This is a genomic window from Trinickia fusca (genome assembly GCF_003628145.1).
GTDB classification, from domain to species: Bacteria; Pseudomonadota; Gammaproteobacteria; order Burkholderiales; family Burkholderiaceae; genus Trinickia; species Trinickia fusca.
This window is the reverse complement of the sequence record NZ_RBZV01000008.1, coordinates 57672-113575: the sequence shown is the minus strand read 5'-3', so window position 1 is coordinate 113575 and position 55904 is coordinate 57672. Positions and strand designations below refer to the sequence as shown.

Annotated in this window: 52 protein-coding genes and 1 pseudogene (2 of these 53 cut by a window edge); 27 read left to right on the top strand and 26 right to left on the bottom strand. The window is 63.7% G+C overall.

The features are described 5' to 3' along the window. Both D7S89_RS18390 and D7S89_RS18385 read right to left on the bottom strand, forming a co-directional pair. Positions 1 to 3643, bottom strand: partial view of a DEAD/DEAH box helicase gene (locus tag D7S89_RS18390; RefSeq protein ID WP_121279630.1) — the 5' portion only. Its footprint begins 755 nt before the window's first position; 3643 of the gene's 4398 nt are visible here — the first part of the coding sequence; it begins with the start codon at positions 3641 to 3643; its stop codon lies beyond the left edge, outside the window. Positions 3644 to 3645: 2 nt separating this feature from the next. Then, entirely contained in the window at positions 3646 to 4335 is a 690-nt protein-coding gene (locus D7S89_RS18385; protein ID WP_121279628.1) for a BPSS1780 family membrane protein, read from the bottom strand. Positions 4336 to 4627: 292 nt separating this feature from the next. On the opposite strand from D7S89_RS18385, the gene D7S89_RS18380 reads away from it, so the two are divergent. The 7 genes from D7S89_RS18380 (at position 4628) to egtD (ending at position 12055) form a co-directional block, all read left to right on the top strand. Further along, positions 4628 to 4969: a PadR family transcriptional regulator gene (locus D7S89_RS18380; protein WP_121279626.1), complete on the top strand. Its 342-nt coding sequence runs from the start codon at positions 4628 to 4630 to the stop codon at positions 4967 to 4969. After that, on the top strand, positions 4966 to 6096 hold the full coding sequence (locus tag D7S89_RS18375; protein WP_121279624.1) for an HAAS signaling domain-containing protein: 1131 nt from the start codon (positions 4966 to 4968) through the stop codon (positions 6094 to 6096). Before D7S89_RS18380 ends, D7S89_RS18375 begins: the two co-directional genes overlap by 4 nt. A 125-nt stretch (positions 6097 to 6221) precedes the next feature. Next, a complete protein-coding gene (locus tag D7S89_RS18370; RefSeq protein ID WP_121279622.1) occupies positions 6222 to 7010 on the top strand; it encodes a BPSS1780 family membrane protein in 789 nt (262 codons plus the stop codon). Positions 7011 to 7255: 245 nt separating this feature from the next. Beyond that, positions 7256 to 8986 carry a gamma-glutamyltransferase gene (gene ggt, locus D7S89_RS18365; protein WP_121279620.1) on the top strand — a complete coding sequence of 577 codons (1731 nt, stop codon included), beginning with the start codon at positions 7256 to 7258 and terminating at the stop codon, positions 8984 to 8986. Between the two features lie 79 nt (positions 8987 to 9065). After that, on the top strand, positions 9066 to 9458 hold the full coding sequence (locus D7S89_RS18360; protein ID WP_121279618.1) for a VOC family protein: 393 nt from the start codon (positions 9066 to 9068) through the stop codon (positions 9456 to 9458). A 379-nt stretch (positions 9459 to 9837) separates the two neighbouring features. Then, the gene (egtB, locus tag D7S89_RS18355) at positions 9838 to 11043 is read left to right on the top strand and encodes an ergothioneine biosynthesis protein EgtB (RefSeq protein ID WP_121279616.1); all 1206 of its coding nucleotides are present in this window, start codon (positions 9838 to 9840) and stop codon (positions 11041 to 11043) included. A 28-nt stretch (positions 11044 to 11071) separates the two neighbouring features. Beyond that, positions 11072 to 12055: an L-histidine N(alpha)-methyltransferase gene (egtD, locus tag D7S89_RS18350; RefSeq protein ID WP_121279614.1), complete on the top strand. Its 984-nt coding sequence runs from the start codon at positions 11072 to 11074 to the stop codon at positions 12053 to 12055. 119 nt (positions 12056 to 12174) lie between these two features. Here the strand turns inward: egtD and D7S89_RS18345 are convergent, their stop codons facing one another. From D7S89_RS18345 to D7S89_RS18335, 3 genes are all read right to left on the bottom strand, one after another. Then, positions 12175 to 12450: a PXPV repeat protein gene (locus D7S89_RS18345; protein WP_121279612.1), complete on the bottom strand. Its 276-nt coding sequence runs from the start codon at positions 12448 to 12450 to the stop codon at positions 12175 to 12177. Positions 12451 to 13419: 969 nt separating this feature from the next. Continuing rightward, positions 13420 to 14025, bottom strand: a complete 606-nt coding sequence (locus D7S89_RS18340) for an IMPACT family protein (protein WP_121279610.1) — start codon at positions 14023 to 14025, stop codon at positions 13420 to 13422. 114 nt (positions 14026 to 14139) lie between these two features. Beyond that, positions 14140 to 16326, bottom strand: coding sequence for a beta-glucosidase family protein (locus D7S89_RS18335; RefSeq protein WP_121279608.1), 2187 nt, complete (start codon positions 16324 to 16326; stop codon positions 14140 to 14142). An 83-nt stretch (positions 16327 to 16409) separates the two neighbouring features. Between D7S89_RS18335 and D7S89_RS18330 the strand changes: the two genes are divergently transcribed. Together D7S89_RS18330 and D7S89_RS18325 are read left to right on the top strand one after the other, a co-directional pair. Next, a complete protein-coding gene (locus D7S89_RS18330; protein ID WP_147426705.1) occupies positions 16410 to 16685 on the top strand; it encodes a hypothetical protein in 276 nt (91 codons plus the stop codon). Positions 16686 to 17110: 425 nt separating this feature from the next. Continuing rightward, on the top strand, positions 17111 to 18610 hold the full coding sequence (locus D7S89_RS18325; protein WP_183085261.1) for an MmgE/PrpD family protein: 1500 nt from the start codon (positions 17111 to 17113) through the stop codon (positions 18608 to 18610). A gap of 27 nt (positions 18611 to 18637) precedes the next feature. Here D7S89_RS18325 and D7S89_RS18320 read toward each other — a convergent pair whose 3' ends face one another. Together D7S89_RS18320 and D7S89_RS18315 are read right to left on the bottom strand one after the other, a co-directional pair. Then, complete coding sequence (locus D7S89_RS18320) at positions 18638 to 19537, bottom strand: LysR family transcriptional regulator (RefSeq protein ID WP_121279604.1); 900 nt, start codon at positions 19535 to 19537, stop codon at positions 18638 to 18640. A 96-nt stretch (positions 19538 to 19633) separates the two neighbouring features. Further along, positions 19634 to 21223 (bottom strand): amidase, encoded by a 1590-nt coding sequence (locus tag D7S89_RS18315; RefSeq protein WP_121279603.1) that lies wholly within the window; start codon positions 21221 to 21223, stop codon positions 19634 to 19636. A 258-nt stretch (positions 21224 to 21481) separates the two neighbouring features. Here D7S89_RS18315 and D7S89_RS18310 point away from each other — a divergent pair, with 258 nt between their 5' ends. Further along, a complete protein-coding gene (locus D7S89_RS18310) occupies positions 21482 to 22783 on the top strand; it encodes a UDP-N-acetylglucosamine 1-carboxyvinyltransferase (RefSeq protein ID WP_121279602.1) in 1302 nt (433 codons plus the stop codon). Between the two features lie 81 nt (positions 22784 to 22864). Then, positions 22865 to 23272, top strand: a complete 408-nt coding sequence (locus D7S89_RS18305) for a DUF3224 domain-containing protein (RefSeq protein ID WP_121279601.1) — start codon at positions 22865 to 22867, stop codon at positions 23270 to 23272. Between the two features lie 90 nt (positions 23273 to 23362). Here the strand turns inward: D7S89_RS18305 and D7S89_RS18300 are convergent, their stop codons facing one another. The 3 genes from D7S89_RS18300 to pdhA are packed head-to-tail and all read right to left on the bottom strand — an operon-like array spanning position 23363 to position 26557. Further along, the gene (locus tag D7S89_RS18300) at positions 23363 to 24484 is read right to left on the bottom strand and encodes a dihydrolipoamide acetyltransferase family protein (RefSeq protein WP_121279600.1); all 1122 of its coding nucleotides are present in this window, start codon (positions 24482 to 24484) and stop codon (positions 23363 to 23365) included. Beyond that, the gene (locus D7S89_RS18295) at positions 24481 to 25464 is read right to left on the bottom strand and encodes an alpha-ketoacid dehydrogenase subunit beta (protein ID WP_121279599.1); all 984 of its coding nucleotides are present in this window, start codon (positions 25462 to 25464) and stop codon (positions 24481 to 24483) included. The genes D7S89_RS18300 and D7S89_RS18295 overlap by 4 nt, the downstream gene beginning before the upstream one ends. After that, positions 25457 to 26557 (bottom strand): pyruvate dehydrogenase (acetyl-transferring) E1 component subunit alpha, encoded by a 1101-nt coding sequence (pdhA, locus tag D7S89_RS18290; RefSeq protein ID WP_121279598.1) that lies wholly within the window; start codon positions 26555 to 26557, stop codon positions 25457 to 25459. The genes D7S89_RS18295 and pdhA overlap by 8 nt, the downstream gene beginning before the upstream one ends. A 339-nt stretch (positions 26558 to 26896) precedes the next feature. Here pdhA and D7S89_RS18285 point away from each other — a divergent pair, with 339 nt between their 5' ends. The 3 genes from D7S89_RS18285 to D7S89_RS18275 all read left to right on the top strand — a co-directional run bounded on the left by D7S89_RS18285 (position 26897) and on the right by D7S89_RS18275 (position 29880). Continuing rightward, on the top strand, positions 26897 to 28108 hold the full coding sequence (locus tag D7S89_RS18285) for an AAA family ATPase (RefSeq protein ID WP_220702177.1): 1212 nt from the start codon (positions 26897 to 26899) through the stop codon (positions 28106 to 28108). After that, positions 28105 to 28635 carry a hypothetical protein gene (locus D7S89_RS18280; protein ID WP_121279596.1) on the top strand — a complete coding sequence of 177 codons (531 nt, stop codon included), beginning with the start codon at positions 28105 to 28107 and terminating at the stop codon, positions 28633 to 28635. The genes D7S89_RS18285 and D7S89_RS18280 overlap by 4 nt, the downstream gene beginning before the upstream one ends. 111 nt (positions 28636 to 28746) lie before the next feature. After that, positions 28747 to 29880 (top strand): GGDEF domain-containing protein, encoded by a 1134-nt coding sequence (locus tag D7S89_RS18275; RefSeq protein ID WP_245983043.1) that lies wholly within the window; start codon positions 28747 to 28749, stop codon positions 29878 to 29880. A 9-nt stretch (positions 29881 to 29889) separates the two neighbouring features. Here the strand turns inward: D7S89_RS18275 and D7S89_RS18270 are convergent, their stop codons facing one another. The 4 genes from D7S89_RS18270 to D7S89_RS18260 all read right to left on the bottom strand — a co-directional run bounded on the left by D7S89_RS18270 (position 29890) and on the right by D7S89_RS18260 (position 34849). Continuing rightward, positions 29890 to 31611, bottom strand: coding sequence for a peptidoglycan D,D-transpeptidase FtsI family protein (locus D7S89_RS18270; RefSeq protein WP_121279894.1), 1722 nt, complete (start codon positions 31609 to 31611; stop codon positions 29890 to 29892). 227 nt (positions 31612 to 31838) lie between these two features. Beyond that, positions 31839 to 33380 (bottom strand): methyl-accepting chemotaxis protein, encoded by a 1542-nt coding sequence (locus D7S89_RS18265; protein ID WP_121279890.1) that lies wholly within the window; start codon positions 33378 to 33380, stop codon positions 31839 to 31841. A gap of 277 nt (positions 33381 to 33657) precedes the next feature. Then, positions 33658 to 33813, bottom strand: a complete 156-nt coding sequence (locus D7S89_RS27510) for a hypothetical protein (RefSeq protein ID WP_183085260.1) — start codon at positions 33811 to 33813, stop codon at positions 33658 to 33660. 112 nt (positions 33814 to 33925) lie between these two features. Next, positions 33926 to 34849 carry a LysR family transcriptional regulator gene (locus tag D7S89_RS18260; protein ID WP_121279595.1) on the bottom strand — a complete coding sequence of 308 codons (924 nt, stop codon included), beginning with the start codon at positions 34847 to 34849 and terminating at the stop codon, positions 33926 to 33928. Positions 34850 to 34989: 140 nt separating this feature from the next. Here D7S89_RS18260 and D7S89_RS18255 point away from each other — a divergent pair, with 140 nt between their 5' ends. Then, positions 34990 to 36006, top strand: coding sequence for a zinc-dependent alcohol dehydrogenase family protein (locus D7S89_RS18255; RefSeq protein ID WP_220702176.1), 1017 nt, complete (start codon positions 34990 to 34992; stop codon positions 36004 to 36006). Between the two features lie 13 nt (positions 36007 to 36019). Here the strand turns inward: D7S89_RS18255 and D7S89_RS18250 are convergent, their stop codons facing one another. From D7S89_RS18250 to D7S89_RS18240, 3 genes are all read right to left on the bottom strand, one after another. After that, complete coding sequence (locus D7S89_RS18250; RefSeq protein ID WP_121279594.1) at positions 36020 to 36604, bottom strand: nucleotidyltransferase family protein; 585 nt, start codon at positions 36602 to 36604, stop codon at positions 36020 to 36022. Positions 36605 to 36795: 191 nt separating this feature from the next. Continuing rightward, positions 36796 to 38088: an aspartate carbamoyltransferase gene (locus D7S89_RS18245; protein ID WP_121279593.1), complete on the bottom strand. Its 1293-nt coding sequence runs from the start codon at positions 38086 to 38088 to the stop codon at positions 36796 to 36798. Between the two features lie 118 nt (positions 38089 to 38206). Then, positions 38207 to 39127: a LysR family transcriptional regulator gene (locus tag D7S89_RS18240; protein ID WP_121279592.1), complete on the bottom strand. Its 921-nt coding sequence runs from the start codon at positions 39125 to 39127 to the stop codon at positions 38207 to 38209. Positions 39128 to 39299: 172 nt separating this feature from the next. On the opposite strand from D7S89_RS18240, the gene D7S89_RS18235 reads away from it, so the two are divergent. From D7S89_RS18235 to dapA, 3 genes are all read left to right on the top strand, one after another. Beyond that, positions 39300 to 39995, top strand: coding sequence for a pirin family protein (locus tag D7S89_RS18235; RefSeq protein ID WP_121279591.1), 696 nt, complete (start codon positions 39300 to 39302; stop codon positions 39993 to 39995). Positions 39996 to 40052: 57 nt separating this feature from the next. After that, a complete protein-coding gene (locus D7S89_RS18230) occupies positions 40053 to 40781 on the top strand; it encodes a hydrolase (protein WP_220702175.1) in 729 nt (242 codons plus the stop codon). A gap of 400 nt (positions 40782 to 41181) precedes the next feature. After that, positions 41182 to 42039, top strand: a complete 858-nt coding sequence (gene dapA / locus D7S89_RS18225; RefSeq protein ID WP_121279590.1) for a 4-hydroxy-tetrahydrodipicolinate synthase — start codon at positions 41182 to 41184, stop codon at positions 42037 to 42039. A gap of 1 nt (position 42040) precedes the next feature. On the opposite strand, the gene D7S89_RS18220 is transcribed toward dapA, so the two are convergent. Then, positions 42041 to 42481, bottom strand: a complete 441-nt coding sequence (locus tag D7S89_RS18220) for a rhodanese-like domain-containing protein (protein WP_121279589.1) — start codon at positions 42479 to 42481, stop codon at positions 42041 to 42043. A gap of 100 nt (positions 42482 to 42581) precedes the next feature. Here D7S89_RS18220 and ftrA point away from each other — a divergent pair, with 100 nt between their 5' ends. After that, a complete protein-coding gene (gene ftrA / locus D7S89_RS18215) occupies positions 42582 to 43544 on the top strand; it encodes a transcriptional regulator FtrA (protein WP_121279588.1) in 963 nt (320 codons plus the stop codon). Positions 43545 to 43550: 6 nt separating this feature from the next. Here ftrA and D7S89_RS18210 read toward each other — a convergent pair whose 3' ends face one another. Further along, the gene (locus D7S89_RS18210; RefSeq protein WP_121279884.1) at positions 43551 to 45299 is read right to left on the bottom strand and encodes a tetratricopeptide repeat protein; all 1749 of its coding nucleotides are present in this window, start codon (positions 45297 to 45299) and stop codon (positions 43551 to 43553) included. Here D7S89_RS18210 and D7S89_RS28185 point away from each other — a divergent pair. Further along, the gene (locus D7S89_RS28185) at positions 45234 to 45644 is read left to right on the top strand and encodes a LysR substrate-binding domain-containing protein (RefSeq protein ID WP_281273151.1); all 411 of its coding nucleotides are present in this window, start codon (positions 45234 to 45236) and stop codon (positions 45642 to 45644) included. The two genes, D7S89_RS18210 and D7S89_RS28185, sit on opposite strands and share 66 nt — an antisense overlap. 23 nt (positions 45645 to 45667) lie before the next feature. On the opposite strand, the gene D7S89_RS18200 is transcribed toward D7S89_RS28185, so the two are convergent. From D7S89_RS18200 to D7S89_RS18185, 4 genes are all read right to left on the bottom strand, one after another. Next, entirely contained in the window at positions 45668 to 46033 is a 366-nt protein-coding gene (locus D7S89_RS18200; RefSeq protein ID WP_245983036.1) for a c-type cytochrome, read from the bottom strand. An 85-nt stretch (positions 46034 to 46118) separates the two neighbouring features. Continuing rightward, positions 46119 to 47348: a molybdopterin-dependent oxidoreductase gene (locus tag D7S89_RS18195; RefSeq protein ID WP_121279585.1), complete on the bottom strand. Its 1230-nt coding sequence runs from the start codon at positions 47346 to 47348 to the stop codon at positions 46119 to 46121. A gap of 148 nt (positions 47349 to 47496) precedes the next feature. Beyond that, entirely contained in the window at positions 47497 to 48324 is an 828-nt protein-coding gene (locus D7S89_RS18190) for an anti-sigma factor family protein (RefSeq protein ID WP_121279583.1), read from the bottom strand. Next, on the bottom strand, positions 48321 to 48839 hold the full coding sequence (locus tag D7S89_RS18185) for a sigma-70 family RNA polymerase sigma factor (protein ID WP_121279581.1): 519 nt from the start codon (positions 48837 to 48839) through the stop codon (positions 48321 to 48323). Before D7S89_RS18185 ends, D7S89_RS18190 begins: the two co-directional genes overlap by 4 nt. 260 nt (positions 48840 to 49099) lie before the next feature. Here D7S89_RS18185 and D7S89_RS18180 point away from each other — a divergent pair, with 260 nt between their 5' ends. Beyond that, positions 49100 to 49552, top strand: a complete 453-nt coding sequence (locus D7S89_RS18180) for a DUF305 domain-containing protein (protein WP_245983032.1) — start codon at positions 49100 to 49102, stop codon at positions 49550 to 49552. Further along, entirely contained in the window at positions 49549 to 51048 is a 1500-nt protein-coding gene (locus tag D7S89_RS18175; RefSeq protein ID WP_121279577.1) for a YncE family protein, read from the top strand. Before D7S89_RS18180 ends, D7S89_RS18175 begins: the two co-directional genes overlap by 4 nt. A 45-nt stretch (positions 51049 to 51093) precedes the next feature. Here D7S89_RS18175 and D7S89_RS27935 read toward each other — a convergent pair. Then, positions 51094 to 51213: pseudogene (locus tag D7S89_RS27935) on the bottom strand (CoA transferase); the annotation flags it as partial. Positions 51214 to 51556: 343 nt separating this feature from the next. On the opposite strand from D7S89_RS27935, the gene D7S89_RS18165 reads away from it, so the two are divergent. From D7S89_RS18165 to D7S89_RS18150, 4 genes are all read left to right on the top strand, one after another. Further along, complete coding sequence (locus D7S89_RS18165; RefSeq protein WP_121279880.1) at positions 51557 to 51790, top strand: FitA-like ribbon-helix-helix domain-containing protein; 234 nt, start codon at positions 51557 to 51559, stop codon at positions 51788 to 51790. Then, positions 51777 to 52193 carry a type II toxin-antitoxin system VapC family toxin gene (locus D7S89_RS18160; RefSeq protein ID WP_121279575.1) on the top strand — a complete coding sequence of 139 codons (417 nt, stop codon included), beginning with the start codon at positions 51777 to 51779 and terminating at the stop codon, positions 52191 to 52193. Before D7S89_RS18165 ends, D7S89_RS18160 begins: the two co-directional genes overlap by 14 nt. A gap of 73 nt (positions 52194 to 52266) precedes the next feature. After that, positions 52267 to 52875, top strand: coding sequence for a TetR/AcrR family transcriptional regulator (locus D7S89_RS18155; protein ID WP_121279573.1), 609 nt, complete (start codon positions 52267 to 52269; stop codon positions 52873 to 52875). A gap of 125 nt (positions 52876 to 53000) precedes the next feature. After that, positions 53001 to 54035, top strand: a complete 1035-nt coding sequence (locus D7S89_RS18150; protein ID WP_121279571.1) for an NADP-dependent oxidoreductase — start codon at positions 53001 to 53003, stop codon at positions 54033 to 54035. 45 nt (positions 54036 to 54080) lie between these two features. Here D7S89_RS18150 and D7S89_RS18145 read toward each other — a convergent pair whose 3' ends face one another. After that, positions 54081 to 54389: a high-potential iron-sulfur protein gene (locus tag D7S89_RS18145; RefSeq protein ID WP_121279878.1), complete on the bottom strand. Its 309-nt coding sequence runs from the start codon at positions 54387 to 54389 to the stop codon at positions 54081 to 54083. 91 nt (positions 54390 to 54480) lie between these two features. On the opposite strand from D7S89_RS18145, the gene D7S89_RS18140 reads away from it, so the two are divergent. Next, the gene (locus tag D7S89_RS18140; RefSeq protein WP_183085258.1) at positions 54481 to 55551 is read left to right on the top strand and encodes a pyridoxal-phosphate dependent enzyme; all 1071 of its coding nucleotides are present in this window, start codon (positions 54481 to 54483) and stop codon (positions 55549 to 55551) included. A gap of 51 nt (positions 55552 to 55602) precedes the next feature. Here D7S89_RS18140 and D7S89_RS18135 read toward each other — a convergent pair whose 3' ends face one another. Then, positions 55603 to 55904 carry the 3' portion of an SDR family oxidoreductase gene (locus D7S89_RS18135; protein WP_121279567.1) on the bottom strand. It continues 463 nt past the right edge of the window, so the window shows 302 of its 765 coding nt (coding positions 464-765); its start codon lies beyond the right edge, outside the window; the stop codon is at positions 55603 to 55605.

Here is a 55904-nt window from a genome sequence, read left to right as displayed (position 1 = left end):
CGTCGAAGAACATCGCGCCGTGCCGCGCGAGTGCTTCGAACACGACGCGCGCTTTCGGCGACAGTGTGTCGATGCTTGGCGGCGCCGTCAGCGTCTGCCACATCGCGAGCTCGCGGCGCGGCAGCAGCACGATCGGCGTGGCGCGCACCGGCGCGCCGGCCGCATGCGCGCCTTCCACGAGGCGTGCCCATACGATCTTCCCCGACCGGCACAGCTCGTCGAGCGCAAGGCTCGAGTAGTCGGTGAGCCGCGCCGGCAGAATTTCGTCTTCCCATGCCGGTGCTGCCGCTTCATAGCCTTCGAATTGCGTGAGCAGCGCGGCCAGCGCGTCGCGGCCCGTGCCGCGCGTCTCGGGCACCACGCGCTGCCAGTGCATGAGAAAGCGCACGAAATCGGCCCGTTCGACAGGCTCGATTTCGCGGCGCAGCCGTCTGATCGTGTAACGGTGGATGCGAGCGAGCAAATGCCGTTCGCACCACTCTTCCTGCGTCGCGCCGGGCGTGAAGTGCCCGCGCATCGCATAGCCTTCGCGTTCGAGCGCGACGAGCGCGATCGCAAGCGAAGACGCCGGCAGCGCCAGTGCACGAGCGATGGCCGGTACGGGCAGCGGGCCGAAGCCGCTCAGCCGCGCACGCACGAGATCGACGAGCGCATCGTCCTGGGCCCAGTCTTCATCGAAGCCCTTCGGCGGTGCGAGGCGCGGCTCGAACGCGCAATCGGGGTAGATCGCGCGCAAGCATGTCAGACGTTCGACCGGCAACCACAACGCTTCGTGCCCGGCCACCTGCATACGCGTGGCACGCCCCGATTGCGCAAGCGTAGTCAGCCATTCGGGCCAGAGCGCGTGGGCGGCCGCTTCGTCTTCGGTCATGCAGCCGAGCGTCGTCAGCGCTTCGTGCATTTCGTCGACGGAACGCGCTTGCGGCCACGCTTCTTCTCGCACGCTCGCGATGGCATCGGCATCGAGTGCGCCCAGATCGTCGGCCGCGTCGGCTTCGCCCCAACGACGCGCGAGCACGGCCTGCGTGCGGCGCTCTTCGAGTGGGGCATCGTCGAGGAAGGCATACGGGCGCGCATTGAGAATTTCCGCTGCAAGCGGCGAGGGCGCCGACAGCTCGCGCGTGACGAGCCTGATGGTGCCGTCTTCGATGCGGCGCAGGAGCACGAGCCATCCCTCGCAATCCATGGCTTCGTGCAGACAATCGTCGACGGTCTGATCGACGAGCGGATGTTGCGGCAGCTCGCGTTCGCCGACGATGTTCTCGAGGCACGCGACCTGATCGGGAAACACGGACGCGAGCAGGTCCTCGCTCTTCATGCGCTGCAATTGCGGTGCCGTCTTGCGTCCGCCGGTGAAGCGCGGCAGCGCGAGCGAGGTCGTCGCGTTCCAGCGCCAGCGCACGTTGAACAGCGGCGCATCGAGCAGCGCCTGGATCAGGATGTGCTCGCCCGTCGTCGAGCGCAGGTAGCGCCACACTTCATCGAGCACGAAGCTGTGGCTGCCCGTCAGCGACAGCACGATCGCATCTTCGGTCGCCGCTGCTTGCAGTTCGAAGTTGAACGTCCGGCAAAAGCGCTTTCTGAGTGCGAGTCCCCAGGCGCGGTTGATCCGGCTGCCGAACAGCGAATGAATGACGAGTTGAGTGCCGCCCGATTCGTCGAAGAAGCGCTCCATCACGAGCGTGTCGCGCGTCGGCAAGACGGTCAACGCCGAGCGTGCACGTGCGAGGTATTCGACGATCTGGCGCGCGGCGTCTTCGTTCAGCGAGAGCTCGCGCATCAGTGTGTGGATCGTGTGCTCGATCGACACGCGTGCCGCCTCGGTCGAGGAGGGGGGCGAGCCTGCGTCGAGCTCGCCGAGCAAGGCCTCGACACGCTGACGCAGCCGCGAGACCGCGCCCGACAGTTCGTCGCTGCGCCCCGGCGCTTCGCCGAGCCAGAACGGGATGTTCGGCGCCTGGCCTTGCGCATCGACGACGCGCACGCGTCCCGCTTCGATGCGCAAGATGCGATAGGCGGTGTTGCCGAGCTGGAAGACGTCGCCGGCCAGGCTTTCGACGGCGAAGTCCTCGTTGACGGTGCCGATGTGGATGCCTTGGGGCTCCAGCAACACCGCGTAATCGGCGTTATCGGGAATCGTGCCGCCCGAGGTGACGGCCGTCATCTTGCCGCCTCGTCGGCCGCGCAGCGTGCCGCTCACGACGTCGCGATGCACATAGGCGCCACGTGGCCCGTGCCTGCTCGTATAGCCTTCGGCGAGCATGCGCAGCACCGCGTCGTAGCGCTCGCGCGTGAGCGTGGCGTACGGCGTCGCGTGGCGGTACCGCTCGAACAGCGCGTCCTCGCTCCACTCCTCGCAGGCGACTTCGGCGACGATCTGCTGTGCCAGCACGTCGAGCGGCACCTGCGGCATCGTCAACAGATCGAGCTCGCCGCGGTGGACGCAGTCGAGCAGCGCGGCGCATTCGATCAGGTCGTCGCGGGAGGTCGGAAACAGCCGCCCCTTCGGCGTGCCGCCGACATGGTGGCCGGAGCGCCCGACGCGTTGGAGGAACGGCGCGATCGCGCGCGGCGAGCCGAGCTGGCAGACGAGATCGACATCGCCGATGTCGATGCCGAGCTCGAGCGACGCGGTCGCGATGAGCACACGCAACGCGCCGCGCTTGAGGCGCTGCTCGGCATCGAGCCGATGCTCCTTGGCCATGCTGCCGTGATGCGCCGCCACGGCATCCTTGCCGAGACGCTCGGTCAGATAACGCGCAGCGCGCTCGGCCATGCGCCGCGTGTTGACGAAGATCAGCGTCGTGGCGTGCGCGCAGGCGAGCTCGGCGAGCCGGTCGTAGACGCGTTCCCATACCTCATTGGCCATCACAGCTTCGAGCGGCACGGGCGGCAGCTCGAGCGCAAGATCACGCGGACGGTGATGGCCGACGTCGACGATCGCACAGTTCGCTTCGCTACCGACGCCGACGAGAAAACGCGCGACAGCCTCGATCGGTTTTTGCGTGGCGGACAGACCGATACGCGGCAGGGGCCGTTTGCATAGCGCATCGAGCCGTTCGAGGCTCAACGCGAGATGGCTGCCGCGCTTGCTCGCGACCATCGCATGGATTTCATCGACGATTACGGTGCGCGTGGTGGACAGCATGCGCCGTCCCGAGTCCGACGACAGCAGAACGTACAGCGACTCGGGCGTCGTGACGAGGATGTGCGGCGCGCGCTTGCGCAGCGCTTGACGCTCTTGCTGCGTCGTATCGCCGGTACGCACGGCGGTGCGGATCTCGACGCGCGGCTCGCCTTGCCGCGCGAGTTCCTCGGCGATACCGGCAAGCGGTCGTTCGAGGTTGGCGTGGATGTCGTTCGAGAGCGCCTTCAGCGGCGAAATGTAGACGACGAGTGTCTCGTCGGGCAGTGTGCCGCCGTTGGCGAGGCCGTCGCGCACGAGTTCGTCGATGGCCCAGAGGAAGGCCGTCAGCGTCTTGCCCGAGCCTGTCGGTGCGGCGACGAGCGTCGAGTGCCCACGGCGAATCGAGGGCCACGCGCGTAGCTGTGCGTCGGTGGGCGCGTCGAACGTTTGCGCGAACCAGGCCGCGACGGCAGGGTGGAACTCGGCGAGCGGGCTGGCTTCCACAGGAGCGTTCATGATCAGCGCCCGTGCATGACGATCTCGCGGCAAGCGACATAAGTCGACAGATACAGGAGCGGCCCGGCGACGAGCAATCCGATCCCGAGCGTCAGCACCCCGGCGATGATGAGTCCGATCACGAACAGCCCGTACACGAGCGTCGGCCAAACATTGCGGTAGGCCGCGACGAAGCTTGCCTTCAATGCGTCGCTCGGTGATGCGCCGTTCGTGACGATCAGCGCCGGCGCGAGCCACAACGCCATGGCTCCGGCTACCGCCACGGCAAGATAGAGCAGCAGGGCGAACCACGAAAAGCTGTCGATGGTGTAGTCGGTCGGCGCTTTGGTGAACATCGCGAGGCCGCCGGGCACACGCTGGCCCAGCAGATCGCAAACGAGTTGCACTAGCAGCGCGAATACGCCCGCCGTGAAGAGCGGTTGCCAATGTTTGCGGATGCCGTCGATCGCATCGGTCACACGCAGGGTACCCGTCGCCAGCATGTGCTCGGCGGCGGCGACCATGCCGCCGGCCCACAGCACCGTGAAAAGCGCGGTCAGGTCGCTCGCGAACGGTATGAGGTCGAGCACGAGCGTGACAACCAGGTCGATCGCGCCGAGCGCGATCCACACGGCCGGCTGCTTCTTGAACAGCGCCCAGGCTTCGGCAATCCACTGCGAGCCCTGACGGGCCGGGACGGTACGCACGAACATGTCGGCAAGCTCCGGTGTGAAGTCGGAAGTGAAGGGCAGTGCCCGATGCCGGAATTATCCGCTCAATGCGCGAGACGGACTGATAGATGCCCCGACGCCACTCCCGCCGGCGCCCGGAGGCGGAGAATGTCCACCGCGATGTCGACTGCCCACTGCTTTGATGCGGCGCATCATAACGACACTGATGCGTGCATAAAACAGTACCTTGCATAAAACACTACCGACTGTTACAGTTCATGCCGTGTAAAGCCATGTACCTTGCAATGCATAACTCAGGGCGCCGCCGAGCCACATGAAGACTCAATTGAAGAAAGGCACGTTGGACATGTGCGTGCTAGCCGTACTGGCCCGCGGCGACAGCTATGCCTACGAACTCGTGTCGACGCTTTCGCAGACGATGGAGATCAGCGAAGGGACGATCTACCCGCTGATGCGCCGGCTGCAGGCGGAGGACTGGGTATCGACGTATCTCGTCGAATCGAGCTCCGGGCCGCCGCGCAAGTACTACTCGCTGACGGCCGTCGGCCGTCGCAGCCTGCAGGCGATGCAAGAAGAATGGCGCAGTTTTGTCGATGAAGTGAACAGCGTGCTCGAAAGGCCCGGCACGGCGAAGGAACAAGGGGGAAGCAAATGAAGCAGGACGCATTCATTCAGCAGTTGCGGCAAGAGCTGGACAGCCTGCCGAAGGCCGAAGTCGATGAAATCATTGCCGACTACCGTGAATACATCGGTGATGCGCTCGCTGCTGGGCGCAGCGAGCAGGAGGTCATCACGGCGCTGGGCGATCCGGTCAAGCTCGCTCGCGAATTGAAGGCGCAGGCGAGCTATCGTAAATGGCAGCAAAGCCGCTCGTTCGAAAATCTCGCGCACGTCATCGTCTCGATTGCCGGCCTCGGGCTGCTCAATGCCATGCTGCTCGTGCCGTTCATGATCTACCTCTCTCTGCTGACGGCCTGCTATGCGGCTTCCATCGCATTCGCAATAGGGGGGCTCATTGCGGCCGTCGGGATCGGCAGCCATCATCTGTTCGGCTGGCCTTCGTTCAATGCGGTGCCGGTTGTCGTCATGAGCCACGGTCATGACCATGCTGAGGCAGCGGATGGCGCAAGTGACGATGCCAACGATGGCCTGGCTGCGAACATCAAGGACATCAAGATCGAGAAGGACGTCTTCGTTCTGACGCCCAAGGAGGGCAACGACCTCTCGATCAACACGAACGCTGGCGGGATCGAAATAAGCCGCAAGAATGGCAAGCTCGAGATCGTGGCGGCCAATGAAGGCGCGCGGGCGCTGCTGATCAAGGGCGCGGATGGCACGGTCAGTATTCGTCGCGCTGATGCGACAGCGCTCGAGCTCAAGAGTGTCGACGGCAGTCACATGACGCTCGCGCGCTCGGGTAAGGATGGAAAGTCGAGCATTTGGGAGGTCTCGTCGGGTGATGGCGATCATGTGCGCCTCGAACAGGACGAGAAAGGGAAGCCTAAAAGCCTCGCGATCGAAAGCGGATCCGACGCGATCGTGATCGACGGCGATCACGCGGCTCTCGTCGGCGGAAAAGACCGGATCAATATCTCGGCTAGTTCGTCGATGGGCGGCATCACGTTCGGCAGCGCCGTTGGCATGTTTGCAGGCGGAGTAATCGGACTGCTGCTGTGCATCTGGCTGACTCGCAAGACGTGGCGTGCGCTGGTGCGTTACGTCCATCGGCAAATCGATAAGATCTCGGCGCGGCTGGACAGCCCCGGACAAGCAGCAAGGTAAGCCCCCATTTTTCTGTATGGCTCGATAACCCCGGTCAAACGACCGAACACGCAAACCGCGGTTATCGAGCCGTTTTCATACATCGCTAGTTAATAAGCAGTCCAAATTAAACAAAAGGATTCGCCATGAGCTCGCACTATCTGACCGACGTTTCGAACGTACTCCATCGCCGCTCGACCCTTCTGCCGGCGCACCTCCAAGGCGTGCAGCTCGACGCCATGTTCATCATGGATTGGCTCGAACTCGGCTGGCGTGCGGTACGCAGGCAACCTCTGCTTTGGCTCGCTGCAATGCTCGTCTGTGCGACGTTCGCGACAGCTTGCAAGTTCGTACCGGTCGTGCGGCCGCTGATCGTGCTTGTCGCGCCGTTCGTGGTCGGGGCATTGATGGTTGCACAAGAGCACGTGCGCATCGGCCGTCCAGCATCGGCTCGCGATATCTGCGCGGCGCTTGGCCGGCATCACTATGCGCTACTCTCGATCGGACTCGCCAGCGCAGCGATCGTCGTGGTCGGCTATGTGCTGCTCGTCGCCGCGCTGAATGTGTCGTCCGTGGAATCGATGCTGACCAACGGCGCGCACCACCTGTCGATCACCTACGGTGGAAATGGCGTGCGCGGGATCGTAGCGATGCTGGTCGCGGTGCCGATCTTCACCATCGCGCTCGCATCGGCCTGGTTCGCGCCGGCGCTCGTGATCCTGCGCAACGTCGCTCCGCTCGAAGCGATGGCTGCCAGCCTGCACGGTGCTGCCCGAAACTGGAAAACGACGCTCATCTATGTGGTTGCCGTCGCGGATGCCGTGCTGCTTGCACATCGCATTCCGCTCATTGCAAGTGCGCTAGTGCTGACGCCGTTGCTGCTCATGTCGATTTATGGCGGCTATCGCGACCTGTTCTCTTCGCGCTTCGTATAAACGATGAGCCCCCTCGTTTTGAAAAAACGGGGGGCTCATCAGCAGTCCGACGCCGCGTTCCGCGGCGTTTTTTATTACGGAATCCAATCTTCAAGGATTGGCACGCGCTTTGCTGACGCAAGGGGAAGCAAAGCGCGTGTCGATCCTACGAAGCTGCTCGATTTCGTTTGATCCACCCGCATGCTATAAGCGCCGAGCGAGGGCAATGCCCGACGCATCGAGGAGACAGCCATGGGGGACATCCAATGAAAGCGTTGAGTCGAATTCGCTCGTCTGTGACGGGCGTGACGATCGTTGCAATCGCAACGATTTCTCTGAACTTCATCGAGAGCACACCCGCGTGTGCGAAGACGAGCGAGGCCAAGCCGGTCTTGAGTGCGGCGGCATTGGCCGTAGCCGATTCCTACAGTGCCGATGCGGCGCAGCAAATCTTTCACGAAGGCGGTAACGCGGTGGATGCGGCGGTGGCCGTCGCGTTCACGCTGGCGGTGACGTACCCCGAGGCCGGCAACATCGGCGGTGGCGGCTTCATGACGTTGTACGTCAACGGCAAGCCGTACTTTCTCGACTACCGTGAGCGCGCGCCGCTCGCCGCCACGAAGGACATGTACCTCGACAAAGACGGCAACGTGATCAAGGGCATGAGCCTCGTCGGCCCACGCGCAGTGGGCGTGCCCGGCACCGTCGCAGGCATGTGGGAAGCGCAGAAGCGTTTCGGGCGGCTCAAGTGGAAGCAGGTGCTCGCGCCGGCCATTCACTATGCGCGCGATGGCTTTGACGTCAGCGAGCAATTGCAGCAGCGCCGTGACGATGCGGCGAAGGACTTCGGCGACAAGACGAACTTCGCCAAATACTTCGGTAACCTGAATACCGGTGTGCACTTCAAGCAGCCCGAGCTGGCGGCCACGCTCACGCGCATCGCCGAACAAGGGGCACAGGAGTTCTACAACGGCGAGACGGCGGATCTCATTGCCGCGTCGATGAAACCCGGCGATGGTCTCATCACGAAGCGTGACTTGCAGTCGTACAAAGCGGTCTGGCGTCAGCCCATCATGGCCGATTGGAACGGCTATCGCGTGATTACGGCGCCGCCGCCGAGCTCGGGCGGCATCGGTCTCGTGCAGTTGCTCAAGATGAAGGCCGACCTTGCCGATCGCTTCGCGGGCGTGCCGCTCAATTCGGCGCAATACATGCATCTGGTCGCCGAGATCGAAAAGCGGGTATTCGCCGATCGCGCGCAGTATCTGGGCGACCCCGACTTCTACAAGGTGCCCGTCCAGGAATTGATCGCCGACCGCTACCTCGTCAAGCGTGCGGCCGAAGTCAATCCGAGCGAGCCGAGCGACACGAAGGCCGTGCGGGTGGGGCTCGGGACGTCGATGCCGGAGAAGGCCGAGACGACGCACTTCTCGATCGTCGACAGGTGGGGCAATGCGGTGTCGAACACGTACACGGTGAACGGCTACTTCGGCTCGGGCGTCGTGGCCGAAGGGACGGGCATCGTGCTCAACGACGAAATGGACGACTTCTCCGCCAAGCCGGGTGTCCCCAACATGTTCGGCGTCGTGGGCCAGGATGCGAATGCGATCGAGCCGAACAAGCGTCCGTTGTCGTCGATGTCGCCGACGATTCTGACGAAGGACGGCAAGGTGGCGCTCGTCATCGGCACGCCGGGCGGTTCGCGCATCTTCACGTCGATCTTCCAGGTCATTACGAACCTGTACGACTTCAAGATGCCGTTGGCCGATGCAGTGGCCGCGATGCGCTTCCATCATCAGCTGCTGCCGCCGAACACGATCTACTGGGAGCCGTATCGTCCGATCGAGGGCGAACTCGCGAAGCAGCTTCAAGCGAAGGGCTACGTGCTGAAAGAACAGGACTTCAACGGCGACATTCAGGTCATCAAGGTCGACGGCAAGACGCCGGAGGCGGTGGCCGACCCGCGCGGCCGCGGCGTCACGAGGATCGTGCAATAAGCTGGCGGGTTGACGGGGAGTATGCTCGTCTGTACAGACTCTGACAGACGGAACGCGTGTACGCAGGGAGTATGCCTTCATGGATCCCGACGCTTCGCATGCAGACGAGCCTTGTATCGAGCGCTTGAGTGCGATCACACTCGCGACGCGCGACATGGCGCGAGCAGTGCGCTTCTATGAAGCGCTCGGCTTGACGCGCACGTTCGGCGGGCCCGACGCGCTTTTTACGTCGTTCGCGTTCGGTCCGTCGTTTTTGAACCTGACCGCCGAGAACCGCGGCCCGCTGCACTGGTGGGGCCGCGTCATCTTCCATGTTGCCGACGTGGACGCCATGTACGCGAAGGTACTGGCTGCCGGCTACACGCCGTCTTTCGCGCCGTCGGATGCGCCTTGGGGCGAGCGTTATTTTCATCTGAGCGATCCCGACGGACATGAGCTCAGCTTCGCCAAGCCACTCGAAAGCACACCGTAAGTTTTCTTTGCTGGCGACACGAGCTCGTCGCCATTTCACGGGCGATTCCGCCAAACGTTCCTCTCGAGGCGACGCGGCTTGAACGTTTTTTTGCCTGATTGCCTCAAACTGGTGTTGCTACTTCGACAACGACTCGGCGAATGGAGGCGCTCCTCGACACACGACGATTGAATCGACACTCGGAAGAAGTGCCGCGCGTGAGCGAGCAACTGGCACGCCACGAGCAAGCTCGCACAGCCGGCGACAAGTCGGCAGCGCTGCGAAAAACATCCTAAAGTGAAACGCTCGTCACGGCGGGTATCGTTTTTAGCGAGCGGCCGCGCGGCCGTTAGCGTCCATTCGCCGACCTTAAGCGAACTCTTAACACAGGAGCTTATCGATGGCCTTCGTTGTACCTGCACTACAGCGAAGTTACCGCGAGGTCCGACAGTACAGCGTGGAGCTTGCCCGGCCGCTCTCGGCCGAGGATCAGGGCGTGCAGTCAATGCCCGACGCAAGCCCGACGAAGTGGCATCTCGCGCATACGACGTGGTTCTTCGAAACGGTCGTGCTCGTGCCTCATGCGCCGGGCTACCGGCTCTTTCACGACAAGTATCCGTACCTGTTCAATTCCTATTACGAAGCACTTGGCCCACGCCATGCGCGTCCGCAACGTGGTCTGCTCACGCGGCCCTCGCTCGAGGACGTGCATGCTTATCGTCGTCACGTCGACGACGCGATGACGGATCTGCTCTCCAAGCTTGACGCCGGTTTGCTTGCCACGATCGAGCCGCTCGTCACGCTCGGCCTGCATCACGAGCAGCAGCATCAAGAGCTGATCCTCACGGACATCCTGCATGCGTTCTCGTGCAACCCGCTCCTGCCGGCGTACGACATGCGCGCGAGGCAGGTACCGACGCAACAAGGCGGTGCGAAACCGGTTACGTGGCTGTCCCGGGAGGGGGGGCTCGTCGAGATCGGCCATGACGGCGTGGGTTTTTCGTTCGACAACGAGCGGCCGCGCCACGCTGTGTTGCTGAGGCCTTATGCGATTGCCGACCGGCTCGTGACGTGCCGAGACTATGCGGCGTTCATCGCGGACGGTGGCTACGAACGCCCCGAACTGTGGCTCTCCGACGGCTGGGCCACGATCCAGCGCGAGGCGTGGACGGCACCGATCTACTGGGTGGCGTCGGACGATCGCGGCGAATGGCGCGTGTTCGGTTTGCACGGACTCGAGCCGATGGACCCCGATGCTCCCGTCTCGCAGTTGAGCTTCTACGAAGCGGCGGCGTATGCGGAATGGGCCGTAGCGAGGTTGCCGACCGAGTTCGAATGGGAGGCCGCGTTCGATGCGCCCGGCATCGAGAACATGACGGGCTATGTCTGGCAGTGGACGCGTTCGTCGTACGACCCGTACCCAGGGTTTCGGCCGCTGACCGGTGTGGCGGCCGAGTACAACGGCAAGTTCATGGTGGGGCAGCAAGTGTTGCGCGGCGGCAGCCTCGCAACGCCGCAGGGCCATACGCGGCGCAGCTACCGCAACTTCTTCCCGCCGGCAGCGCGCTGGCAATTTTCGGGAGTACGCCTTGTTCGAGATCTTTGAAGCATCCGATTTGGCAGGTGCTGCGGTCATGGCTGACGACGTGGACGCGCGTGCGGCGCAGGTAAGCGCGTTCGGCCACGACCTGCTTGCCGGTCTGTCGAAGACCCCGCGCAGCATCGCCCCGAAATACTTCTACGACGCGGCTGGCTCGGCACTGTTCGACCGGATCTGCGCGTTGCCCGAGTACTACCCGACACGCACCGAACTCGGCATCCTCGAGCGCCATGGACGCGAGATGGCCGATCAGATGGGCTCGCGGGTGGACGTCGTCGAGTTCGGCGCGGGTTCGCTCGCGAAGATTCGCCTCCTGCTCGACGCGTTTTCTGAGCGCGATGCGCTGGGTCGCTACTTTCCTGTCGACATCTCGGCTCAGCACCTCGAGGGTGCCGCGAGGCGCTTGCGGACCGATTACGCCTGGTTGCACGTGCAACCGGTCGTCGCCGATTACATGCGGCACGAGCAGTTGCGCGTACTCGAGCAGATGCCAGGCCGCAAGGTCGGCTTCTTCCCGGGGTCGACGATCGGCAACTTCGATGCCGACGAAGCGATGATGTTCCTGCAGCTGGCGGCGCGTTTGCTGGCGGGGGGCGGGCTGCTGGTCGGCGTCGATCTCGTAAAGGATCCGCTGACACTGCATCGTGCGTACAACGACAGTCAGGGCGTGACGGCGGCGTTCAACCTGAATGTGCTTAGGCGTGCGAACGAAGAGCTTGGTGCCGACTTCGACCTGAAAGCGTTCTCACATTATGCGTTTTATGACCCGCTCGAGCGGCGTATCGAGATGCACCTCGTGAGCAGTCGTAAACAGACGGTGCATCTGGCAGGCAGCGCATTCCGCTTCGAGGAGGGCGAGAGCTTGCACACCGAGAACTCGCACAAGTTCACGATCGACGGGTTTCGGGCGCTGGCGGCATCGGCGGGCTTCAAACCTGGGCCCGTGTGGACCGACGAGGCGAAGCTCTTCAGCGTGCATTGGCTTGAGAGCCCGGCTTGTCACGGCGATGCGGCGTAAGACGGTACGTGCTGCGCTTGCGTCCTATGGCCAGCGTGAAGGGTTCAAATTAAATTGAAGGCGGGGGTGGGCGGACATGGCCCGGTAGCGCCATGTCCGCTAGTCAGCAGGGCGTGAGGTCAGCCGTCGCCCCACCGACGGTGCTCACGCCATTCGTGCTCGCGCCACTCATGCTCGCGCCATTCGTGGCGACGCCATTCGCGTTCGCGCCAGCCATCGTTGCCCCAGTAGCCGGTAACGACAGGAGCCGGTGCCACGTAGACCGGCGCGGGCTGGACATAGGCCGGGGCGACCGGAATGCCGATACCGATGTCGAGATTGACGTGGGCCGATGCTGCCGTCGATGCTGCCAGCATGGCAAGGCCGAACGTTGCTGCCAAGAGTTTGCTGTTCATTTGCGCGACTCCTTGCACGTTGTTGCGCGGTGGTGAATTTGCACCAAGTGTAGGAGCGGCCTGGCAATACAGGTGAAAGCGGCGTGCGAGATCGGTAACGCGGCATTACGGCAGCCGGCTGTTCCTGGCGCACAAAAAAGAGAAGCCCTGCTCCAGGGGGAACAGGGCTTGTGGTGCTTTTACTGCTTTGCTGCGTGGAGCAAGTACTGATACTGCGGGTGCTGATTACTGCATGATGCGAGGTGATGCTACGTACTACTACATACTGCTTACGGCAGGTACATCTACTACAGGGGTATGGGCACTGCTACTGCTACAGCGAAATCTTGCTTACAGCGAGGTGTTGCTACTTCGAGGTACTGCCAACTTCGAGGTGAGAGTGCTGCTACTTGCTGTTTCGAGGTACTGCTACTTCAACCGACCACGGCTACTTCAACAACGACAGCTACTTCAACAACGACAGCTACTTCAACCAACGACAGCTACTTCAACCAACGACAGCTACTTCAACCGCCGACAACTACCACTACGTGCTACTCCAGCTGCCGCCTGATCCGACGTCTTCAGGCATCAATCGCGATTTACTACAACATCTGTTTGCTACTAGTCCCAGCCACTTTCAATGCAACTGAAATCAACGGTACGGTCAAACTGGCCACGGGAGGGGAGCCACGTGGATGGAGCCCACCTCTCGCTCCATGGAAAGCAGTGTAGAGCGAACACTTGCAAATCAATCTGTCGAAACGAGCCCTCAATCATGCTTACTTCGAGAGATTGAGCGAGGCGCTCCTTGCCCTGGCCTGGTTTTCGATGGTGACGCGGACGGTTGGCAGTCCGACACGCCACGCTGCACGCATTTGCATACGGAGGACCATTCCTCAGTTCCATCAAGGACTTATGCTGCATGCCCGCAGGTTGTCCACAGCTTTGCCAACAAAATATGGGGATAAGTCCCGGGTCTGTCGGTCCTTACGCTTCGCTTGCGTCGGTTTCAGGAAAAATGGCCCGTCCTTGCGTGAGGTCACGCAGTGCCGCGCGGGCTGCGTCGACGGCGGTGGCGGGCAGTCGGATGCCGAGCCGCACGCCCATGTCGTACGCGCTGTCGACGAGCTCGGCATTCTCCTGCTGCTCGATCCAGCGCCGCACCCGCGCTTCGTCGGCGTAGTCGACGGCGATCGTCAACAGTCCGTATTGGATCCGCTCGATGCGCTGCGCATCCTGGAGCGCGCTGGCAATGGCGTCGGCGTAGGCGCGCACGAGCCCCCCGGCACCGAGCTTGACGCCACCGTAGTAGCGCACCACGGCCGCTAAGACACCGTCGAGATCGTGATGGCGCAACACTTCGAGAATTGGCCGGCCCGCGGTACCCGACGGTTCGCCGTCATCCGACATACCGGACTGTCCATCAGCCAGCAGGGCCCAGCACACGTGTGTGGCGGCCGGATGCGCTTCGCGCAGACGGCGCAGCTCCTGCATGGCGGCCTCGCGGTCGGCAACGGGAATGGCATGGGCGATGAAGCGGCTCTTGCGGATTTCGAGTTCTCGAACGTAAGTCGTGGCAAGCGAGTAACTCATGTCGGGCAGTGATGAATCGAGGTACGGTTAGTGTGGCGATGAGCCGATATTATCGACCACGACCGTACCGCCGGCGATTGCGGACGGATGCGATCGCCGGCAATGCCGCTCCGCCTATCGCTGTACGAGACGAATATCGCGTGAGGAGGCCCCCACAGAGATGTGGCCACCGGTCGCGACGGTCCAGATGTTGCGGCTCGTATTCCAGACGCGACGCATCATGGATGGGATCGTCAACGTCACGCGCTGCGTTTCACCGGGATCGAGCTGGACTTTCTGCCAGGCCACGAGCCGCTTCGGCGGCTCCTCCTTGTCGTTCAGGTCGCCCAGATAGACCTGTGCGACCTCGGCACCGGCTACGGGACCGTCGTTGCGCAGCAGGAATGACACCGTCGTCGTCTCGTCCCTCGTCGTATTCACAGACAAGCTCGAGTAGGAGAAGTGGGTATACGACAGGCCATACCCGAACGGGAACGCGGGCTGGATGTGGTTCGCGTCATACCAGCGGTAGCCCATCTTGAGCTTTTCCGTATAGACCGGGTTTTGCGCGAACGTGCCGTCACGACCCCATGTCGGCGTGTCCTCGTCCCGCACCGGGAACGTGACGGGCAGCTTGCCCGACGGATTGACCTTGCCGAACAGGACGTTGGCGATGGCGCGGCCGCCGCCTTCACCGGGGTACCACGCTTGCACGATCGCTGCGACTTGATCGCGCCACGGCATCAGCACGGGGTTGCCGCTTTCGACGACGATGATCACGTGCGGATTGACCTGAGCCACGGCTTGAACGAGTGCGTCCTGGTTCGACGGGTTCGACAGCGCGAGGCTCGTCAGCTCGCCGAAGTCCTCGCCCGAGGACTGGGTGACCACGACGATCGCGACATCGGAGCGCTGTGCGAGCGCGACGGCGTCGTCGATTTCCTGCTGCGTATAGGCGCGGAACGGCGTTTGCTGATCGCTGCTGCCGGCGTAGGTGACGCTGGCTCCCGGCACAAGCGCTTGAATCGCCTTGACGATCGGCACGTCGAGCTTGAGCCACGGGTTCGACCACCATTGGCAGCCGGTGCTGCTGCCGAACGTGAGCCCGCCGCACCCTGCAAAGGCACCCGTGACGGGATCGCGCGTATCGCCCGAGCCGCCGCCGGTCAACACGCCCGCGTCGGCATGACCGCCGATCACTGCGATGCGCCTCACGGTTGTTGTGTCGAGCGGCAACTGGCTATCGGCGTTCTTCAGCAGAACGATCGATTGCTCCTCCGCATACTGGGCGAACGCGTTTGCCGCGGCGAAGTCGATCGTGCCGCCGCCATGTGGCGGATCGTCCATGACGCCCGTGCGGATCATGACATACAGCTTGCGGCGCACCATATCGTCGAAGCGTCTTGGCGAGATCGCTTTGCTGTCGAGGGCCTGCTTGACGAGGTCGGGCGTCAGGTACACCGTCGGACCCACGTCTTCCTCTTCGTCGAGGCCAGCATTGATCGCATTCGCCGTGCTGTGTGTAGCGCCCCAGTCCGATTGGACCTGGCCTGCGAAGTGCCATTCGTTCTTCAGGATGTCGCTCAGCACGTGGCGGTTTTCGCAGGCGTAGTCGCCGTTGAGCCGGTTATAGCTGCACATGACGTTGCCGGGCTGTCCTTTCTTGAGCGCGATTTCGAACGGCAGCAGATACAGCTCGCGCAGCGTGCGCTCGTCGATCTGGCTGTTGCCGCCGAAGCGGTTCGTCTCCTGCTCGTTGCCCACGTAATGCTTGAGTGTGGCGATGACTTTGCGGCTCTGCGTCCCCTGCGTACGCGCCGCGAGCATCTCGCCGGCGAGCACCGGGTCTTCGCCCAGATACTCGAATAGCCGCCCGCCGCGCGGGTCGCGTGCGAGATTGGTGCCGCCGCCGAGGCCCATCCCGAAGCCTTGCGCGCGGATTTGATCGGCGATGCGTGCGCCGAAGCGGTAGGCGAGCTGCGGGTCCCAGCTCGCGGCAAGCGCGATCGTCGCCGGGAATGTCGTGCTCGGTTGTGTGCCGCTGCCCGAGCCCGTGGCCGAATCGACCATGCCCAGATCGGGGATCTTCAGGCGCGGGACGCCTTGAATGTAGCCGGCGCCGCCGCCTGGCACGACGCCCATCGCGTACTGCGAATGGATCATTTGCAGCTTCTCGTCGAGCGTCATTTGCTGAACGAGGAGATCGGCGCGGCGGAAGGCGACGTCGTCGGTGAATGTGTTATTCGTAGTGGGGGCGGTGGCATTTGCTTGAGTACATAACGCCGCCAATAAAATCGCGAGGGATAAACGCTTTGCTTGCATGTATTGTCTCCGTAATTGCTGGTTTGGTCTTTACATACGGTCATGCATTGCGTGCCACCTCATTCGGCCTGGGAATGCGGAATATGTGGAACGCAGTCGATGTAGCAAAACTCCAGAACAGTAATAGCATGTTTGGTAGGTTTGCTACAAGGCGAAATTTTTCCTTTGCGCTAGTTCGCCCGACAGTGCGGGAAGTCGGCGCGGTGATGTCGAATGCGTTTATGTTTAGGCCGAAAAATATGTTGACTGGCAGGATCGCTCAGACCTTATTGATCGTGATCGGTAGCATGAGCCACGCGCAAATCATCGATATGAAAATTGATGGGTGTATTCGCGGCATCATTGGAAATCATTATTGAATGCTCAGGCGAAGAGGTATTTGATATTGATTTGTCGAGCGAGATTGAAGGATGTGTTGAGTTGGAATGCGAGTGGTGGCCAACGGGAGCGGAAATGTGCGTTGCATATGTAGATCAGACATAAAACTCAGAAAAACGCCGATCGTGCGGTAACCAAATGTGTGCTTTGCATTCCTATGTAATCACCAAGCGCTCAAGATGCGATGGTCACACGAAGGACTCGAGCGGGGCAGGGGAATCGCAAACGATAAGTGGGCGTGATCGTTTGCTTCTGTCGAATGTATTGGACCCGAGCCGCGCAAAGCGCACATTATCGTCAGGCGCCATTCCTGACGGGTATGCGAGTGAGGGCGGCGCGCAGGCTGACATGGAGACATAAGACAAGGCAAGCCTTCACCGAAGGGCCAGCCAGCAGGAGACAAAACATGCCCGGAATATCCGCCCGCCGACGCGGGCTCGTGTTCGGCGCGCTCGTCAGCGTCGCCGGCTTTACCGCCGCACACGTTTCGTTTGCGCAAACGCACTCAGCAGATGAAGCGCCGCCGTCCTCGCCTTCGCTGGCGCGGCGGCTCGCCGAATATGTCGACGGCCTCGACTACGCCGACATCGATGCGGCCACGCTCGAGGCATTCAAGCTGCGTCTCGTCGATACGTTCGGTTGTGCGCTGTCCGCGCTCGACGAACCGGTCGTCGCCAAGTGCTTCCAGGTCGCGCGGGCCGATCCCAGTGGAGCCGCGACGCTGATCGGCACCCGACAGCGCACGACTGCCGGCCTCGCGGCATTCGCCAACGGCGCGGCGATTCGCTACTACGATCTGAACGACGGCTACGCTTCGAAGGAGATCGGGCATCCCAGCGATTTCGTGTCGGTGAGCCTTGCCGTCGCGCAAGCCGAGAAGCGCTCGATGCGCGACTTCATCGTCGCGTCACTGATTGCCTACGAGATCGAATGTCGGTTGTTCGATGCCGCGGCCATCAGCTCGCACGGCTGGGACAGCCCAAGCTACGGGGTCGTGACGGCAGCGTTGACGGCGGGCAAGCTGATGGGGCTGTCCGTCGATCAGCTGGAACACGCAGTCAACATCGCGCTCATCGATCACGTCGCGATGAATCAGACGCGCACGCAGGTGCTGTCGAACTGGAAGGGCCTGGCCGATGCGTCGGCCGCGCACAGCGGCGTGTTTGCAGCGATTCTCGCGCGTCAGGGGATTACGGGGCCCAGCCCGATCTTCGAGGGCAATTACGGCTTCGACAAGCTCGTGGCAGGGCAGCCGGTCGACGTCGATACATCGACGTTCGGCGCTAAAGGCCGCGCCTTTCGCATCGTCGACGTGCTCGTGAAGCCGTATCCGGCTCAGGGCCACACGTTGACCGCCGTGGAAGCGGCCGTGCGGCTCTCGCGCAAGATCGGCGATCGCGCGCAGATCGAGCGAATCGTCGTCGAGACCACGCAGCCCGGCTACAAGATCACGGCGAGCGGGCAGTACGTGTGGGCGCCCACCACCAAGGAGACGGCCGATCACAGCATGCCGTACGTGGTCGCGCGTGCGTTGCTCGACGGTACGCTGACGAACGCCAGTTATGCGCCGCAGCGGCTCACGGCACCCGAGGTGCAGGTGCTGATCAAGAAGATGCAGGTGGTCGAGTCACCGCAGCTCAATGCCATGTATCCCCGTCATATACCGAATCGCGTATCGGTCTATCTGCATTCGGGCGAGGTGTTGACCGAGCAGGTCGACGATCTGCCGGGCGCGCCCGGCTCGCCCCTGACACGCGATGAAATCGTGGCGAAGTTCTGGCGTAGCGTCGACGGATCGGTGTCGCGCACGAGCGGGGACGCGTTGATCGAGCGCATCTGGTCGATCGAGCAGGCACCGAGCGTCGACGCACTGCTCGATGCCGCGGCGGCGACGCGGCGTGCGTGATGCATCAGCCTCGCCGCGCCGCGTCGCCTACTGCTCGTCGCTCATGCTCGCGGCCAGCTCGCAGAAATTCGCAGCCACAGGTGAGGCAGCCTCATCGCGCACGAGCAGCATGATGCTTGCCTCGAGCGGCGGCGTCACGTGCAAAGGCCGATAGACCACCGCATCGGTACGCGTGCCTGTAAGGCTCGCCGGCACGAGCGACAGGCCCACGCCGACGGCCACGAAGTTGATCGCCATCGAAAACTCGGGCACCTCCTGCACGACGTTCAAGGTTTGTTCATGGTGCTCGAACAGTCGAGCCACGGCATCGCGCAGCGTCCCTTCGCCCCGTCTGCCGTGCGGCAGGATGAACGGTTCGCCGCCGAGTTCGGTCGGCTCGAACGACGTCCGCGCAGCAAGCCGATGCGTGTCCGGCAAGGCGACGACCATCGGCTCGGCCGCAAACGGCTGCGCGCGCAAACCGCGCTCGGCGGGCACTGGCGGGCGCGCGAACGCCACGTCGATGCGTCGTTCGATGAGCGCACGCGCGAGTTCCTCCGTGCGCGCTTGCACGAAATGGATGTCGACGGCAGGCCAGCGCTCGCGGGCTTGTTTGAGCAACTGGGTGAGGGCCGGTGCGAACGCTGCCGATTCCGTGAGCCCGATCGCGAGCCGTCCCGCCACGCCGCGCGCCGTCTGCTGCGCGACGAGCGCCGCCATGCGGACGTGTTCGAGAATGGCTTGCGCCTCGCGCCTGAACGCCACGCCCGCGGCGGTCAGCTCGATGCGCCGCCCGACGCGGCGCAGCAGCTCGACCTGCAGTTCCTCTTCGAGCGCCTTGATCTGTTGCGTGAGGGCCGGCTGCGCGAGCCGCAGCTTTTCGGCGGCGCGCGTGACATGCATCTCGTCGGCCACCGCGCAAAAGTAACGAAGGTGTCGAAGTTCCATGGCGGGCAGCGGAAGTTATCCCCAGTTTCTGTTGGCAAAGCTGTGAATAACGTGGGCGCAGGCTACGCAAGTGCCTGATGCGAAAGGGGCTGCGGCTCAAGTTGCTGCAAGCGGCATACTCGTCTGCGCCAGGAAGCGCGGCTCGCGCCGCCATTGCGTGGCCTGTTCGAACGCATAGCCGAGCGCGAGCAGCCGCGCCTCGCTCCACGCCGCTCCCACGAACGACAAGCCGATCGGCAAGCCGCGGACGAAGCCGGCCGGCACCGTCAGGTGCGGATAGCCGGCCACGGCAGCCGGCGTGGAGAAGCCCGCGTTGTTGCTGTCGCCGTTGACGAAGTCGGTGAGCCACGAGGTGCCGCCGGTCGGCGCGACGATCGCGTCGAGCTGGTGCTTGCGCAGCGCGTGATCGAGCCCGTCCTCGCGCGCGCCCTTCACGCATGCCGCGAGTGCGTCGCGATACGCCTTGCTGTCGAGATCGCCGAGCGCTTGTGCCTTCGTGAACAGTTCCTGGCCGAAGTAAGGCATTTCGCGGTCGCGATGCGCTTCGTTGAATGCGATGACGTCGGCGAGCGTGCGTACCGGCGCATGAGGGGCGAACGTTTCGAGCCACAGCGGCAGGTCGTGCTTGAACTCGTGCAGCAGCACGGCCCCTTCGGCATCGCCGTAATTGACGGCGGGCAGGTCGATCGGGTCGACGATTTCGGCACCGAGCAGCACCATCTGCGCAATCGCACTTTCGATCTGCTGATCGATTTCGTCGTGGCCTGTGAAGAACTCGCGTGCGACGCCGATGCGTGCGCCACGCAGCGCATTCTTGTCGAGCGCGGCGACGTAATCGGCGGGAGCCGGTGCCTGCAGCGTGGCCGGATCGCGTGGGTCGGGCCCGGCCATGGCCGCGAGCAGCAACGCCGCATCGGCGACGGTGCGCGTGATCGGTCCGGGCGTGTCCTGCGTATGCGAGATCGGTATGATGCCGTCGCGGCTCACGCGGCCGACCGTCGGTTTCAGGCCCACTACGCCATTGATCGACGATGGCGAGACGATCGAGCCGTCCGTTTCGGTACCCACGGCCATCGCCGCGAGGTTGGCCGCAACGGCCGCCGCCGAGCCCGAACTCGAACCGCTTGTGCTGCGATCGAGCGCGTACGGATTGCGCGTGAGCCCGCCGCGTGCACTCCAGCCGCTGGCCGACCGTGTCGAGCGGATGTTGGCCCACTCGCTGAGGTTGGCTTTGCCGAGCACGATCGCGCCGGCCTCGCGCAGGCGTGCGATCAGGAACGCATCGCGCGTGGCGCGTACGCCGTCCAGTGCCAGCGAGCCCGCTGTCGTCGCCATGCGGTCGCCCGTCGCGATGTTGTCCTTCACGACGATGACCTTGCCGTGCAGCGGTCCGCGGATCTTGCCGGCGCGCCGCTCGGCGTCGAGCGTACGGGCGATCGCCTCGGCATCGGGATTGGTCTCGATGATGCTCGAGAGCCGCGGGCCACGCTGGTCGATCGCCGCGATGCGTTCGAGGTAAAGGCGCACGGCATCGGCGGCGCTCGCATCGGGTGCCGGCGAGAGCGGCAGCGCGTCGAGCGTGCTGGTGCGGTTGCCGGTACGGCGGCGGGAGCGAGTGGGCGCGCCCTGGGCCGAAGCGGCGGCGGCCAGCAGGCTCAGTGAGGCGAAAAAGCGGCGTCGTTGCATGGATCTTCTCGTTGTTATTGGCGAACATGCGACGCGCGTGGCGCGCCGAGGCTTTTTGCACGACCGGACCGCGGGCGCAGACGACAGCGGCAGACACCCGCTCGGCCCGGCATGACGGACAGCGAGCGATTATCTGCCGCCGAAATCGAAATTGGCAATTGCGGAAACCATTGCCAAGTTTCTCGTCCGCCGGCCCCGCAGCGATGGCATGATATGCGCCTCGTTTTGCGTCTCCCCACCTGCGCCTTTGTCCCGAACATGTCGAACCTGATCGTACACGGCGGCTTGCCGCTTCGCGGCGAGATCACGCCGTCCGCCAACAAAAATGCCGTTCTGCCGATTCTGTGCGCCACGCTGTTGACCGACCAGCCGTTGCGGCTGATCGGCGTGCCCGAAATTACCGACGTCAAGAAGATCCTCGAGATTTTCCGTACCTTGGGCAGCGACGTGTCGATCGACTTCTCGACCGGCGTGCTCGATCTGCATCACCACGCCACGTTCTTCGATCCGGCTGTGCACCGCTTGCCCGAGGAAATGCGCTCGTCGGTCATGCTCGTGCCGCCGCTGCTCGCGCGTTTCGGTGTCGCGCGGCTCGAGAACGATGTGAAGGGCTGCACGCTCGGCGTGCGCGAGATCGATCCGCATGTCGAAGTATTCGAACGCTTCGGCGCGCGCATCGAGCGCACCACCGATTCGCTGATCGTGCGCGCCGAAGCGCCGATGGCCGCCAACGACCATTGGCTCGACTACGCGTCGGTCACGACCACCGAAAACTTCGTGCTCTGCGCTGCCACTTCGTCGGGTACCTCGACGCTCGTGAACGCGGCGTCGGAGCCCCACGTGCAAGAGTTTTGCCGTTTCATCGCGATGCTCGGCGTGCCGATCGAGGGCCTCGGCACGTCACACTTGCGTATCGAAGGTGGGCGGCGCCTCGGCGGCGGCGAATTCCGCTTCAGCGAGGATTTCCACGAAATCACGACGTTTCTCGCGCTGGGTGCGATTACCGGCGGCGATATCGCTGTGAAGAACGGCGCGCCCGAGCAGTTTCCGCTGATCGATCGCACATTCGCGAAGTTCGGCATCGAAGTGGAGCATCGCGACGGCTGGTCGCAAGCGCGTCGCGACGGGCCGCTGCGCGTGCGCCGGCCGTTTACGCCCAACATCTTGACGAAGGTGGAAGCGGCGCCGTGGCCGTATCTGCCGGTCGACCTGCTGCCGATCTTCATCGCGCTCGGCGTGCGTGCCGAGGGCAGCGCGATGTTCTGGAACAAGGTCTACGACGGCGCGATGGGCTGGTCGGTCGAACTCTCGAAGTTCGGGGCGCACGTGTTCCTGTCGGACCCGCATCGGTTGATCACGTTCGGCGGCATGACGCTGAGCCCCGCCAGAGTCGAGAGCCCCTACATCATCCGCGTGGCGATCGCGTTGCTGATGGTGGCGGCCAGCATCGAAGGGCGCTCGATCATCACGAATGCGCTGCCGATCCGACGTGCTCATCCGCGCTTCGTCGAGAACCTGCGCTCGGTCGGCGCCAATGTCGAGTGGACCGAAGCTGATTGAGCGAAGGCGGGCAGTTTTGCCGGGGTTCCAGTTATAGTCGCGAATAGTCGCGACTCCAAACGACATTTCCAAGGACACGCAATGACGCAATTGCAAGCAGCCGGTTTGTTCGACGTCAAAATTGATGTGCAGCCTATTAGTGACGTTGCGCAGCAGACCGGCATCGGGCGCATGTCGCTCGACAAGAAGTTTCACGGCGATCTCGATGCCGTGAGCCGTGGCGAAATGCTCGCGTTTCGCAGTAGCGAGGAAGGCAGCGCGGGGTATGTCGCGATGGAGGTGATCACGGGCAAGCTGCACGGCCGGCGTGGCAGCTTTGCGCTGCAGCATAGTTCGTGGATGACGCGCGGCGTGCCCGAGCAATCGATTCGCGTGGTACCGGGCTCGGGCACCGAAGAACTGAAGGGACTCGCCGGCGGCCTGACGATCACGATCGCCGACGGCAAGCATTTCTACCAGTTCGATTACACGCTGCCGGCCCACGACTGAACGTCGACTAACCGCTGTTTCCCGAATGGTTGCGGCGCTATGCGGTAACCATTCTCTCGGCTTCCTCCACGCAAGAATAAGGGTGCAGAGTCACTGCGCCAGTTGCAGATCGGCGATCACCGCCGCGAGAAAACGCGCCGCTTCTCCCCCTGTCACCACGCGGTGATCGAACGTCAAGCTGAGCGGCAACATCCGATGGACGGCGGGCGCACCGTCCTGGGCCACGACGGCATCGTGTACTCGCCCCGCGCCGAGAATGGCCACCGTTGGCGGCACGACGACCGGTGCAGCGTATTTCCCCGCGATCATGCCGAAGTTCGACAGCGTGATCGTGCTCCCCCGCATCTCTTCAGGCGGAATCTTGCGCGCACGCACGTCGTCGCGCATGCGGTTCAGGCCTTCACGCAGGTCGGTCGCGTCACGATGCGCGACGTCGCGCATCACCGGCACGAACAGGCCGTCGGGCAAATCGACGGCAATGCCGAGGTCGATCTTGGTCAACACATGGCGCCGTGCGGCACGGCCGTCGAACCAGGCGTTGAGCCCCGGCTCGACGCGGCAACCGGCGACGAGCGCCCGGATCAGGCGGATCGTCACGTCGGTGCCGGGTGGCCAGGCATGAATGTCGGCGTCGTCGATGACGGTTGCTGCCGCCACTTCGCTCTGTGCACGTGCCATGTTCTGGGCCATGGCGCGCCGTACACCGCGCAACTCTTCGGGTGGGCCCAGTTCGGCTAGCAGCTTCGCGGTGCGCTGCACGTCGCCGGAGGTCACGATGCCATCGGCGCCCGAGGGCGTCACCATCGCGAGATCGATGTCGAGCTTGCGGGCCAACGCCCGCACGGCAGGCGTGGCCTTGATAGCGGTCGCGCCGCGTGCGCCGTCCGCCAGGCCGGCGAAGCCCGACGCCGCTTCATGCACGACACGTTCGCCCACTTGCATCTCGCCGACGACGGTGCCCGTGTCCTGCTCCGTTCCCGTTCCTTCGAAGCCGATCAGCGGCGCGCCCAGATGCACGATGTCGCCCTTGCTGCCGAATAGCTTTTCGACTCGGCCTGCTTGGGGCGAGGGAATGTCGACGATGGCCTTGGCCGTTTCGACTGAGACGAGCGGTTGGTCGGCGGCCACCGTATCGCCGGCCTTCACGTGCCAATCGATGATCTCGGCCTCCTGCAAGCCTTCGCCGAGATCAGGTAGCTTGAAGATGTTCATGTCGACGCCTCGAGCGTGCTTCTGACGGCGCTCACGATGCGCGCGACGCTCGGCATGTACTGCGATTCCAGCCGGAACAGCGGCACGATGACGTCGTAGCCCGCCACGCGTACGATCGGCGCCAGCAGCGAATACAACGTGCGTTCGGCCAGCTGCGCCGCAATTTCTGCTCCGAGGCCGCCGGCGAGCGCGGCCTCGTGCACGATGACGCAGCGGCCCGTCTTCGTCACTGATGCGACGATCGTATCCATATCGATCGGTTTGAGCGTGGCGACATCGACGATTTCGGCCGATACGCCTTCGTTCGCGAGCACATCCGCCGCTGCTTGCACTTCCTGCAACATCGCGCCCCAACTGACGAGTGTCACGTCGGAACCCTCGCGCAACGTGAAGCACGTGTCGAGCGGCAGCGCTTCGCCGTTGTCTTCGACGCTCTGTTTGAACAGCCGGTACAGCCGTGTCGGTTCGAGGAAGATGACCGGATCTGGATCGCGTATCGCCGCCAGCAGCAAGCCATAGGCGCGTTCGGGCGACGACGGCATCACGACGCGCAAGCCCGGCACATGCGCGAAGATCGCTTCGGGGCTTTCCGAATGATGTTCGGGGGCGTGAATGCCGGCGCCGCACGGCGAACGGATCACGAGCGGGCAGCTCAAGCGGCCGCGCGTACGATGGCGCAAGCGCGATGCGTGATTGAGCACATGGTCGAGCACGGGGTAGATGAAGCCCGTGAACTGAATCTCGGCGATGGGCCGTAGCCCCATGGCCGCCATGCCGACCGCCGTGCCGGCAATGCCCGTCTCCGCGAGCGGCGTATCGACGACGCGCGCGGCGCCGAAGCGTGCCTGCAAGCCGAGCGTCGCGCGAAACACCCCGCCGTTCACGCCAATGTCTTCGCCGAGCAGCACGACGCTCGCGTCGTGTTCGAGCTCGTACGCGAGCGCGCGATTGACGGCTTCGACGAGGTTGATCTCAGCCATCGTGCGCTCCGGCTCCCGATCCCGCATTGGGTGCGAAGCGCAGCGCCGTCGCCAATTGTGCTTCGAGCGCACGCGGCAGCTTCGCGTATAGATGGTCGAACATGGCGGCCGGGCCGGGCGGGGCCACAGCCAAGTAACCCTGCACGGCTGTTTCGACCTCTTCGTGACAAGCCTTGCCGAGCGCCTCTTCTTGCGCCTTGTCCCACGCGCCCGCTTGCATCAGATACTTGCGCAGCCGCACGACCGGCTCGCTGAGCCATTGGTGCGCCACGATGTCGGGATCGCGGTAGCGTGTCGCATCGTCGGCGGTCGTGTGGTCGCCGAGACGATAGCTGAGCGCTTCGATCAGCGTGGGGCCATCGCCGCTGCGTGCCTTGTCGAACGCGATGCGAGCAGCGGCGTGCACGGCGACGACGTCGTTGCCGTCCACTTGGAGCCCTTCGATGCCAGCCGCGATCGCTTTTTGCGCCAAGGTTTGCGCGGCCGATTGCTGCGCGCGCGGCACCGAGATGGCCCACTGATTGTCGTTGACGACGATGACGAGCGGCGCGCGCCAGATGCCCGCCATGTTCATCGCTTCGTAGAAATCGCCTTTGGACGTGCCGCCGTCGCCGACGATCGCGACCGCCACGCGCGGCTCGCCGCGCAGCTTGAACGCGTAGGCTGCGCCGGCAGCATGGCAGACCTGGTTGCCGATCGGGACGCAGTTCGGGAAGTCGTGGCGCGCGACGCTGAACTTGCTGCCGCGTTCGTCGCCGCCCCAATAGAGCAGACTTTCGACCATCGTGACGCCGCGCAGCAACTGTGCCGCGTGATCGCGATACGACGGAAACAGGACGTCGTCGGCGCGCATGGCCGAAGCAATGCCGACGCCGATCGCTTCCTGGCCGACCGACGACGCGAACGTGCCGAGCTTGCCGGTACGCTGCAATGCAACAGCCTTGGTATCGAACGCGCGGGTACGGACCATCGCGTGATAAAGCGGCACGAGCGCTGCGGGGTCTTGGGCGAACGCGGGCAGCGGTTGGGTGGGTTTGCCCTCGGCATCGAGGTACTGCGTATGCTCGATTTGAAAGGTCGCGACCGTCGTCATGATCGATAGTCCTTGTTGTTCTTCGATCAAACGCCGAAGCACGGATCATGCGCGCTTCGCACGGGCGCCGCTCGCCCGTAACCAGAACGTTAGTACGTTTGACGGTTTACACAAGGGTGCGGTGAGCGGTCAGCGTGGGGGAGCGGGCATTGGTACAGAGGGTCGGATCTCGGTTGGGCCGCGCTACAATGCACGGCATTTGTGGACGTGCCAGTGCCGTGCCCGCTCGAAAATGCGGGCCGCAAACAAAAGACATTTAGACGCAAGGAGCAGATGGTGCCAGCGGCGAAGCCCCCCAGACTCAAGCTGAGTCACTTCGGCCCGATACAGTCGGCGGACGTGCAATTTGGTGACCTCACGGTCATGGTGGGGGCGCAGGCGACCGGCAAGAGCATTTTCCTGCAGACGCTGAAACTGCTGATCGATCGCGATCACATTCACGGCATGTTTGCGCATCACAACATGACCTTTACCGATCGTCCCGAAGCGTTTCTCGACGCCTACTTTGGCCGGGGCATTTCGGAGGGGTGGTCGAAGGGCAAGTCGTCACTGGTCTTTGACGGCAAGAGCGTGGATTTGCTCGACTTGACCAAGCCGAGCAAAGGCAAGAAGACGCGTTATGAGCGGCTTTTCTACATTCCCGCTCAGCGCGTGATGAGTCTGCCAAGCGGCGTCTCGCAGAACTTCGGCACGTTCAATTTCGGCGATCCCTATGCGCTGCGTGCTTTCAGTGATGCCGTTCACAATCTGATCCAGAACGAGTTTGCGGCGAAAGGCGAACTGTTCCCGGCGTCGAACCGGTTGAACGACACATTGAGAGCACCCATTCAAAAACACTTGTTCGGCGGCAACAGACTCGCGCTCGACAACAGCGAGTTTACGAAGCGCCTTGCACTGCATGTTCCAGGACAGAAGGCACCGTTGAGCTTCCTGTCGTGGTCGGCAGGGCAGCGTGAATTCACGCCGATGCTGATGGGGCTTTATTGGCTGTGCACGGTCAGTACGCAAAAGCGAAAGTCAGGCGAGAACGCGCAGGAGACGGTCGATTGGGTCGTGATCGAGGAGCCCGAAATGGGCTTGCACCCGGAAGGCATTCAGGCGGTGTTGCTGCTCGTGCTCGAGTTGCTGCGGCGCGGCTATCGCGTGGTGTTGTCGACCCATTCGCCCGTCGTGCTCGAAATGGTGTGGGCCGTTCAGGAGCTGAAGAAGCTGCGTGCTGGTGAGTCGGACGTTCGTGAGCTCTTCCATCTGCCGGCCGTACCTTACGCAAAGACGCTCGCAACGTCCGCGCTGGAGAAGGACTATCGCGTCTATTTCTTCGGCCGCGGCCAAGACGTCCGCGACATTTCCGCGTTGGACCCGACCGCAGAACAGCATGACGAATCCGAGTGGGGCGGTATCGTGAGCTTCGCTTCGCGAACGAACCAAACTGTCGCGCACGCCGTCAATCGCGCGGATGCCGACGAGCGACAGCGCGCGCGGGAGGCCGCGAAAGCAGGGGAGAGCGGCAAGCCGCGTGGACGGGCTGCGAAGCGTAAGGGCACCGAATGAGCAAGCGCAACAATAAGACCGGCTCGGCGAAGCCGGCAAACAAAGCTGCGGCTTCGAAGTTTGCCGTTGCCGCTACGACAGCAGGCCTCGCGCCGCAGCCGGGTATGAGCGTTGTTGAAGGCCGCTATCGGCCGAGCATCCAGGCCAAGCCAGACTGGAAGCATACGGGCAGCGTCGATCTGGACGCGCATTTCGTTGCCGCAGAGCCGGGTGAGCCGCGTTGGGACTACGGTCTCGGCATAGCGAATGGGGTCCACGAGTTCGCCTTCTGGGTCGAGCCGCATGGGGCGGACAGCACGGGCCGAGTCGATGAGGTCATTGCGAAGAAGCGATGGTTGGACGACAAGCTATCCCAACCGCCCTTTGGTGAATTGAGTGCGATGACCGATGCGGCGTCGCAAGCAGGGCATAGTGCATACAACTGGGTATTCAGCAGTTCGATGAGGATTTTGAAGAACAGCCCCGAAGCCAAACGTTTGGCAAAGGCAGGCATACGCATGATCCGCCATTTGCAACTGCCCTCATAAGCCGAGGATAGCGGGGCCGCTGCTCCGCGTCCCCCTCAAGACTTCTCCGTCCCGGTCGTTATCTCGATCGTTGAGGCATCGTATGCCTCGCCACGGCGGACTCCCTCAAACGTGATAGATCACCCCGAGCCGGACTTTACCGAGCAACTACGCGCGCTTGTCCAGAACGCGCAACAAAACGAACGCACGCTGCGCCGCTTTCAGGACGTCGAACTGGCACTGATCGGAGCCCGCGGCTTTGCGGCGTTCCTCGATATCCTCTTCTTGCGTTTGCCGCGCGATTTCGGGCTCGACGCGGTGCGGCTCTGCCTCGACGATACCTGCCTGCCGCTGCGCGATTTGCTCGAGCCGCGAACGCTGGCCGCATTCGGACATCCCGAACTGTTGGTCGATACGAGCGCGCGTGCAAGTGCGGCGCGCTTGTGTGAAGGATCGAGGCCTTGGCTCGGCAGCGCGCAAGCTGCGTGCGATGCCTTTAACGCGCTGTTCGCTTTGCGTTCGACCGACGATGAGGTGCAAGCCGGATACGTGTCCGCACCCTTGCCGGCCAGCGCGATCGTTTTGCCGCTCAGTCAAGACGGTGTGCCAATCGGTCACCTATGTATGGGCAGCAGCAATGGCGAACGCTTCGCAGCGGACATGGCGACCGACATTCTCGAGCGGTTCGCGAGCATCGTCGCGGCGAGTCTCGACAACGTCGCGCATCGCGAGCGGCTCAAGCGCCTCGGCATGACCGATGCGCTGACAGGTCTGGCCAATCGCCGCTATTTCGACGAGCGTCTGCGCGAAGAAGTGCTGCGCGCGGGGCGCCACGGTGTACCTGTCACGCTGCTGTTCTTCGACGTCGACCATTTCAAGTCGATCAACGATACGCATGGCCACGCAGCCGGCGATCGTGCGCTCGTGGCCGTCGCAGGTTGCGCACGCGATCAATTGCGCGTCAGCGATACGCTCGCGCGCTATGGCGGCGAGGAGTTTGCCGCGCTGCTCGTGCAGACGGATCGCACCAGCGCACGCGTGGTGGCCGAACGCGTGAGGCAGGCGGTCGCCGCGCTCGACGTCCGCGATGACGACCATCGGCCGATGCGATTGACCGTGTCGATCGGCATTGCGACGCAGTCTTTCGGCGAAGTGCGCGACGCGCGCGAGACGGCCTGCGTGGTGCAGGCGCTCGTCGACGAAGCGGACCGCGCGATGTATCGCGCCAAGCACGACGGCCGCAACCGCGTGCAGGAACTCGACTGACGCAGAGCGTCAGCTTTGTGCGTCGGGCGGCACGCCGAGCAGCGGCAGAGCCGCACCGGTGATCGACGCGAATACAGGCGCGGCCACCGTGCCGCCATAGACTCCACGCCCAGCAGGCTCGTCGATCATCACGGCGACGATGATGCGCGGCGCATCGATCGGCGCTATGCCGACGAACAGCGCGCGGTACTTTCCCTTTGCATACGCGTTGCCCGCGTGCTTCCACGCAGTGCCCGTCTTGCCGCCGACGCGGTAGCGCGCGAGCTGTGCAGCTCGCCCCGTGCCGTCGGTGCTCGCGGCTTGCTCGAGCATGGCGCGGATCGTAGCGGCCGTCTCAGGCGTCGTGACGCGCGGGCCATCGCGCTGTGCGCCATCATTCGTTTCATCGATCAGAAGCGTGGCGCGATGCAGTCGGCCGTCGCCGGCAAACACCGTATAGGCTTGCGCCATCTGCACGAGCGAGGTCGAGAGCCCATAGCCGTACGAGACGGTTGCTTGTTCGATCGGACGCCAACGCTGCCACGGCCTCAGCGTGCCGGCTGCGACGCCTGGGAACGGCAACCCGGGCGTGCGGCCGAGGCCATGCTCCTGATAGCGCGTCCAGATTCGCTCGGCCGGCATCGACAGCGCGAGCTTCGCGAGCGCGATGTTGCTCGATTTGGCGAGCGCTTCGGTCAACGTGACCGTGCCGTGATCGGAGGTGTCGTGAATCGTGTTGGGCCCGATCGTATAGCGGCCCGGCGCGGTGTTGATCAGCGTCGTCGGCCCTGCAACGCCGGCATCCATGGCGAGCGCGACGAGCAGCGGCTTGATCGTCGAGCCCGGCTCGAACGTGTCGGTCAGCGCGCGATTGCGCAAGGTGTCGACCGCGCGGCGCGTGCGCTGGTTCGGGTCGAAGGCCGGCGCGTTCGCGAGCGCAAGGATTTCGCCGTTGCGCGCATCGAGCACGACGGCGCTGCCGGCCAGCGCGTGATGCTGCGCGAGCGCCGCTTGCAAATGATCGTACGTGAGCTGTTGGATGCGCCGATCGATCGTCAGACGTACCGTCTCGCCATCGCGCGCCGGCACACGCGGGCGCATGTCGGCGACAAAGCGGCCGAGCCGGTCGCGAATCACTTCGCGCGTGCCCGATTCGCCGCGCAGCGCCGCATCGACGGCGAGTTCGACACCTTCCTGGCCATGGTCGTCGATGTCCGTGAAGCCCACGACGTGCGCCATCGCATCGCCCTCGGGATAGACGCGCCTGGCGGTGGCCGTTTGCGTGACGCCGGCAAGGTTCAGGCTGGCGAGACGGCTTGCTGTCTGCGCATCGACGTGACGCTTGACGAGCACGAGGCCGCGCTCGGTGTTCAAGCGTTGGTCGAGCTCGGCAAGCGGTAGTTCGAGTATTTGCGCAAGCGGGGCGCGCGCGGCAGCGTCGACGCGTTTCGGCTCGGCCCACACGTCATGGGTGGCGAGGCTGACGGCCAGCAGCGCGCCATGCCGGTCGACGATCGTGCCGCGGCGGGCTTCGAGTTCGACAGTGTGCCGGTAGCGCTTGAGCCCTTCGGCCGCGTGAAAGTCGTGTTCGACGATCTGTATCCAACAGGCACGTGCGGCGACCGTTGCGAACGCGGCGCACATCAGCGCCAGCACGAGTCTCGAACGCCACACGGGCAGGCGGGCCGCAAGAACGGGATGTTTGACGGGAAGCGGGGCGCAGGATCGTGGCGGTTTCTTCTTGAAGACCATCATCGGTAGGAATCGGCAAAGCTGAGCAGCATCGACAAAACATGCGCACGAGCGCGAACCCGCGCGCGACAAAGCGTGCATTGTAAATAAAACGTAAGAATTGTCGTCTTGCCGTTAGCGTTGGCGATGCGCCGGACGAGGTGGGCGGGAACGCAGAGAAAAAGAAACGGCCGCCGCGATAGAGACGCGGCGGCCGTTACAGGGGAGAGCGAGGGGGGCGCTTCAGCTCAAGCCGGCAGCGAGAACCCTGAGATGGCTTCGCGCAGCACCGTAGCCTGATCCTTCAGCGATTGCGCGGCGGCCGCAGCCTCCTCGACAAGCGCCGCATTCTGCTGCGTCACCTTGTCCATTTCGCCCACGGCACGATTGACTTGCTCGATGCCGGCGCTTTGTTCGCGCGACGCGTGGCTGATCTCTTCGAGGATTTCGTTGACGCGGCGTACCGACTGCACGATCTCGCCCATCGTCGAGCCCGCGTTCGCCACGAGCGCGGCGCCTTGATCGACCGTGTTCGTCGACGATTCGATCAACGCCTTGATCTCCTTGGCGGCCGTGGCCGAGCGCTGCGCGAGGCTGCGCACTTCGGACGCCACGACGGCGAACCCGCGCCCTTGCTCGCCCGCACGTGCCGCTTCGACGGCCGCGTTCAGCGCCAGGATGTTGGTCTGGAACGCGATGCCGTCGATCACGCCGATGATGTCGCCGATCTTTTGCGAGCTCGACGTGATTTCGTTCATCGTGCGCACCACGTCGTCGACGACGCTGCTGCCGCGCGTGGCCACGTCGGCTGCCTGCTCGGCCAGGTGTGCGGCTTGCGAAGCGCTGTCGGCGTTCAGCTTCACGTTCGACGTCATCTGATCCATGCTCGAGGCCGTCTGCACGAGCGCGGCCGCTTGCTGTTCGGTGCGTTGCGACAGGTCGATGTTGCCCGCCGCGATCTCGCTCGCGCCGACGTTGATGTTCTCGGCGCCGGACCGCACGCGCGACACGGCGTCGGCGAGGCCTACCTGCATCTGTGCGAGCGCGTGCATGAGGCTGTCGTCGTCGTTGTGCGCGACCGGCACGCGCGCGGTCAGGTCGCCTTCCGCCATGCGGCGCGCGGTGGAAATCGCGAGTTCGAGGTCGCCGCCGAGGCCGCGCCGCACGCTGCGCAGCACGAGCACCATCGCCACCGTCGCGAGCACCCCGAGCACGACCGTTACGCCGACCCAGCGCAGGATGCTGTCGACGAACGCGGAGTTGATGTCATCCAGGTACATGCCGGTCACGACCACCCAGTCCCACGGTGCGAAGTGCACGGCATACGCCGTTTTAGGCACCGGCACATCGCTGCCGGGCTTGGACCACATGTAATTCGTGAAGCCACCGTTTTCCTGGTGCGCAGCCTTCACGATGTCCTGGAACAGGTGGTTGCCGGCCGGGTCGGTGAAACCCGCCAAGTTCTTGCCGTTCAGTTGCGGCTTGATCGGATGCATCAGCATCACGGACTGCGAATCGTTGATGGAGAAATAGCCGTCTTTCCCGTAGCGAAGGACAGATATCGTCTCGAGCGCCTTCTTCTTTGCGTCGTCCTCGCTCATGGTGTGCTGCTGCGACGCGTCGTAATAATGCGTGACGATGCTGTTCGCTTGTTGAACGAGGGAAACCAACTGGTCGCGTCGATCGGCCATCATCGACGCGCGAGACTGCCAGACGCCGGCCACGCCGATCAGGATCAGGCCGATCCACAGCACCGCGATCATCGAGCCAAGCCTTTGGTTCAGTGTCATTTTTTGCATTGCGTAGCTCACGTAGGGTCATCAGTCAGCGGCCTTGCGATGCGTATGGGGAGAGGCCGCGCCCAGGTGCTCTAACGACCGTGGTCGTACCCCGGAATAGCGGGGGAAACCCTTATGTACTTACGTATGAAGTGACGCTCATTGGCTCCGGCGCACGCGCGCGCAGCCCGGTGCCCGCGCGTGCGCTTTGCGGCACGGGGGGACGCGTTGCCTTGACCAGGGGCCGCAACGCTAGTGGAGTAGTTCTACGGCTGTGCGAGGCAGCCGGTCAGACGGGATCCTTGTCAGGTGGGCCCTCGGGCCGCTGGGGCTCGTCGTTGTGATGGCCGGGCGACGGCGGCACCAGGAGCGGCTCGCCTTCGGGGTCGCGCGTCGGATCGGCGAGCGGATCGGGGTTCGGCGCGGTGTGCATGCGATAGTCCATGTGCTGCTCCGCGAAAAACGAGGGTTCTGTTGTTATACGCCATCCGGCGCGGTGCTGCGCATAGATTTGCTTGCAGCTGAGTGAGAGGCACGGTCGCCCGATGATCGACGACTTACGCCGTACTCGTACTGATCGCGAGCAGCGGCGGCAATTGTGCCGCTAGCGCATCGATCGCCACGCGCATGCGCGTGGGCAGGTGCCGCGTGCGGCGCCATGCGAGATGCACCTGCACGCCCGGCCCCGGCGCATGCGGCAGCAGCTTCACGAGCGTGCCGGCGCGCAGCTCTTCGGCCACGAGCCAGCATGGCAGGCGCGCGATGCCTGCACCGGCTTTGACGGCCGCGACGATCGTCTCGAGATCGTCGAAGCGCAGACGGTGCGACATCGCGACATCGCGCATCGTCCCGTGCTCGTCGGCGAGCGGCCAGACGACGTCGCGTCGCCCGGCTGCATACAGCACGCCGTGGTGCCCCGCCAATTCAGCCACCGTGCGCGGCGTGCCATGCCGCGCGAGATAGACGGGTGCTGCGCACAGCAGCATCGTCTGCTCGCCGAGCGAACGCGCCACGAGTGCCGTCGGCGCATCGCGCAGCCGGCCGCTGCGAACGACCAGATCGATGCTCTCGTCGACGAGATCGACGACGCGGTCGGTGAAGCTCATCTGCAATTCGAGGCGCGGATAGCGTGCGGCAAGCTCGAGCAGGATCGGCGCCACGCAGCGCCGGCCAAACAGCACGGGCACGCTGACATGCAGCCGTCCCTGCGGATCGTGGCGTGCCGCTGTTAGCGCGGCCTCGCCGGCTTCGAGTTCGGTCAGCGCGCGCACGCAGCGTTCGTAGAACGCGTGGCCGTCTTCGGTCAGGCTCTGGCTGCGCGTCGTGCGGTGGAACAGGCGGGTGCCCAGTCGTTCCTCGAGGTGCGCGATGCGCTTGCCGACGGCCGAGCGCGTCAGGTGCATGCGCTCGGCCGCGAGCGCGAAGCTGCCGGCCTCGGCGGCGTGAACGAAAGCGGAGATGCCGCTCAATCGGTCGGTCATGGTCGTTGGGTGGCGGCCGGTTATCGGTCGTCGTCATGGATTGGTGCCAAAAAGTCTACAACGATGGGAAAACTCTGCGCCACTGTTTCCATTCGATCGTCGCTAAGCTGCTCGCACTGAATTCATCCAACGAGGCAAACATGAAGACGATGCGTCAGTGGGTAGTCACGGCACCGGGCGGTGCGCAGCACCTGAAGCTGGAAGAAGCGAGCGTGCCGACGCCTGGGCCGCATGAGATTCTCGTGCGCGTGGGAGCGGTGTCGTTGAACTATCGCGACATCGATGTGATCGCCGGCGGTCACGGTGTGTCGCTGCCGTTTCCGTACACGCCCGGCTCCGATCTGGCCGGCGTCGTCGCGGCCACGGGCTCCTCGGTCACGCGCTTTCGCGAGGGCGACGATGTGCTCAACACCTTCTGGGCTGGGTGGCTCGATGGCGACTGGCCGTCGCACGCGCGCGTGATCGGCGGGGCACTGCCGGGCGTGCTCGCGCAATACGTCGTGCTGCATGAGGATTGGGCCGTGCATGCGCCGCGCACGCTCGATGCCGTCGCGGCCAGCACATTGCCGTGCGCGGGCGTCACCGCGTGGTTCGCCCTGATCGAGCAGGGTGCGCTGCATGCGGGGCAGACCGTCGTCGTGCAAGGCACGGGCGGCGTCGCACTATTTGGGCTGCAACTGGCGCGCGCACATGGCGCGCAGGTCATCGTGACCTCGAGCAGCGACGAGAAGCTGCGGCGCGTACGCGAACTGGGTGCTACGCACGGGATCGATCGCACGACCGATCCCGACTGGGATCGCGTGGTGCGCGAACTGACCCAAGGGCGCGGTGCCGATCACATCTTCGAGCTCGCGGGTGGCGACAATCTCGGCGCGTCGCTGCGCGCGCTGCGCCAAGGCGGGCGCATTTCGCTGATCGGCTTGCTGGATCAGCCGAACATGACGCTGCCGAGCATTCCGTCGTTCCTGACGCGGCCTGTCATTCAAGGGATCGGTGTCGGACATCGACGTGCATTCGAGGCGCTCGTGCGTGCCGTCGACGTCGTCGGCATCAAGCCCGTCGTCGACGAGGTCTACGCGTTCGACGCGTTGCCGCAGGCGGTCGCCCATCTCGAGCGCGGCGCGTTCGGCAAGCTCGTCGTGAAGGTCGGGGCCTAAGGCCGAGCCTCGTTCAACCGCGAAGATCCTCGCGGGTATCGACGTCGGCGAGAATGCCGCGATCGTCGACGTCGACCGGCGTGACTTCATGAAGCGACAACAGGCTGCGCGCGCCGGTATCGCCGTCGAGCTCGGCGAGCGCATCGCTATGTATGGCGCCGAAGCCCACGGGGTGTCCGCGTTGTCCGCGATAGACGGGCACCACGATCGAGGCCCCCGCGTCGAGCCGTTGCGCGACGGCCTCGATCGTCGAGGTTGCGATCCATGGCATGTCAGCCAACGCGACGATCCAGCCCTCGGCGTCGTGGCTCGCCCGCACGCCGGCTGCGAGACTCGCCCCCATGCCGCGCAGTGCGTCGCTCGAGAAAATGACATCGCATCCGGCGTTGTTGAGCACGTGCGCGAGCGTTTCGGCGCCTGGACGCACGATCGCGATCACGCGCGGCACGCTCATGAGCAGTTGATGTGCAGCGGCGCGCGCAACGGGCGTGCCGTCGGCCAGCGGCGCAAGCAGCTTGTTGCTGAAGCCATGCGGATCGAAGCGCGTGCCCCGTCCCGCAGCGAGCAGCAGACCGGTGGCGGACGAGGCATAGGTCATCGAGGCTTTCCGCTAAGGAGATGCAGGCGATTGTGCGATGCGATATTGCGGCGTTGCAAGGGCGAATTGGCGATGTGGGTGCGGGAACGCGCAGTCGAGTCTGTGAAGTCTGTGCGGTGTAGAACAAATGGCTTCGTTTACCCGAAGCCGTTGGTTCCGGGCGCGACCAATCCTACGAACAAGCCTAGATTTCAATCGATGCCGTGAAAGATCGCGTCGTCGGGGCCGAGGTAGGCGGGCGGCTGCCACGTCGCGTCGCGCATCGAATGCTGCACGTGGTTCTCGACGCCGAGCAGTACCGCAAAGATCGCCATGCGGATTGGAATGCCGTTGTCGGTTTGACGAAAGATCGCGAGCCGCGGATCGTGGTTGAGGTCGACCGACAGATCGTTGGCGCCGGGGCGGCTGTCGCGCGGCAGAGGGTGCATGATCAAGGTGTCGCGACCGCACACGGTATCGGCGAGCGCCTGGTTGATCTGGAATTCGGGCGTATAGCCTTCGAACGATTCGTCGGTGAAGCGCTCTTTCTGGATGCGCGTGGCATAGACGACGTCGGCGCCGCGCAAGCCTGTCGCGAGATCATGCGTTTCCTCGACGACGTGTCCGTTACGCGAGATCTGCTCGACGATATGGGCAGGCATCTCGAGCGTCGGCGGTGAAATCAGCGTGAACTTGATGCCTCGATAGAGCGCGAGCAGCTTGACGAGCGAATGCACGGTGCGGCCGTACTTGAGGTCGCCGACGAGCGCAATGTGCGCGCCGTCGACGATCTTGCCTAGCCGCGAGAACTCGCGCTGAATCGTATATAGATCGAGCAACGCCTGGCTCGGATGTTCGCCGGGACCGTCGCCGCCGTTGATGACGGGCAGGTTCGTCGCGCGAGCGAATTCGGCGACCGAGCCTTGCTCGGGATGCCGCACGACGAGCGCGTCGACGTAGCCGCTCATCACCCGGCTGGTGTCATAGATCGATTCACCCTTGGCCATCGACGAGAACGTGAAGCCGGTCGTGTCGCATACGGAGCCGCCGAGCCGGCAGAACGCGGCACCGAACGACACGCGCGTACGCGTGCTCGCTTCGAAAAACAGATTGCCGAGCACGGCACCCTCGAGCACGCGCGAAATCTTCTTGCGACGCGCGATCGGCTGCATGATGTCGGCCACGCTGAAGAGCGCTTCTACCGCGTCGCGCGAGAACTGATCGACCGACAGCAATTGCGGTTTGCCTTCGAACAGGATCTGGCTGGCTAATGAAGGGGTGTGTACGCGTTGCGTATAGTTAGATTCGCGTTCGACGTGCGTGACGATTTCGGAAACGAACCGGCCGACGATCTCGGGCATGCTGCGCGATTCCTGCGAATCGTCAGGCAACAGCCACGTGTCGAGCGCGCGCCGGCTGACACCGATACGGTTCGCGAACGCATCGCGGGTCATGTTCATGCGGCGCATGGCGTCGCGTAGGAAGGCTTGCTGGGGAACGCTCATCGCCGTCGCCTCATGAATGGTTATACGCGGTGCGTATATTAATTCGTCGGCGACGGAAGTCAAGCATCCTCGCGCGCGGCTACCTCGGCACCGCACCTGCCTCCACTTCCACGACGCTTTACCGCCGCCCGTCGATCGCTTTCTCCCAGTAGGGCGGGTTGCCTATCCGGTCTTCCATGAAGGCGATGAACGCCCGCACGGTGCGTGCGACGTGCTTTCTCGTCGGATAGACGATGCACAAGTCGAGGTCATGCGTCTGCCAGTCTTCGAGCAGGGGGCTGAGTTGCCCGTTCTGCAGGTCATGGGCGACTAAATAAAGCGGCACGTGTGCGATGCCCATGCCGGCGAATAACATCTCGCGTAGCGCAAGGCTATTGTTGGCCTCGAAATGCCCGCGTACGTCCACGTCTTGACAGATATCGCCCTGGCGAAACCGCCATCGACGCGGCGACGATCGCAGCGTATAGACAAGGCACTCTCTTTCCGCAAGGTCGGACGGATGTTGTGGCGCCCCGTATTTGGCGATATACGACGGTGATGCGACCACCACGTGCCGCACTTTCGCAAGCCGTCGTGCCACCAGCGACGACTGCGCCAAATCGGCGATGCGCAACGCCATGTCCACGCCGTCTTTGAGCAAGTTCGCTTGCCGATCGTCGAAGCGAAGCTCCAATTCGACCTTCGGAAACCTTCTTCGAAAGGCTGGCATGGCAGGCAGCACATGCATGAGCCCGAAGCTCATCGGCACGCTTGCCACGAGCTTTCCACTGGGTTCGTCGCGCAGCGACCCAACTTCGTTCCGTGCTTCCTCGATTGCATCCAGCGCCTCGCTCACGCGGCCATAGAAGCGTTGGCCGGCTTCCGTCAAGGCGATCCGGCGGGTCGTGCGATGCAGCAGCCGGGTCTGCATTTCCGCCTCCAGCGAGCTGACCCGCCGACTGACCACCGAGCGCGCGATGCCGAGCATGTCGGCTGCACCCGCAAAGGAGCCGCTATCGACGACCGCTCTGAAGACGGCAATGGAAGTGAGGTTGTCCACTGGATCGAACTCCTTGGTTATCGCGTGACTAAACCGTCATACCCGCGTCGGGCGGGCAGCCGATCAACATCCGATTGATGCTTCCACGCGAACAATCAAATCGCGCAAAGGAGCTGATTTTAGCGATGGCCGCCTTCAATATCGAGCGCATTGATTACTTGGAGAGGCGCACATGATGACCATCCATCGATCGCATGAACGTGGCTCGTTTCGCAACGACTGGCTCGATGCCCAATTCTCGTTCGAATTCGGCTCGTACCGGAACCCGGCTCGTCGGGGCTACTCGGATCTGCTCGTGCTCAACGACGACATCGTTTCCCCCACGAAGGGCTTTGCCGCCCACCCGCACGATAACGTCGAGGTGCTCTCGTTTCCGCTGCAAGGGGAAGTCGAGCACGAAGATTCCCTGGGCAACCGGGAAACGCTGTCGTATGGCGACGTGCATTTGATGCGCGCGGGCACCGGCATCGTCCATAGCGAAATGAATCCATCGCTCACCGAGCATGAGCATCACGTGCAGTGGTGGATCGCGCCGGCCCATCGCGACAGCCAGCCGGCCTACCAGAAGCAGCACTACTCACGCGAAACGAAGCTCGGCAGGTTGTGCCTGATCGCATCGCCGGACGGCAACGAAGGTTCGCTGCAAGTCGACCAGGACGTCCGCATCTATGCGTCCATCGTGCGGAACGACGCGATTCGCCACGTCCTCGCGCCGCAACGCCGCGCGTACGTGCATGTGCTGCGCGGCGCGTTGACCATCAATGAAGAAACGCTCTGTGCCGGCGATGGCGCGCAGATAGAGGGCGTAGCAGAGCTACGCCTGCAATCCAGCGACGAAGCCGAGATTCTGCTGTTCGATCTCCGCTGAACGTGGCTTCTTTTCACCTACGTATCGAACTCGAATAACCCAACAATGAGGCTAACCATGCTGTTCTCTACGCTTAAAAGGCATTTTTCCGCAGCGATCGTATCGACCGTCATGCTCTTGAGCGCAACGGGCGTTTCGGCGACGCAGGCCGCAACACCCGCAAAGCCCGTGTACGACCAGTTGACCCCTGAAAACAGCGCGCTGCTGCTGATCGATTATCAGCCGCAGTATGTGTTCGCCACGCAGTCGATTTCCATCGACACGTTGGTGAACAATGCCGTGGCGTTGACGGAGACGGCGCAGGCATTCAAGCTTCCGACCGTGATCACGACCGTCACCTCGAAGGCGTACGGTGGCCCGGTATTCCCCCAGATCGCAGCTGCCGCGCCGGGCGTCGACGTGATCGATCGCACGCGCATCAACGCTTGGCAAGACGAGCGCGTCCGGGATGCGATTCACAAGACGGGGCGCAAGAAGCTCATCATCGCCGGCCTGTGGACCGACAACTGCGTGATGCTGCCCGCGTTGGCGGCGCTGCAAGAGGGCTACGAAGTCTACGTCGTGACGGATGCGAGCGGCGACATGGATGCGGAGTCGCACGAGCGCGCGGTGCAGCGCCTGGTCCAGGCCGGGGCCGTTCCGATCACGTGGCTGCCGGTGCTGCTTGAACTGCAGGCGGATTGGACGCAGGACGTCACGCATGGCGCGGTCAGCGGCATCATCAAAAACCACGTGGGCGCAATGGGACTCGGCATGTTCTATAAGCGCGCGATGTCGAGCCAATAATCGAGCGAAGCGTCGTCGTTGGTTTCTGTGGCGCACGAGTGATGGTGGTAACGGCGGGCGGCGCTAGCAAGGTTGATGCGCCGCCTTTCGCGCGTCAGTAAAGCACACTGAATAATGCTTCGACGGAAGTCAAGAAATTGTGCTGGAGCGAATCGCCCGCGGCCGGTACACTCTTGCGAATGGAAATCGGACGCTTTCAACCCAGCATCGCCACGCGTACGTCGTCGCTCTTGATCGGGCGCGCGATGGTCTGCGCCGTTTCCAAAGCCAAAAAACAGTCGCACGTCTGACCGGCGCGCTGTTGCCGTCGGACGCCCGACGGGACAGCAAGAAGCCGCCTACCACTTTGCCCCCTCGACGCCTGACGGATGACGAATCGGTCATTTTCGAGGAGTGGTGCATGTCGAGTTTTTCCGGTATCTGGATTCCGCTTGTCACGCCGTTTGCTGACGGCGTAGTCGATCACGCCGCGCTAGCCGCATTGATTGCACACTGTCGTAAGGCCGGTGTCGCGGGCTTCGTGGCGCTAGGCACGACAGGCGAGCCCAGTGCGCTCACCGATGACGAGCAGGATGCCGTGCTCACGACGATTCTGCGCGAGGCACAGGAGACGCCCGTGGTCGTCGGTGTTGCAGGCAACCAGAGTGTGGTGCTGCGTGAGCGCGTGCTGCGCTTGAACGAATTACCTATTGCGGGATTGCTCGTCCCGGCGCCGTACTACGTCCGGCCGTCGCAAGCTGGACTCGTCGAGCACTTCACGATGCTGGCCGATGTCAGCAACAAGCCGATCCTGCTCTACGACGTCCCCTACCGCACGGGCGTCAAACTCGAACTCGAGACGCTGCTGACGCTCGCCGCGCATCCCCGCATCGTCGGTATCAAGGACTGCGCGGGTTCCCCCGAGACCACGCTCGCACTGATTCTGGATGGCCGGCTGCAAGTGCTGGCCGGTAACGACAACGAGATCTTCAGCACGCTGTGCATGGGCGGCGCGGGCGCGATTGCCGCGACGGCGCATCTGGAAACGGAGCGCTTCGTCGCCATGCATCGTGCCCTGGCCGACGGGCGTCTCGAAGAAGGGCGCACGCTGTTTCATGCGCTGGCACCGCTCGTGCACACGTTGACGTCGGAGACGAATCCCGCACCGGTGAAGGCCGCGCTTGCGGCGCAAGGGTGGATCGCCAACGAGTTGCGCGCGCCGATGACATGCGCAAGCGAGGCGCTTACCCGGAAACTGGCGGAGTGGGTTGCGCGCTGAGTTAGCCGCGTTGACTGCTCGGCGTTGCATCGGCCGCGTGGTCGGCCGTTTGCAGCGCAAAGCCTTCGTCGAGCCAACCGGTGATGCCGCCGATCATCACCTTGACTGGCCGACCGAGCTTCGCGAGGCGGATCGCACCGCGCGTCGCGCCGTTGCAGTGCGGTCCGGCACAGTAGGTAACAAAGACTGTCTCGGGTGCGTAGTGAGCGAGTTTCGACATGATGATCTTGCCGTGCGGCAGGTTGACGGCGCCGGGGACATGGCCTTGCGCGAACAGGGCAGGGCTGCGCACGTCGAGCAACACGAAGTCGACCGAGCCGGATGCGAAGGCGCTATGGACATCGGAGCAATCGGTTTCGAAACGCAGCGATGCTTCGAAATGCTCGAGCGCGGTCGTACTGTCGGCTGCAGGAACGGCGGTCACGGCGGAGGGCGTGGTCATGGTCGATGCTCGTTTAGGGTGGTTGTCGGAGTCGTCATTATTCCGTTCGGATCGATCTTTCAGGAGTGGCGCAATCGTCAAGTTTCGGTAACATCGCGCCATGCACAATCATCTCGTCGTGGCGGTCGCATACGACCGTCTCTGCACATTCGAATTCGGCTGCGTCGTCGAGCTGTTCGCGTTGCCGCGCCCTGAACTCGACCGCGAGTGGTACCGCTTCGGCGTTTGCGCAGCCGAGCCCGGCCCGATTCGCGCGGCCGGTGGCATTACCGTCGAGGCGCCTTATTCGCTGAGACTGCTCGACCGCGCGCAGACGATCGTGATTCCGGGCTGGCGCGATGCTGACGAAGCGGCGCCCGAACCGCTGCTGCGCAAGCTGCGAGCGGCGGCCGCGCGTGGCGCACGGCTGGCTTCGATTTGTTCGGGCGTGTTCGTGCTCGCGCAAGCCGGCGTGCTGGACGGTAAGACTGTGACGACGCACTGGCGTTACGCGGAAAAGTTGCGCACGCGCTATCCGTCGCTGCGCGTGGCGGCCGATGCGTTGTATGTCGACGAAGGCAACGTGATCACGTCGGCCGGGTCGGCGGCCGGGCTCGACATGCTGCTGCACCTCGTGCGTCGCGATCACGGTAGCGCGATCGCCAATCGCGTGGCACAGCGGCTCGTCGTCGCGCCGCATCGCGACGGTGGCCAGGCGCAGTTCGTGCCGCGTCCGATGCCGCCCGACGAAGGCGCGCGTGTGGCAAAGCTGATCGACTGGATGCGCACGCATGCGGCTGCTTCGCACACGCTGGCTTCGTTGGCCGAGCGCGCAGCCATGAGTGCGCGCACGTTGCAGCGGCAGTTTCGCGAGGCGACAGGGCTGGGCCCTTATCAATGGTTGATTCGCGAACGCGTGGCGCTCGCCAAGGAGATGCTCGAATCGCGGCCGCGGTTGTCGATCGAGCAAGTGGCCGAGCGCGCAGGCTTCGGGTCGGAGGAATCGTTGCGCCGGCACTTTCGGCGTGTGGCTAAGACGACGCCGGCTGCATATCGGCGACGCTTCGCGACCAAAGCCGCGTAGCGCTCGCTAGCTGCCGCTACCGTGCGAAGTGGGACGCTCGCTCAATGCGTTCAACGCGTGCGCGACGGTGTTGATGACGCTCGCCCAATCGCCGAGTGTCGGCTGCCGGAACAAGCGCACGCTCGGATACCAGGGACTGTCGTTGCGTTCGAGCAGCCAGCGCCAGCACGTATCGAGCCGGTTCAGGATCCACACGGGCTTGTTCATCGCGCCGGCCAGGTGAGCGGTGGACGTATCGACGGAAAGCACGAGATCGAGGTTGTCGACGAGCGCGGCGGTGTCCGCGAAATCGTGCAGCTCGTCGGTCCAGTCGACGATAGTCCGGCTCGCCGCGTGGCGCTCGTGCATGGCCGTCAACTGCTGCGCGGGCGCGCCCTTTTGCAGACTGAAGAACTGTACGCCGGGCAAGTCGAGGATGGGTGCGAGCTGCTCGAGCGCGAGCGAACGGCGCGCATCGTTCTTGCGCAGCTCGGGTACGTGAGGCCGATTGCCGCCGGCCCAGACGAGCCCCACCTTCAGCGCGTTCCGCGAGCCGTCGAGCGCTGCGATACGCGCCGCGAAATGCTGCGAGGCTTGCGCATCGGCGAACAGATAGGGCGTGTTACCGGGAATCGTGGCTTGCGTCGTGCGTAGTGCGAGCGGCAGGCTCAGAAACGGGCAGTGGTAATCGAACGGCGGCAGCGGCTGCCCCGCTTCCACGAGGAGGTCGACGCCCTCGAGATTGGCCAGCAATCGGATCAGCTCCGGTTGCACTTCGAGCACGACGCGCGCGCCTTGCTGTGCGACGAGCGAGGCATAGCGGCAGAACTGGAGGGTATCGCCGAGCCCTTGCTCGGCATGCAGCAGAATCGTCTTGCCTTCGAGCGGTGTGTCGCCGAGCCATAGCGGTTGATCGAAAGCACGTTTGCCGGCTTTGATGCGCGCGCGCGCCCAGCGCCACTCATATTCGCGCCAGCCCGCTTCGAATTCGCCCATTTGCAGCAGGCAAAGTGCCCGGTTCCAATGCGTTTCCGCGGCATCGGGTGCCAGAGCGAGTGCCTTGTCGTAGCTCGCGAGCGCGTCGGCATGGCGGTTCAGGTCGACGTAGGTGAGACCAAGATTGTTCCAGGCATCGGTGAACTCGCGCGACAGCGACAGCGCGCGCTCGTAACTCGCCTGCGCGTCGAGCGGCCGGTTCAGATCGCTGAGCGCGTTGCCGCGATTGCTCCAGGCTTCGGCGTAGTCGGGGCGCAGCGCGAGCGCCTGGTCGCAACTGGCGAGCGCATCGTCGGGGCGGCCGAGATCGCGCAGCACGCAGCTGCGGTTGTTCCATGCTTGGGCAAATTGCGGCTGGGCGGCCAGCGCTTTTTCGAAGCTCGCGAGCGCATCGAGCGGACGCGCCAGTGCGGCGAGCGCATTGCCGCGGTTGTTCAGCGCATCGATGAAGCCGGGCTTCAGCGCGAGCGCGCGATTGGCCGCGCTCAAAGCCTGTTCGTGACGATGGAGCGCGTTCAACGCGTACGCGAGGTTCGAGTGGACGGGCGCCTGCGTGGCGTTGATCGCGACCGCTTGCTCGAGCAGTGCGACGCCTTCGGCGAGGCGTCCCGTTTGCAATGACAGCGCGCCGAGCAGTTGCAGCGCGTCGAAGTGGCGCGGGCGCTGGGCGAGAATCTCGCGATAGAGCTCCTCGGCATCGGCGATTGCACCGTTTTGCTGAAGCGCGACGGCTTGTTGCAGCAGATTGTCGAGTTGTCGCGAAGGGCCGGACTTGCTCATGAACGATCGGAGGCAGCGAGAAGTGACGAGTTGCCCCGGCGCAGCGAGCGCCGGGTAGGGCGAATCGCGCCGATTATCCCTCAAACGGCCCGGCTCGCCGGAATCGACGCGTCGCTCGCAGCGCGTTGCCGGCCCGATCACGCCGTGGCCTGGGTGTCGCGCCACATCGTGGCTGAGGAACTGGCCGCCGGTGTCCTGGTGCAACTGCCGGTGCACGACCTGAAGATCGAACGCGAGCTCAACATGATCTGGCGCCAGTCACGCACGTTGAGCCCCAGCGCACGGGCGTTTCGTACGTTGGCGACGCAGATGTTCGCAAGTACGGCCGCGTCGCTGCCGCAATAGGCCAGCGTCAGGCTGGCAACGATTCAGTTTGCCTGGTGGTCGACCCCGGACGGTCCCCCGTCAAGCTTGCGTCCATTGATGGTGCTGAGGTAGTGGGCGAGTTCGTCCACCTGATCGGCGGGAATGGGGGCGCCGAACGCGTTGCGCATCTTGTCGATCTCCGCGTGCCACTCGTCGACGGTCAGCGCGGGCTGCCGCAATACCATGCCCGTCGAATGGCAAATCACGCAGTTGGCATTCGCAATCTCCGAGCCCTTGCCGGGAGGAAACACGGTTTCGCCAGACGGCAGCGTCACATCGACCGCCGCGAACCGTACCGGCGGTACTCGTTCGGTTTGCTTTGCGGTTTGCGATTGCGCCGATGCGGGCAAATAGCGGCTGCCGATCACGGCAACGACGACTGCCGCGAGAACGGGTGCAGCCCACACTCGCGCGATATGAATCCACTTTGCGTGCATTGTCTTCCCTCGTCGTTCAAGCGACATCGACGTCGATCGATTCGACGACGTTTCTCATGAACCCCGCGCCGTTCCAGTTCGGCACGCTCGGCTGCGACTCGCCGTTTGCATTGACTGCGCGCACCATCAGGATCTGCTTACCCGGCTGCGTGAAACGAACGGTCGTCTGCCATTGACGGAAGCTGTACTTGCCGAAGTCGCGGCCCAATGCGGCCGTGCTCCAGGTATGCCCGGCATCGGCCGAGAATTGCACCTGCTTGAGCGCGGATGCGCCGCCGAACGCGATGCCGCGTACGAGCATGGGCTCGCTGACGCGCACCCGCGCACCCGCTTGCACATTCGTGAAAAACGAGCGTGGCAGCATGGTGCTGATCGGCACTTGCTTGAATCCGTGTTCGCCTGGGTGCACGTTCGCATAGTGGTTGTCCGGCACCAGGTAGGCCTTCGCGGTCCAGAAGTTGTCGTCGGGACCATCGAGCACTTCGATGTCGTGCAGCATCTTGACCCAGTAGGTTGCATACCATCCAGGCACGACGAGCCTCAGCGGATAGCCGTTGAGAAGCGGCAGGGGCTGCCCGTTCATCGCATAGGCAACCATCACTTCGCCGTCGAGCGCGTGCTCGATGGCTAGTGACTTCAGGTACTTCGGCGTTTGTGGGATGACACCCGAGTCGAGTCCGTCGAAGCGCACCCGCACGGCGTTTGTCAGGACGCCGGCATGTGTGAGCAGGTCCTTCAGGCGCACACCGGTCCAGCGGGCGTTGCCCATGGCACCGTTGGCCCATTGTCCACCCGGCACACGTGGTTCGAAGAAGCCTCGTGAATTGCCGGAGCACTGGTTCACGGCGGCGATCTCGAAGCGTGGGAATCGGCTGACCAGCTCGTCGAGCGTGAGACTGACGGGGCGATTCACATGACCGCGAATGTCGAGGCGGAAAGTATGTGGATCGATCGTCGTAGGAATCGACGCGAGGTGCCAGCGCACATAGAAGCGATCGTTGGGCGTGAACACCCTCTGGTCGAATACGTCGAACGGCGTTTCGAGCAATGGAGGGCGCGTCCGCTGCAGAATCATGCCTGATTTCTGCGGAAAGCCAGACGTGAGCGGCCGCTCGCCGTTGCTGAACGGAAGGACGATGTGTGTGCTTTCCGCCGCGTTTGCCAGGAGCGGTGCAGCGAATGCGGCGCCAAGGGCGCCGAGTAGTTTGCGGCGTCGCAGGGAGACGTCTGGATCGTAGGGGTTCAAGGTTGCCCTCAGTAGTCGTAAGACGTTCGATCGATCCGATAGCAGGTGCAACGCTCAGCAGTATAGGAACGCCTTCAGACTATGTAATAGGCAAATTCGCGATGGGACCGGTGCCTTTTTTGTATGTATTGCTCGCTCAGGGTCGAGGTCAGCCTTGTTGCGCGGCGGTGATTTGTTTGTAGACGTCGTGTGAGAGCGCAAGCAGCCGGCGGCGATCGATGCCGCCGGAGATCGCATAGCCAAAGTCGCCATCGATCCAATAGAAGACATTGACGGGGCCGTCCCGATAGAGCTTGAACGCGGTCGTGGCTAGGCTTGTCGTCCTGCGTGAAATGTAGAGCGTGACGCGCTCGCCCGCTGCATCGCGGTACATGAACAGGGCGGTTGGCCCGTCGGTCGTGTGCAGCAGGCGCCCACCCATCAACTCGAAGCCGCTGCGGGAGAGAACCGGCGGTTTCACGTCGGTGCCGAGCCGCTGCGCGAGCCACCGCACGAATTGCTGTTCATTCTGCGAGCCGAGTTGCGCGGGGCGTTCGACGGCGGGCATGTACAGCACGTGGGCGATCGCGGCCTGCTGCGGGAGCGGGTCGGCCGCTTGGGTCGCATCGGCATACCGCGTGGCGTCGCTCGCGACCTGGGGCGAAGCAGGCGGATGTAGTTGCATGTCGGTGCCCACGCCGATGCCGATGCCGAGCACGAGCGCGGCAGCAAGTCCTGCATAGTGCCGCCAGTTCGCCGCCGGGCGGTGCGATGGCACGGCTGCCTGGCGCAGCCGCTGAGGCAAGGGCTCTTGAAGTACCCGGTCGTAACGCTCATGGAACAAGGTGTTCTGCGCAAAATAGTCGCTGACGCGTGCTGCCAGCGCCGGGTCGCGTTCGAGTGCGCGCTCGATTTCGATGCGTTGCGCTTCCGGTAGCAAGCTGTCGACGTAGGCATGGATGTCGTCTTCGGTAAAGGGATCCGGCCGCTCGTTCATTTCACCATCCTCAGTTTCTCGACAGGCTTTGCGCCCGTCATCCAAGCTCTCAATCGCTCGCGGCCGCGCGAAAGACGCGACATGACAGTGCCGATCGGAATGCCGAGCGTGAGGGCCACATCGGCGTAACTCATCTCCTCGAGACCGACGAGCAGCACCACCTCGCGCTGTTCGGCCGGCAGGCGTTGCAGCGCGTAGTCGAGGTCGCGTACTTCGAGCGAGCGCGACTCCCCCGGCGCAACCGAAAAGTTGTTCTGGTCGACGACGTCGTCGTCCAGCCCGACATGCAACGCGCGTACTGACGCCTTGCGCGCCTGATTGGCGAACACGTTATGCATGATCGTGAAGAGCCAGGCGCGCAGATCGGTGCCGGGTTCGAACAGGCTCAGCCGCTGTAGCGCGCGCTCGAGTGTGTCCTGAACGAGGTCGTCGGCAAGTTCCTGATTTCGGATCAGCGCTCGGGCATAGCGCCTCAAGCGCGGCACGTGCTCCGTCAATTCATCGCGGATGTTCATTTCTCATACCAGTCTGTTTCGCGCAGCCGGCCCTTGGTGGGCCTTCGTCGTTATTCATGTACAGGGGAACACGTGTGCGCGCAGTTTATTCCATCGATTCGCTCGTGACGCATGGGAATAAACGCGCTAGGGCTGCGATGCCGATGAGCGAGAATCGAGCGATGGAATAACGCTGCTTGTCCCTGTGTTCGCGCTGATATCCATCGCGTTCACAGGGAGCTTCATTCATGTGCCTTTTATCACCCGCATTCGCGCGTCCGATGTTCGCCGCGTTGATGCTGGCAGCGACGTTTGCTGCGGAGTCCGATGCGATCGCCGCCGGGCCACCGGATTTTCGCAGTGCAGAAGAAGCTGCGTTTTTGGCCGATAACGACACGGCGATGTCCAAGATGATGGACGGCATGTCGATCAAGCCGACCGGTGACGTCGATCGCGATTTCGCCGCCGCCATGATCCCCCATCACCAAGGGGCCATCGACATGGCCCAGGCCGAGCTGCGTTACGGTCACAACGAGAAATTACGCCGTATCGCGCAGGAAATCGTCGTCGAGCAGCAGCAGGAAATCGCGGCGATGCGACTTGCGTTAGGGCAGCCGTTGCCGCCTTCCGCGCCGGCACCCGATCAACTTCACGCGATGCCCTGTTCTTCGACCGCGAGCACGCCTTGTGCATCTCCGTCCAACGATCGTTCCACTACGCGGGAATCAAAATGAAAGTAACTCATCGACTCGCTACCGCCCTGGCGTCCAGTGCCTTGTTCATGGTGCAGGCGTCGTTCGCCGGCCAGGTGCCCGGCGCCGCATCCGATGCTGACATTCCCATCAGCCATCACGATCGGGTCTATGCGGCGGAGCAATTCTCGAACACCGTGTCGGTGATCGACCCGGCCGACAACCATCTCGTCGGCGAGATTCGTCTCGGCGATCCGTCGCCAGCCAACTTCAGCCCGCTCTATCGCGGCCAATTACTCGTACACGGCATGGGCGTTTCGCCTGATCGACGTACGCTCGCCGTCGTTTCGATCGGCTCGAATTCGGTCGCATTCATCGATACGCAGACCAATGCGGTCAAGCACATAACGTATGTGGGGCGCTCGCCGCACGAAGCATTCTTCACGCGGGACGGCAGCGAGGTCTGGGTGACGGTGCGCGGCGAGAACTACATCGACGTGCTCGACGGCAAAACGTTCGCGGAGAAGACGCGGATCACCGTGCCCAACGGGCCAGGCATGCAGATCTTTTCGCCCGACGGCAAGTACGGCTATGTGTGCTCGTCGTTCAATCCCGAGACCGACGTCATATCGGTGGCCGAGCATCGGATCGTCGGCAAGGTCACGCAGGCGAGCCCGTTTTGTCCGGATCTCGCGGCGACGCCCGACGGCAAGCAAGTGTGGTTCACGCTGAAGGACGTGGGCAAGACGCAGGTGTTCGACGCGCACGCACCGTTCACCTTGCTCAAGACGCTCGATACGGGACCCATCACAAATCACGTGAACATCGTTCGCAACGCGAATGGAACGTTCGCTTACGTGACCGTGGGTGGCCTGAACCAAGTGAAGGTGTTCCGCACTGACGACTTCTCGCAGGTCGCGACGATCCCGGTAGGAAGCCTGCCGCACGGCCTGTGGCCGTCTGGCGACGGTACGCGCATTTATGTCGGGCTCGAGAATGCCGACGCAGTGGCCGTCATCGATACGCTGGCCAACCGAGTCGTCGCGACGGTGCCGATCGGGCAGGCTCCACAAGCGCTCGTTTATGTGCCGAACGCGGTGCCCGAAGGGGATGGTACGCAGAATACCGAGTCCCTCGGCCTAGCCGGCAACGCCGAGCATCTGACGCTCAGGGCCGTCGCCGGTGGCACGGCGTCGACGACCGTCGCACTGTTCGATCAAGGCCTCGTGCAGGTGCTGCAAGCGGCCGTGTCCGGCTTGCAGCCGAAGCAGCCGTATGTGCTGGGGCTCGCTCCGCATCCCGACGGCAGCGGCAGCATCGAACCGCTCGCATCGTTCAAGACGAACCCGGCCGGTGCGGCGATCGTCAATGCACTTGGCCAGATTCGCGAAGTGGTGACGTCGAATACGGCGGGGACATCCGCGGAGAAGGGGGCTGAAGCAGGCACCGACAAACGCCGTTATCTCGTGATCGCACCCAGCGTGGCAGGTAAGATCGGCGCACCCGTGCAGGTGCAAATGCAGGAAGACGCGCGGTAGCAACTGCACTAGCGTCACGCTTGTTGCCGCTGGAGGCGGGCGGTGGGCGCGGCTCTTCAGCCGCACGAGAATTTCCTGAGTGTGCTGGCCCACGCGGGCCAGCGCCTGCCGCACGCCAAGGCGTCGCCAGCCCATCGAAAGCGGCAGCAAGACGACGTCGGTCGTGCCGCTGTTTTCGGTTGTCGTTCGTGCCATCAAGTTCGCCAAGGCGGCGACTACCGAGAGACCTCGAACTTTAGTCCGGGAAGGTGAGCAGCGCTGCCGTCAGGCGGCACGCCAGCGTTAGCATCCGAGCATGATCGTGGTCTATCGCTAACGCGTGAGATCGCTCATCGGCTTGTTCAATCGTCAAAGCCGTCCGGCCAACTGGTTGGGCTACGCGATCGGAGGGATCATTGTGCGTGCTCGTCGCGCGTGTGTGCAGCGTGTGGTTCGCCGCTGATAGCAAATGCTTGCATCGGCCCGGTCGAATGCTATCATTGATAGCATCGTTTTGGGGGAGCTGGTGATGGCAAATCTTCTTGTACGCAACGTGGACGAAAGCCTCGTCCAGAATCTTCGTGAGCAGGCGGCCTCGCATGGTCGCAGCGCTGAGGCGGAGCATCGTGAAATTCTGGCAAAGGCGCTGCGCAGGCCAAAACGCATGAGCTTTGCAGAGGTACTGATGAGCATGCCGGACGTAGGCGAAGACGCAGATTTTGGGCGGCAGGACGATGGAGAGGCTCCGAATGTATTTGGTTGATACAAACGTGATTAGCGAGGTCAGGAAACGTGAGCGCGCCAATCAAGGAGTGCGGACGTTTTTCCGGAGAGCGGTGCGTGACGAGAGCGACCTTTACCTTTCCGTCGTCACGATTGCCGAGCTTCGGCGTGGGGTCGAGTTGATTCGACACAGAGGGGACATGCAGCAGGTGGTCATCCTGGAAGCGTGGCTGGGAGGCGTGCTGGGCGAATACACGCAAAACATTCTGTCGGTGAATGAGGAGATTGCTCAACTATGGGGGCATCTGCGAGCGCCACATCCCGAGCATGCTTTGGACAAACTGATCGCGGCGACCGCGTTGATTCATGACCTCACGGTGGTTACGCGTAACGTCGATGACTTCGCCAGAACGGGCGTCCGACTGTTGAATCCCTTCGAGTAAGGAAAGATCAGCCCCAAATAAGTCAGACAATTTACTAGACGACCGGTCTAATTGTATGCTAAAGTGCGTCACCATGAATGCAACACATATTCCTGCCGACGTACGCCAGCACATCCTCGATGTGGCTTACCCGATGCTGCTGAGCAAGGGTTTCACGGCTGTCGGGCTGACCGAGGTGCTGAGCGCGGCGCGCGTGCCGAAGGGCTCGTTCTATCACTACTTCGGCTCCAAAGAGGCCTTTGGCGAAGCCATCCTCGAAGGGTACTTTGCCGACTACCTCGCGCAGATGGAAGCGCTGTTCGACGAGCCGGGCACGGCCGCACAACGGCTCATCCGCTATTTCCAGTTCTGGCTCGACTCGCAGATCGGCGACGAGGGGCAGGGCCGTTGCCTCGTGGTTAAGCTCGGCGCGGAGGTTTGCGATCTGTCGGAGACGATGCGAGCGGCGCTCAAGCGCGGCACCGATCGCGTGATCGCATGCCTGGCGCGCGGTATCGAAGCCGGCAACGCCGACGGATCGGTAACGGGCGTCGCCGATCCGCAGGCCGCCGCGCTGTCGCTTTATCAGAACTGGTTGGGGGCGAGTCTGCTCGCCAAGATCACACGTAGCCGTGAGCCGCTCGATATGGCTATGGCCAACACGCAGGAGCAGTTGAAGTTGAGTTTGACGCAAGACGCTTGAAGCCAGACGCAAGACGAGGTGGGAGATCTGCATGCGCGCCCCCGCCTTTTTTTGTGTCGATTTACTAGACGACTGGTCTACTCGAGTGGACCTTTTATTTATCCGCAGCCCAGGAGCTGAACCTCATGTCGCAAGCCGCAACAGTCAATCGCCGCATCCTGCTCGCCGCCCGTCCGCAAGGCCAGCCCACGTTGCAGGATTTCCACCTCGACGAGGCCCCCGTGCTCACGCCGAAGGAAGGCGAAGTGCTGCTCCGTACGCTGTACCTGTCGCTCGATCCGTACATGCGCAATCTGATGGATGAAATCGGGCCCGGCTATACGCCGTCGGTACAGGTGGGCGAGACGATGGTCGGCGGGACCGTGAGCCGTGTCGTCGCGTCGAAGCATCCGCAATTCGCCGTCGGCGATCTGGTGCTGGGCAGGGCTGGTTGGCAGGACTACGCGGTGTCGGATGGCAACGAGCTCACGCCGCTCGGCGACATGAAGCGACCGTCGCTGGCGCTGGGTGGGCTCGGCATGCCTGCCTTTGCGGCCTACGTCGGCCTGCTCGACATCGGTCAGCCCAAGGCAGGCGAAACCGTGGTGGTGGCGGCGGCCACCGGTGCCGTCGGTTCGGTGGTCGGCCAGATCGCGAAGCTCAAGGGGGCGCGCGTAGTGGGCATTGCCGGTGGTGCCGACAAATGCCGCTATGCCGTGGAGGAGCTGGGCTTCGACGTTTGTCTCGATCGCCGCGATCCGCAGTTCGCCGAACGTCTCGCAGCCGCCTGCCCGGACGGCATCGATGTCTACTTCGAGAACGTCGGCGGCGAGGTGTTCGATGCGGTCGTGCCGCTGCTCAACATCGGCGCGCGCGTGCCGGTGTGCGGATTCATCGCGCACTACAACGACGAGACGTCGCCCTCGAGCCCAGACCGGTTGCCGCGGTTGATGGCGGTGGTGCTGCAGAAGCGCGTCCGCATGCAGGGCTTCATCATCCTCGATCACTACGCCGACCGCTTCGAGGCGTTCAGCCGCGACATGCGCGAGTGGGTCGAGGCAGGGCAGATCAAACTGCGCGAGGACGTGATCGACGGCCTCGAGCATGCGCCTGCCGCGTTCATCGGCCTGCTCGAAGGACGCAACTTCGGCAAGCTCGTCGTGCGCGTCGCCGAAGCGTAACGCGCGGCTCTGGTGCTTGGTGCTTGGTGCGTGGCCGGCCGTGGCCTACGTGTTCGTGTAGGACGCGCACCAGCCCGACGAGGCCACGAGCCGGTCGCCGAACAGCACGCAGCCGCTCCACTTGTCGGCCGAGCTGCCTTGAAACAACGAGCAGTTCGCGCAGCTCTGGCCGGGCTTGTAGCTCGGGAAGCGGCTCGCGTCGACCTTCGTGGCGTCTTCCTTGTAGCCCTGCGCTTGCGCATCGGCTTCGCTCTCGCTCAAGTGCTGAGGTGCGGCGAAGGCCATGCGCGATACGGCCAGCGACGAGGCGGCGCCCAGGCTGGCGATCAGGAACGTGCGGCGCGATGCGTTCATGGGGACTCCATGTCGGTTTGTCGGAAGGAAACAGCGCATCGAGAGCATACTGGCTTCCTTTTGTCCTGACCAAGTCAGACGGGGAAACCGCATGAATCACGAAGCGACTGTCGGCGGACTCACGCATCAACGAGCCGAGCCTGGGCAAGCGCACACCACCCATCTGACGCTCGCGTCGATCGAAGCGGCGGCGCGCGTGTTGCGGCAGCGGCTTCCGCAGTCGCCGCTGGTGGAGCCGCGCATGTGGCGTACGGCGGGAGGTGCGCCGATCTTTGTTAAAGCCGAATGCCTGCTGCCGACGGGTTCGTTCAAGATCCGCGGCGCGACGCTGTTCGTGGCGAGCCTGACCGACGAGCAGCGGGCGCGTGGCGTCATCGCTTATTCGACGGGCAACCATGCGCAAGCCGTGGCCAAAGCCGCGGCCGATGCAGGTGTGTCGGCGCTCATCGTGATGTCGCCCGACGCGCCCGAAGCGAAGGTGCGCGCGACGCAGTCGTGGGGCGCGCAGGTCGTGATGTCGGAGCCGACTTCCGATGCGCGTCGCGCCATGGCCGAGCGCCTGGCGGCTGAGTCCGGCCGGGTGCTGATTCCGCCGTACGACGACTGGACCGTCATGACGGGGCAGGCATCGATCGGCCTTGAGCTGCGCGAGCAGCTCAAGGCCGGCGCACGTCTGCCTGCCGCGGTGTTCGTGCCGGTGGGCGGGGGCGGCTTGCTGGCTGGGGTGGCGGCTGCCGTGAAGATGACGATGCCGTCCGTGCGCGTGATCGGCGTCGAACCTGAGCTCGAGAACGATACGCAGCAATCGTTCGCGGCGGGGCGCATCGTGCGCGCGGCAGGGCCCAGCGCGAGCATTGCAGATGCGATCAAAGTACAAGCACCCGGCAATCTGACGTTTCCTGTGATCGTCGACTACGTGGACGAGATCGTGTCGGTCAGCGAACGCGAGATCGCGCAAGCGAGCTTGCGCTATTTCGACGAGGCACACCTGGTGGTCGAGCCAGGCGGGGCCGTGGCCTTGGCTGCCGCGCTCAAGTGGCGCGGTGCCGAGATCGGCGCCACGGCCGATGATCAGGCGGGCGAGCCGGCACCGGTCGTCGTGCTCGCGGCAGGCGGCAACGTCACGCTCGAAAGACTCGCCGGCCTGCGCTCGATGGCTTGAACGGAGGAGCTTGCGCTACGACGCTATCGCGTTGCTGCGCTGCGGCTACGTTTACTGGCCCAGCATGCGCACGTCGGCGGCCGCAGTCTGGCCGAACGCATCGCTGAGCAGATAGTCGACGAACTTGTGGGCGGCGTCGGCCGGCGTGCTCAGTTGGCCGTCGGCTTTCAGTTGAGTAAAGCGCTCGCGTAATGGAAAACGCGCTTCGTCGGTGCCGCGGATTTCGGCTTGCATGTCGGTGTCGATGACGCCTGGCGCGACGCTGGCGATGCGCAGGCCCGGCTCATTGTCGAGCGCCACGGCGCGCGCATGGTGATCGAGCGCGGCCTTCGTCGCGCAGTAGACGCTCCAGC

What these genes read in the sequence shown, in the direction of transcription:
- ggt (WP_121279620.1), top strand. Translation starts at nt 7,256, where the DNA reads ATGAAAGCGTTGAGTCGAATTCGCTCGTCTGTGACGGGCGTGACGATC.
- D7S89_RS18295 (WP_121279599.1), bottom strand. Translation starts at nt 25,464, where the DNA reads ATGGCTGAGATCAACCTCGTCGAAGCCGTCAATCGCGCGCTCGCGTAC.
- D7S89_RS18315 (WP_121279603.1), bottom strand. Translation starts at nt 21,223, where the DNA reads ATGCAACGACGCCGCTTTTTCGCCTCACTGAGCCTGCTGGCCGCCGCC.
- D7S89_RS18255 (WP_220702176.1), top strand. Translation starts at nt 34,990, where the DNA reads ATGAAGACGATGCGTCAGTGGGTAGTCACGGCACCGGGCGGTGCGCAG.
- D7S89_RS18220 (WP_121279589.1), bottom strand. Translation starts at nt 42,481, where the DNA reads ATGACCACGCCCTCCGCCGTGACCGCCGTTCCTGCAGCCGACAGTACG.
- D7S89_RS18380 (WP_121279626.1), top strand. Translation starts at nt 4,628, where the DNA reads ATGAAGACTCAATTGAAGAAAGGCACGTTGGACATGTGCGTGCTAGCC.
- ftrA (WP_121279588.1), top strand. Translation starts at nt 42,582, where the DNA reads ATGCACAATCATCTCGTCGTGGCGGTCGCATACGACCGTCTCTGCACA.
- D7S89_RS18210 (WP_121279884.1), bottom strand. Translation starts at nt 45,299, where the DNA reads ATGAGCAAGTCCGGCCCTTCGCGACAACTCGACAATCTGCTGCAACAA.
- dapA (WP_121279590.1), top strand. Translation starts at nt 41,182, where the DNA reads ATGTCGAGTTTTTCCGGTATCTGGATTCCGCTTGTCACGCCGTTTGCT.
- D7S89_RS18280 (WP_121279596.1), top strand. Translation starts at nt 28,105, where the DNA reads ATGAGCAAGCGCAACAATAAGACCGGCTCGGCGAAGCCGGCAAACAAA.
- D7S89_RS18340 (WP_121279610.1), bottom strand. Translation starts at nt 14,025, where the DNA reads ATGAGTTACTCGCTTGCCACGACTTACGTTCGAGAACTCGAAATCCGC.
- egtB (WP_121279616.1), top strand. Translation starts at nt 9,838, where the DNA reads ATGGCCTTCGTTGTACCTGCACTACAGCGAAGTTACCGCGAGGTCCGA.
- D7S89_RS18155 (WP_121279573.1), top strand. Translation starts at nt 52,267, where the DNA reads ATGAATGCAACACATATTCCTGCCGACGTACGCCAGCACATCCTCGAT.
- D7S89_RS18190 (WP_121279583.1), bottom strand. Translation starts at nt 48,324, where the DNA reads ATGAACGAGCGGCCGGATCCCTTTACCGAAGACGACATCCATGCCTAC.
- D7S89_RS18330 (WP_147426705.1), top strand. Translation starts at nt 16,410, where the DNA reads ATGTGGAACGCAGTCGATGTAGCAAAACTCCAGAACAGTAATAGCATG.
- D7S89_RS18150 (WP_121279571.1), top strand. Translation starts at nt 53,001, where the DNA reads ATGTCGCAAGCCGCAACAGTCAATCGCCGCATCCTGCTCGCCGCCCGT.
- D7S89_RS18250 (WP_121279594.1), bottom strand. Translation starts at nt 36,604, where the DNA reads ATGACCTATGCCTCGTCCGCCACCGGTCTGCTGCTCGCTGCGGGACGG.
- D7S89_RS18230 (WP_220702175.1), top strand. Translation starts at nt 40,053, where the DNA reads ATGCTGTTCTCTACGCTTAAAAGGCATTTTTCCGCAGCGATCGTATCG.
- D7S89_RS18245 (WP_121279593.1), bottom strand. Translation starts at nt 38,088, where the DNA reads ATGAGCGTTCCCCAGCAAGCCTTCCTACGCGACGCCATGCGCCGCATG.
- D7S89_RS18180 (WP_245983032.1), top strand. Translation starts at nt 49,100, where the DNA reads ATGTTCGCCGCGTTGATGCTGGCAGCGACGTTTGCTGCGGAGTCCGAT.
- D7S89_RS18300 (WP_121279600.1), bottom strand. Translation starts at nt 24,484, where the DNA reads ATGAACATCTTCAAGCTACCTGATCTCGGCGAAGGCTTGCAGGAGGCC.
- D7S89_RS18305 (WP_121279601.1), top strand. Translation starts at nt 22,865, where the DNA reads ATGACGCAATTGCAAGCAGCCGGTTTGTTCGACGTCAAAATTGATGTG.
- D7S89_RS18360 (WP_121279618.1), top strand. Translation starts at nt 9,066, where the DNA reads ATGGATCCCGACGCTTCGCATGCAGACGAGCCTTGTATCGAGCGCTTG.
- D7S89_RS18345 (WP_121279612.1), bottom strand. Translation starts at nt 12,450, where the DNA reads ATGAACAGCAAACTCTTGGCAGCAACGTTCGGCCTTGCCATGCTGGCA.
- D7S89_RS18140 (WP_183085258.1), top strand. Translation starts at nt 54,481, where the DNA reads ATGAATCACGAAGCGACTGTCGGCGGACTCACGCATCAACGAGCCGAG.
- D7S89_RS18325 (WP_183085261.1), top strand. Translation starts at nt 17,111, where the DNA reads ATGCCCGGAATATCCGCCCGCCGACGCGGGCTCGTGTTCGGCGCGCTC.
- D7S89_RS18270 (WP_121279894.1), bottom strand. Translation starts at nt 31,611, where the DNA reads ATGGTCTTCAAGAAGAAACCGCCACGATCCTGCGCCCCGCTTCCCGTC.
- D7S89_RS18145 (WP_121279878.1), bottom strand. Translation starts at nt 54,389, where the DNA reads ATGAACGCATCGCGCCGCACGTTCCTGATCGCCAGCCTGGGCGCCGCC.
- D7S89_RS18265 (WP_121279890.1), bottom strand. Translation starts at nt 33,380, where the DNA reads ATGACACTGAACCAAAGGCTTGGCTCGATGATCGCGGTGCTGTGGATC.
- D7S89_RS18320 (WP_121279604.1), bottom strand. Translation starts at nt 19,537, where the DNA reads ATGGAACTTCGACACCTTCGTTACTTTTGCGCGGTGGCCGACGAGATG.
- D7S89_RS18260 (WP_121279595.1), bottom strand. Translation starts at nt 34,849, where the DNA reads ATGACCGACCGATTGAGCGGCATCTCCGCTTTCGTTCACGCCGCCGAG.
- D7S89_RS18335 (WP_121279608.1), bottom strand. Translation starts at nt 16,326, where the DNA reads ATGCAAGCAAAGCGTTTATCCCTCGCGATTTTATTGGCGGCGTTATGT.
- D7S89_RS27510 (WP_183085260.1), bottom strand. Translation starts at nt 33,813, where the DNA reads ATGGACTATCGCATGCACACCGCGCCGAACCCCGATCCGCTCGCCGAT.
- D7S89_RS18370 (WP_121279622.1), top strand. Translation starts at nt 6,222, where the DNA reads ATGAGCTCGCACTATCTGACCGACGTTTCGAACGTACTCCATCGCCGC.
- D7S89_RS18310 (WP_121279602.1), top strand. Translation starts at nt 21,482, where the DNA reads ATGTCGAACCTGATCGTACACGGCGGCTTGCCGCTTCGCGGCGAGATC.
- pdhA (WP_121279598.1), bottom strand. Translation starts at nt 26,557, where the DNA reads ATGACGACGGTCGCGACCTTTCAAATCGAGCATACGCAGTACCTCGAT.
- egtD (WP_121279614.1), top strand. Translation starts at nt 11,072, where the DNA reads ATGGCTGACGACGTGGACGCGCGTGCGGCGCAGGTAAGCGCGTTCGGC.
- D7S89_RS18375 (WP_121279624.1), top strand. Translation starts at nt 4,966, where the DNA reads ATGAAGCAGGACGCATTCATTCAGCAGTTGCGGCAAGAGCTGGACAGC.
- D7S89_RS18160 (WP_121279575.1), top strand. Translation starts at nt 51,777, where the DNA reads ATGTATTTGGTTGATACAAACGTGATTAGCGAGGTCAGGAAACGTGAG.
- D7S89_RS18185 (WP_121279581.1), bottom strand. Translation starts at nt 48,839, where the DNA reads ATGAACATCCGCGATGAATTGACGGAGCACGTGCCGCGCTTGAGGCGC.
- D7S89_RS18165 (WP_121279880.1), top strand. Translation starts at nt 51,557, where the DNA reads ATGGCAAATCTTCTTGTACGCAACGTGGACGAAAGCCTCGTCCAGAAT.
- D7S89_RS18235 (WP_121279591.1), top strand. Translation starts at nt 39,300, where the DNA reads ATGATGACCATCCATCGATCGCATGAACGTGGCTCGTTTCGCAACGAC.
- D7S89_RS18385 (WP_121279628.1), bottom strand. Translation starts at nt 4,335, where the DNA reads ATGTTCGTGCGTACCGTCCCGGCCCGTCAGGGCTCGCAGTGGATTGCC.
- D7S89_RS18175 (WP_121279577.1), top strand. Translation starts at nt 49,549, where the DNA reads ATGAAAGTAACTCATCGACTCGCTACCGCCCTGGCGTCCAGTGCCTTG.